Here is a 57,671-nt window from a genome sequence, read left to right as displayed (position 1 = left end):
TTTGTACAACTTCTATGTTAAAGTTGAAAACAAATTTTAATTTTTCAAGAGCTTCTAAAAGTGTTACTTCATTATATCTGAATTCTTCATTACCTTTTCCAACTTTTGCTGAACGTCTTGCAATATACCCTATTAAACCGCTGCTACTAGATAGGTTTTTAACGGGCTCTGAAATAATTACAACTGGAGACGAAGCTAATATGCGTGAAAATACATCCTCCAAAGTATTGTGAAAATGATACAATGAACCCATCATAATACAAATATTGCTTTCAGGTAAATTTTTAGTGGTTAGTACATTCCCTTCAATAGCTTCGTATCCTTTGGCAACAGCTTTTTTGACAAAATGCGGATTTAAGTCAACTCCCACCCATCTTACTTTACTTTTTTTACAGTGCTCTGCAATATATGTATCGCCGAAACATAATTCCAGGACGCTAGAGCCAGGTGGCAATTCTTTTAATAAATTAATAACTTCTGTAAATCTGTTATTATATTTGCCTGCATACAATATATTCATAAAAAATCTATAAATAATTATATGCCTATATATTAAACTTATTTTACCCATTTTTCTTTTGGAATTACTTTTACCAAATTCGTTATTTTTTATGCTCTATTTTAATAAGCCGTATCTTACCGGTAATGAAATTAAATATATCCAAGAAGCCATCATTAAACAAACATCAGGAAATGGCTTCTTTACGAACAAATGTCACCAGTATTTCCAGGAGAAGTATGGATTTAAGAAAGTATTATTAACGACGTCTTGCACAGATGCACTAGAGATGGCTGCCATCCTCATCAATATACATCCAGGCGATGAGGTAATTATACCTTCCTATACGTATGTTTCTACAGCAAATCCCTTTGTGTTACGAGGAGCAAAGATAGTATTTGCTGACAGTTCTCCCAATCACCCAAATATTGATGTTGATTCTATTGAATTATTGATTTCCCCTAGAACTAAAGCGCTGGTTATTGTTCATTATGCAGGTATGGCCTGCAATATGGATAAGCTCAACAAAATAGTCGAAAAATATAATATTTTTTTGATTGAAGATGCAGCTCAGGCAATTAATTCATACTATAAAAACAGGCCACTAGGCACCTTCGGAAATTTATCTTGTTTTTCTTTTCATGAAACTAAAAACATTACTTCTGGTGAAGGTGGTCTTTTAGTAATAAATGATGAAAAACTCCTGAAAAGAGCAGAAATTATATGGGACAAAGGCACTACACGAGCTTCATTTTTAAGAGGTGAAATAGATAAATATACTTGGGTAGATGTGGGTTCCTCTTACTCACCTTCAGAGATGATCGCTGCATTTTTGCTTGCCCAACTTGAAAGCCTAATGGATATCCAAAAAAGAAGAAATTATCTCTGGGAAAAGTATTATTGCAACTTACAATCATATTCCAATAATGACAGTTTTGGGTTGCCCCAAATTCCTAAATATGCCACTCATAATGCACACATCTTTTATATCACTTGTAAAAATGCCAGTACGAGAAATAATTTAATTCATTTTTTGAAAGAGAAAAATATTCAAGCTTCATTTCATTATTTGTCGCTTCATAAAAGTAAGTTCTACTCCGAAAGACACGATTGCCGAATACTGGTTAATGCAGATTTTTATACAAATTGCCTATTGAGGCTCCCCTTATATATAGAATTGACTGATCAAGAAATCAACTTTGTGACGGATAGTATCATAGAATATTATTCATTATCTAATTGACCTGACACTATCTATCCCATATATTCTATGCGTAATATACTTTTAAACAAATTACCTTACTGATGGTCTATCCATTGAGAAAGCTTGCGAATGAGCTGAATCATTTTGATTTGATTATATCTATTTTCTTCTCTATTGTATCTTTAGGAACGGCCTTATTCTACTTTATAGGCCGGTCTGGTTTTGAAACTTTTTATTCCGTTATTATTAAAACAGCTGGCTTATGTTTTTTTATATTTCTTCTTCCTGCCTTTGTTAATTTATGGAATAGTATCTATAAAAAGAAAAGCTATTCAGCAATGCCAGGTTTTACTGCCTTCATCACATTGTTTGCCCTTGTGATTCTTATTCTACTCTCATATGTAATTCCGTTTGTTGGCAACTGGCTAACCATACTTATTGTTATTATTGGCTACTCTTTCTTGGCAATGGCCAGTGTTTTAATAAGTATTAAACACAAATTTGTATACATATTGCCTGTACTATGCCTAGTGATTTTATTTATCATGTGGTTTACCGGAAGAATATATAGTGACGGGTATCACGACCCATTATTTCTCGAAAACATGGTTGTGGGTGTATTTAAGCTAGATTCCATTTTTCATTTGTCTGTTGCACAAATGATTAAAACGTATGGTATTCCTAGCACCGGACTCAATGGAACACCACAACTAATGTATCACTGGGGAAGTCATTGGCTTTTTGCGAAGCTCGCCACTCTATTGGATATTTCCATACTAGATAGCTATCATTTAGTGTATCCTGCTTTATTTTTACCGCTGTACTTCAAGTTGTCTTTGACATTTTCTTACGACGTTTTTTTATTCAAAAATTCAAATCCAGTTATAGCAACAGGAGTAGGTTTAAAATTTTGGCTCACTTTTTTTATTCTTCAAATAGGTTTTTTGCCTTACTCCTTTGTTAATAAATGGGCAGTATCAGACTCATGGATAGAATCAGAATCTTATTCAATATCTTTGGCCTTCCTTTTTATCACGCTTTCCATGTTTTTGGGTTTTTATAAAAAAATTTCAACGGACAGCCAATCTAAATTAATTCTATATATCCTACTCATTCCGTTACTTTTAGGGTTTTTGGGCTTATTAAAAGCATCTATTTTAATTTTAACAATGGCCTCCTTTTTTTATGTTTTTTTAAAACTCAGGTTATTTAAAATAACTTCCTATTCCCTCATCCTATGTTTAACACTAGTGCTGATTTATTTACTTTATAAAAGTACTATGTCCTCTTACTCCCAGGCAGAAGCTGATTTTCATCCATTTCATTTTATTAAAACGCAAGTGATTGAAGACTGGAAAGGGCTATTTTTTTATGTACATTATTTCTGGTCTATACTTTACATATTTTTGAGATTGAACGAGCAGAATATACTAGATTTCAGAAGTTTAAAAGCTGCCTACTTAGAGAATAAATTAATTGATCTTGAGTTAATTGTTATTATTGCTGTCCTTGGTTTTTTACCCGGATTCGTTTTTGATATAAATGGTGGCAGTGCTTATTATTTCTCGGATGTACAGGCCCGCATTTCAATAGCTTTATTGATAAGTTTTGTATTAATAGCACAGGTTCAAAGCAGCACAATAGTTAATAATTATATTAGAAAGTTTGCCTTACTACTTCCAATACCTTTTTTTTTGATGCTAAACAATATTTTTTCAAAATTTGAAGATGGAATTAATAGAAACTTAACCAACAGATTAAACTTTGTCAGGTCTTGTAATATGGAAACTACATACATGCAAGAGAAAACTATTGATGTTATAAGTTTTATATCTGTATATCCCAAACAGATTTTAGAAAAGATAAAAGAGTTACAAACTGCTCCGACTGAATGTCTACAAAGCAATACTTTTTATTCTGCTTTAACCCATCTGCATAAAATCTCTACTCTACCTGATAAAGAAAAAATACATAAGTTAATTTATATGCCGCAAGCACAAACATGGTTTCTCAACCCTGGGCCAGTTGAAATAAAAGCTGCTCCATTTGTAATTCCAGGTTTAACAGGAATAAGTTTAATTGGAGGCATCCCCGGTAGTGAGATCGTTCCCAAAGGCCGTTATGATTATGGATATGCAAGCTATATCAATGAACAAGATTCCATTCTATTAAAAAGTGTGTCTAATAAAGAGCTGTGTGAGTACCTTGCCTACAAAAAAATACGTAATAAAGATGTATTAATTTTAAATCATAGCCTCTTTATAACAGATACTATAAAATGCTTAAAATAATTTTTGGTTGATCATTTTTATCTTATAATTATTAAACACTACTGATTTCTCCAATAAAGAATGAAGCAAAACTGTAAGAAGTATTCGACTTAGATCAAAATTTATCCTCAGATTAAATTTGATAAATAAGTCTATTAAAAGATAAGCCGTAGCTATGTAGTATAGATAGCTCATGATAAATTCCATGATGCCGTGATTGAAGCTTTGTCTAAGAATTAAATACGATAGAAAGCTTTATATTCTCAAAGAGCAGAATGTAAGAATTTATGAAACGTATCAGCTGCTAGGTACAGCAAGGATAGCCTAAAGCTCAGGTTATCAGCTATATTGTTATTATATTAGTATGAAAAAAAGTAAAAGCATAGTAGATTAAACCAATTTAGCTAAGAAGAGATTTTTTTAAGATTTTTGTATTAACCTTTGTATTTTGTTTTAATAATGAATTAACAATCAAGAGCCTTCAGCGGGCATATAGGGAGGAATTTGCAAGTGGCAGCTCAGGGCTTTTCCGATTCCTTCCGGAGAAGCGACAAAATCCGGATGATCTTTTGAAACAACTTCTGCCGGCATCCCTTTAAATTGAGCAGTTATGGGGTGCTGCACCAACACAAGCCCTCCATGGTTTTCTATTTCTTGTACCCCTTGTAAGCCATCGGAGCCAGTGCCAGAAAGAATAACCCCAATAGCCCGGTGCTTTACATCTCTGGCTAATGAAATAAAGAAATGATCAATTGAACGGTTGATTCTATCATCCTGCTCTCTGAGCTGCAAATGAAATTTACCACCTTCCAGGGTAACTTCGTAGCCCGGAGGTAACAAGTGCAGGCAATTGGCTTGTGGGCTGTCTCCCTGCCTAATCCATTGGACGCGTAAACTTGTGGATGATTGCAGCAGTACATCTAAGCGGCTATTGCTTCCGATAGGTAAGTGAGCAATCAGCACAAAGGAAGCATGATCAGAATTTGACAAAGATTCCAACAGCTCTTTTAAAGCTGGCAGGCCACCGGCAGATTGGCCGATAGCCACAATATAAAAGTGGTCCAGTTGAACCATAATAGTAGAGATAATTAAGTAAATTCACCACAAAGCCTTGCACCTATGGATATCAGCAATACGCACAACGCTGCTCCCAGGTTTAAAAAACAGGTAGGCTACATAAGCTTTTTACAGGTGGAAGGCAGATGATTTGCCATAGATTGCAAATAGTCATTTTTTCTGCTATCTTTTTGTAGCTTGCGTTGGTTCATCTGTATACTACTTGTACTGGCTGACTAACAAGCAAAACCTGATTTTTCTTTATCAGCCTGAAACTACTTACTATTAATGCCTTACCCATGAAAGCACAGAAGCACATCACCAGGAAAGATTTTTTGCTCCAAGCAAGTATGCTGGGTGTAGCCACAGCCCTAACGCCAGCAACTTTGCAGGCGACTAGCCCACCTATAGCTGATAAGAAAATACGTGTAGGTGTTATCGGATGCGGAAGTGTCTCTAATATGTATCTGCCCCACCTCTCCAAATCGGCTTATGTAGAACTAGTGAGCACCTGTGATATTATAGTGGAGCGAGCCGCGAAGGCAGCTCAAAAATACAGCATTCCCAACCAGTATCCCTCTATTGAAAAAATGCTGGCTGGCGTGCCTTTCGATTTACTGGTTAACCTCACCGATATGCAGGAACATGGCCGTTTGAATAAAATAGCCCTGGAAGCTGGTAAACATGTATGGAGTGAAAAGCCCCTGGCCAATACCTATGCGGAAGGAAAAGCACTGCTGAAACTGGCTACACAAAAAGGCATACGCATCTGGGGAGCCCCGGCTGTAGTAAATAGTCCGCAGTTTGCGTTTATGGCTAAAGCTATTCAAGGAGGGAAGTTAGGAAAAATTGCCGCAGCACATGGGCATTATGGACACCTGGGTCCGGAATGGTCGGCCTTCTTTTATGAGGAAAATGGCGGTAGTATGCCCGATCTGGCTGTTTATAATCTGGCATCTATTACTGGCCTGTTAGGGCCGGTGAAGTCGGTTGTAGCGATGCTCAATGTTATTACACCTACCCGAAAGGTAGAAAACCGCCCAAATCCTGTGAAGGTAGAAGCCGAAGATAATGCCATGATTCTGATGGAACACGCCAGTGGGGTACTCTCGCATGTACAAAGCGGGTTTAATTACTTTGACCCCTATGGCCATGAAGGCAAAGGACAAGAAAAGCCTACCATTTCTATTGTAGGCACCAGCGGAAATATGCACCTGATTGGCTACGACTGGGCACCGTTTGGCGTAGATATGGCTACAAAAGAACAGGAACAAACCACAAGGCATGTCACCGATGCTAAAACCTATGTCTGGCAGGAAGGAGCTTCTGTTATTGCCGAGTGTATGGCCACGGGAAAAGAGCCATTCATCCAGGCGGAACATTCGCTTCATGTACTGGAAATTATTGAAGCTGCCCGGGAGTCACAAGCCAGTGGCAGAAGAATTTCTTTGCAGTCAACTTTTAAATGGCCTATAGCCGTATAGGAACTAATGCAAGAAGATTAGGATAAGAAATACCAGGCAACTACTATGTATGTCTGCTGATCAATTAGCGGTCTGCCAATACTTCTTGTACAGATGTCCATTGAATATCCGGGTACCGCCCATTATCCAGTGGCTCTAGTTTGGCGAGCCCGCTAAACATATTGCGCAGGTACTGCATACCTTGCCAGGGTGGAAATACGTCGTCTTTCATCGGAAATAGCGCCCGAGTAACCTTTATTAGCCTGCCGAAACCTTTCAAGCTGCCTGCTTTAAACAGTTTAAATTTCTTATTATTTGCTTCGCTTGCCGCTTTTGTTAACCCTCTGGCACTGATTACATCCCCGGCAATACGCAGGTAACGTGGCGTGGAAGGGTCCAGGGCAGCAGCGGCAGTAAAAGCCGCTGTATCATCAATGGTAGTAAAATCTAGCGGCTGGTCGGCATTTTCCCAATAGACTACTCTTTTTACCGGAGAAAGAATTACTGGTGCTTGTCCGGTAAGCAGGTCAGTGAACATTCCGTTCAGCACAGAGGTGGCAGCAATGGGTGCTTTGTCGAGCCGCTGTTGAAATTCACGACGAAGGTCAAGATTGCGGTTGGTTCCCTGGGGCACTTTGGTAAAATCGATGGCAAAGTCAGAAGGAATAAAACGTGGAACGCCCGCTTCCACAGCCGCATTGAGCAAAGCGGTTTGCGCGTCTACAATTACTTCCCGCAACCCAGACAAGGCAGAAACAACACAAGCAGCGCCTTGACAGGCCTTAGCCAATGCAACAGCATTGGTAAAATCTACTTCCACAACGGAGGCTCCTACCCTCTGTAAATCTCCAACTTTTTCACTGGTACTTCCTGTACGGACCAAGGCCCGCACCTGGGCTCCACGTTCCAAAAGTGAGCTGGCTATGCGGCTGCCAAGTTCACCGGTTGCGCCGGCCAGTACAATCAATGGTTTATCTGCGTTGGAACTCTTATTCAATGCCATATAGTACGTAGTAGAAATTTTACAACGTATAACTATAGAGGTAGGAATATTGTTTAGAAACTGTACACTTTACCGGTATGTAAGACGACAGTTTGCAGAGGTTGGCATTGTTTGCTATTGATACGTTCTTATAAAAACGGGAATGGCCGGCGGAGAAAACTTCCCGACCATTCCCGTTTTTCATCAGTTTTTATACCTTCTACTATTACGTAATCAATAAATAAACTGTAGGATTTGAATGAATTGGAATCTAAATGTAAATGTAGGTTAATCATCTACGGCTTGTTCTACTAGCTGGCGGAACATCCAGCTGGTTGGGTCATCTACCGGACCTTGGGTTTGCTTTAATATTATGCCGATGATCTTTTCTTGGGGGTCAGCAAAATATTGTGTGTTGAAATAGCCTCCCCAGGAGAATGTACCGGCACTTCCTTGTCCGCCCGAGGCCTCTCCCTTCTCAGTTACGATGCCAAAAGCCAATCCGTAATAAGCATTGTCGCCCCCATACAAACTGCCTGTCTGGTTACCCATCATAGATTGAATGGTTGTGCGGCTTAAAATACGCACGCCATTTAACTCTCCTTCGTTCAGGTACATTTGTAAAAACGTGGCATAGTCTTTTGCCGTGCTGCTTAGCCCGGCTCCGCCGGAAAAAAACCGCTTCGCTCCTTTTACCGGATATTGAGGATCATAAAAGGTAGTAGGATAAGCGGTCCATTTGCTTCCTTCTGCCTTTTGGATAGAAACCAGGCGGCTTGCTTTATCCTGAGGCAAATAAAACCAGGTATCGTTCATTCCTAAAGGTTCAAACAGATGCTTCCGCAGATACACATCGAAAGGCTCTCCGGAAACAATCTCTATCAAATAACCTAATACATCCAGGCCTTCACTATAGGTATATTTCTCCCCGGGATTGTGATGCAAAGGTAGCTTTGCCAGTTTCTTCACACTCTCTTCAATACTTATATTTTCAGTTGTAAACAAGTCGGTAACACCGGCTTTTTTATAGATCATTTTAAATCGTTCGTCTCCATCAATTTCGCCATAGCCGATACCTGAGGTATGGGTAAGCAGTTGGCGGATAGTAATTTCCCCGGTAGCTGGTGTAGTGGTATACGAAGTATCCTGGTAGCGGAAGGTTTTGAGCACTTGCGGATTTTTAAACTCCGGAATGTATTTGGAAATAGGATCATCCAGCCGGAATTTGCCCTGTTCCCATAGCATCATCACGGCTGTAGAGGTAATGGCTTTTGTTTGTGAAGCAATGCGGAAAATATCATCCTTTTTGAGCTGCCGGTTGCTCCCATTATCGGCCATACCAAAGGCTTTGTGGTACACGATTTTTCCATTGCGGGCAACCAGCGCAACTACTCCGGGAAGTTTTCCTGAAGAAACGACCTGCTGGCACATGCTGTCGATGCGGGCTAGCCGCTCTTTGGACATGCCTGCACTTTCAGCCGATGCTTCTTTTAAGAGAGGAGATTTTTTACTGGATTTGGTTTGTGCATTTGCCAGGCAGGAAATAGCCAGCAATAAAAAAGTAAGTGTTTTTTTCATGCGGAACACAATCGTAAATAAGGAAATAAGTAGGTTAAGAAAATGTGGTAAAAAGCCAATATAAAGAAATATTACCAATTACATGCAAGCTGGTTATTTGAATCCGATTACAGTTAAGGCATCAAACTCTGGCGAAACTTCATCTGATTGGTGTTTGTGTTGAATAGCTTTGAAGCCTGCCTGTAGAAAAAGTTCTTCTACCTGAGGTAGTTCATAACAGGTAAATCCGTATTGGGTAAAGGCATGGTTTTTCATGGTACTAGCCGTCCGTATTCCGATACAGCCCATCCCGCCTGTTCGGAGAACCCGGTACAGTTCCTGCAAGGCACCCAGAGGATCATCTATAAAATAAATTGTATTCAAAGCAAAAACCTTGGTGAAGGTGTTATCCGCATAAGGGATTGCCGTAATGTCCCCCTGAACAATCGCTAGTTTTCCGGCTTCAATTAGGGTAGCGTACCTGTAGCTGGCTGCAAGAATCATATCTTCAGAAAAATCTACGCCAGCTACCCATCCATCAGAGGCTAACTCAACTGTTTGTGCCAGGAATTGCCCGTGGCCAAAACCTATCTCCAGCACCCGGTCAGTTGGTTGGATGTCCATTAGCTGGAATGCTTGCTGGTAGAGAAAGGCATTATTCTGACTCATCTTTTCTGCCACCAGTTTACCTAATTCGCCGGTTGGTTTTCTGAGCTGGGCAGCCAGCTCCTGGTCAGTAATTCCCTTGTTTGCCATACATATTGGTAGTTTAGATTTTGTGCCTGCTTCAGCCTGAGTAGTTGCCGGCACCTGGCCTGAATATAGCCAGGAATACTAAATTTACCTTCTGGGAGAGCAGATAAATCTTTACAAGCAAAGGTATACTAGCCGTCCGCTAAGCGTATCCAGGTAGGCGCATGATCGCTTGATTTTTCCCAGCCACGTACCTGATGGTCTACAGCTGCTTCGCTGAGCCGCCCGGCCAGTGCAGGACTTACTAATAAGTGATCTATCCGCAAGCCGGCATTGCGGCCATAGGCATTCCGGAAATAGTCCCAGAAGGTGTATATGGGTTGTTGTGGATGAAATTTCCGCAGAGAATCCGTCCAGCCCTGGGCTAATAATTGCTGGTAGGCCTGGCGCGTTTCAGGCCGGAACAAGGCATCTTCCAGCCATCGTTCCGGTTTATATACATCCAGCTCAGTGGGTATAACATTGAAATCACCGGCCAGTACCGCAGGTATATTCTGTTTTATCAGCTGGGCTGCGTGGGTTTTCAACCGTTCAAACCAGCGTAACTTATAGTCGAACTTAGGTCCGGGAGCCGGGTTACCATTTGGCAGGTAGAGGCACCTAATTAAGATTCCATTCACTCTGGCTTCGATATACCGGCTTTGTGAGTCATCAGGATCTCCGGCTAGGCCGCGCCTCGTTTCTTCTGCTGGTATATGGGGTGTCAGGATTGCTACGCCATTCCAGCTTTTCTGGCCATGCCAGATGGCTTCGTAGCCAGCTTCCCGAATGGCTTCCAGGGGAAATTTTTCCTGGGGTGCTTTTAATTCCTGCAGGCAAACCACTGCTGGCTTTGCTTGTTCCAGCCATTGAAGTAATACAGGTAAGCGGGCATTGATTCCATTTACATTATAGGTAGCAATTTTCATCCGGTTAGGTGTTGGTTAATTTGCTTACGAAAAGGTGGGAATGGTGGCTGCCTCATTCCTCCATAAAATTCAAATTTCTACGGCACAGCCCCCTGAGAAAGGATTATTTTACTAATAAACTAATTGGAAACAAGCTAAAAAAAATGTAGGTTACTCTAAACAAAATCCTATGCAAAGAAGAACCTTTGTTAAATCACTTATCATGTCCGCTTCTACTATGCATTTAGCTTCTACCATGTCGGCAACACCACAAAACAAACCCCTCGGTGCACAATTATGGACCATACGCGAATACCTAAAAAAAGATTTAACCGGCTCATTGGCTAAACTTGCCAAGCTAGGCTACAACGAACTAGAACTTTTTGGCTATGACGGAACCTATTGGGGAAAAACGCCGAAAGAGTTCAGCAAAATCTGCAGCGACCTGGGCCTAAAAATTATCAGTGCCCATTATGAAACAGGCCGGATAGATAAAGCAAAGGGAAGTTTGAAGTATGGATGGGACAAAGCGGTGGAAGATGCAGCGATGATGAACATTCCTTACATGATTTGTGCCTGGCTATTTAAAGAAGAACGTACCAGCCTGGATATGTACAAAGAGTTGATTGAGATGCTCAACAAATCCGGAGAAGCCTGCCGGAAAGTCAACATTCAATTTGGCTATCATGGCCATAACTTTGAGTTTCCGCCCATCGATGGGGTAGTTCCCTATGACATGATTCTTCAGCAAACGGACAAGGAACACCTGATTATGGAAGCGGATCTTTTCTGGATTACTAAAGCCGGTGTTGATCCGGTGGCGTACTTTAAAAAATACCCTGGCCGTTTTCCCTTATGGCATGTAAAAGATATGGAACGTGGATCGGAGCAATTTGCCGAAGTGGGCCATGGCATTATTAACTTTGACCGGATTTTTGCCGAACGTACCACCGCCGGATTAAAACACTGGTTTGTGGAGCAGGATCAAACAAGCCGGGAGCCGTTCGAAAGCCTTGCCATGAGCCGGGACTATATTATGAAAAAGAACTACTTGTAAGGTATACACTAGCCTCTAAGCTACCGTTTTTTTGTATTTGCAGGGAAGAGGCAATAGTTCTCTTCCCTGACGTTACCTCAACCTGATCTGTCCCTGGACTTCCATACCATTACTGGCATTGCTAAAATAACTACAACCCGTATTGCTGTGAAGATGGTTGTAACCTCACGTATGTAGGAATTTTACCAAGCATTCACCTAGCAACTAGAGGCAATTCAGCATATTGCTGCATACCTATACAATTGCCGGCAGCCTTTCACTTACTGGCTAGATACATCCGGTGTTGTAGTAGCCTGTTTGCTAAATCTATTCTCATTTATCAACCCATTTAAATTACATGCTATCACATTTAGTGTACGTGAGCACAAGAAAAGCTTCTTGTACTCCTCAAGAAATTGAAAAAATACTTGCCTCTTGCAAGAAAAACAATCCTTCTATGAATGCCACGGGTGTGCTGTTGTATTCTAAAGATAAGTTTATTCAATACCTGGAAGGCGATTCCAAGGAAATAGTAGCCTTGTATGACAAAATAAAACAAGACCACCGGCATGAAAAAGTGATGATGGTTTCGTATGGTCCGATCAAAGAAAAAGCTTTTCCAAGCTGGCATATGGCAACCAAACAAGTGGCTCAACAGGATATTGAATTCCGCACAGGTATCACAGCCGAAGACAAAAAAATATTCGATCAAGTGCTTAATGGCACCGAGCAGGGTGGCACGAAAGTGGTAAATCTATTGAAAAAGTTCTTCTAACAACCGACTACCCGTATAGAGCTGGCTGCTTTGTACGGGTATTTTTGTGCCTCCCCAAACCATATGCAGTGGTGCCTTTTTCCAGCCGAACAAACACCATTTCGTATCCAGCTCTTGACACACATCCACTCCATGCAGGAACGGCCGGTGAGATAGTAAACAGATTTATTTAGTATCCCTTAGGTAAACTACTTCTTTTCCGTAATTTGCCGGTTGAAACTATTTTACCCGCCTAACCAGCCTACTTACTATGAATTACAGAACACATCCTGCATTAAAGGATACGGCACCGAGTAGCCCATGAAAAAAATAAATTCTCTCTTAATTGTAGATGATGATCAGATTAGTAACCTGATTACTAGTATGCTTTTCGCCGAGTTACATGCACATACCCATATCCGGATAGCCGAAGATGGGCAGCAAGCTCTGGAAGAAATCAAAGATTGTTTAGATAATGACCAGAATTGTCCGGATGTGATATTTCTGGATTTAGAAATGCCGGGTATGGATGGGTTCGAGTTTTTGGACAAGCTGGAAGAGATCAACAAAAATCATTTGCCGGTTATCTTACTAACAAGTTCTGTACACACCAGAAATAAAGAAAAAGCAGGTAATTACCGGGTAAAAGCATTGATAGAAAAACCTCTTACCGAAGAAAAAATACAACGTTTACTGCTGCAGCTTTCTATATAAACCAACCTAATGATTTCTGGTGAACTTTTCGTCTGGTGTGGTTCTGTGTATTCACCAGTCCGGACAACTGGAATGACCTAGTCAGATTAGCTTTGGTAGGTTATAACAACGTTGCCTGTCTTTTCGCCTGTTTCTACATAGCTAAAGGCTTGGGCTATCTCTTGCATCCTATATATGCGGTCAATAACGGCCGTAAATTTACCTTCTTCCAGCAATTTTTTAATCAAAAGTACAGTTCTTTTGCAATTGGATGGGAAGGGAAATATCACTTTTTTGCCGCCAACCATGGGTGTAACCAGGGCCAATAAAGGATTTTGTATATGCGGGCCTAATTCGGAGGAGATGTATATACCTCCTGGCTCTAGTAAAGGCTTACACCTGGCAAAAGTACTCTTGCCAACCGCATCAAAAATGTAATGAAATTTTTCGCCTGATCTGGTAAAATCCTCTTTCATGTAATCGATTACCCGTTCGGCACCCAGAGATTCCACCAGGGCTAGATTTTTTGTTGCACATACAGCCGTAACCCTGGCTCCGAAATACTTTAGCAGTTGGACTGCGGCCGAGCCGATAGCCCCAGAAGCCCCGTTCACCAGTGCCTTTTCTCCAGCTTTCAAATTCACCTTATTCAGCATGTTATAGGCATAATGGGCTCCCTCCAGACTTGCAGCGGCTTGTTCATAGGATATGGGAGCCGGAATAGTAGCCATCGCCCGGTCTTGCGCAAGGGTTATATACTGGGCATGCGAGCAAACACCCAGATCATCAAATCCAAAAACCCGGTCGCCTACCTTGAAATCAGTAACCTGTGTGCCAATAGCTTCTATGATACCGGCAAAATCGGTTCCCAGCACTGGCTTGCTGGGCTTACGCAATCCGGTAAAAAAACGCATAATAAATGGCCTGGCCCTGAGCATGGCACAGTCTGTCCGGTTAACTGTGGTGGCTTGTACCCGGATAAGCACTTCATTGGCTTGCATGGCAGGTTTTTCTATTTGCCTGACCTGGAGCACACTAGGTGGCCCATATTGTTCATAAACGGAAGCAGTCATCCTATTTATACTAGGCATGGAAACATCCATAATCAAGAGCTAACAGGGTTAACAAACCGTAGGAAAAGCCAAGGTTTATTGATTGGTCTTGAGCAAAGATACTAGAACCCTAAGGTGTTGCAAGACTTTCCTTAGGAAAGGCAAATTCACTGGCTGACTGGTAGTTCCTTTGGCGAAAATAACAGCTATCTTATAGAACAGGCCGAAAGCAATTGCAGACAGTAAATGATCTAATTTCTATGATTAGATATATTACGTCAAGCAACACATTCACTGACCCATGATTTTATTTGGCCGTAAAAAGAACGGCATAGGCGGATGGCAGACTCTTGAGCGGCTTAATTTGTACATCTTTGAAATAAACCTCTGCTGCTTCGCTTTGTAATTGAATCTGGCCTTTGGTTAGCGGTACGTCTTTGCCATTTTCTACATACCGGGAGTTCTGCAATACCATTACAACCTGCGAATTAACCAGGTGTACGCTTTTGTCCTGGTAGCAAAGCAACTCTAGTTCGGTCCATTCTCCGGCAGGGCTTTCGTGGTTTTCGCTTCGCATACAGTAGCCTCCCTGGCTTGTCTCCCGGCCAAAAGGTAAAAACGGTTGCGTTGTGCAGGCTACACTACTCATGACTCCTTCGGAAAGGTAGGCTTTTATATCTATAGCCGAGTTGGCGATGCTCCAGTAATCGCCCATATGCCCCTCCATAATCTGAAATTCCTGGGACAGCTTCCAGGCTCGCCAGTAATCCACGCCACTCTCGCCAATAGAATGATAAAGAATACCAGAGTCTTTGAGTTTATTGGTGCGGGGCTCATATTTTTTATCTCCCCATTTAACTTTCAGCTTCAGGTGATAATTTTCGTATGACTGTTTGGTAAACACTGACCCATAAATTTCTCCACTGATTTTCAGCACTGGTTGCCCGTTTTCCTGAATCATGGAGAATACCTTTTTTGCATTCGTATTATAGCCAATAGGCTCAATCAGCGCCCCATTTTTATCTCTAGGTGGCTTACCCTGGTAGTCTGGTGTATGACTAAAACTCAAGTACATTTCCCAGTTAGTGAGTTTCTCGTCTAAGAGTGATGTCCATTCATCTTTCTCTTTCCAGGAAGATAACAGAACAAAAAGCAGAAGGGGGAAGAAACCGTTTTTTATAATCTTTGCCATATAAAATTTATCTATATGGCTCAAAGGTAATCCGTAGTTTGGGCGCAGCTCTTGTAAAAATTCATCATAAAATGGTAGTTTCCTTGCCTTCCTATGATATAGCCCCTTTTTCCGTAGGGTAAGATGCCCAGAAAGCAATATATTACTGAATTGAGCGTATGCGGATATTCCGCCATTTCATCACAAAAGGACCATTGTTCTCAATGCCGTGCATTTGCAAGCCGATAAAGCCTTTCGGGTGCGTTTTGTAGATTTCTTCATTTGTCAGATCTTCCACCGGTTGTCCGTTTACCCAGGTCTGAATACGTGGCCCTTTCGCAACAATGCGCATTTTGTTCCAGCCGTCGTTGTGCAAATGATGGTGCCCGTTCTGGATTTTCTCTTCTGACGAAAGCCAGCCAGTACCTAAAGCCTCTCCGTAAATAAGACCGGTAGTTGGCGTACCTGGCCGGTGGTTGCGTTGCATTTCTACCTGCGGGCCATGCACCCGGCCTGCCCGGTTTGTGTATCCCTCTCCCACAGTGACAGGTTTCACCTGGGACCGTATCTGAATACCGGAATTGGTTACGCTGTCTACCATTACTTCCAGCTCCAGTTCAAAATCAGCAAACTCCCTGGTGGTGCATAGAAAAGAATTTTCACTACCTTCCGCTGTTCTGCCTACCAATACACCCTCTTCTACAGTATACGTATGCGATCCGTTCATATGCACCCAGCCATCTAAGGAGGTTCCATTAAACAGGCTGATCCACTCTTTGCCCAGTAGCTCATCAGCCGGGGCTTTTGCTTCCTCTTCTGGAGAGTGCAAGGCAAAAGCAATAACGGAATCACCGGTTTTGGTAGCATTTTTACCTCCGCCACCTGCCACTATTACCAGGTATTGTTTCCCATCTAGCATATAGATACTGGGTGTAGCATACCCAGCCGCCGGCAATTGATATTTCCATAAGAGCTTACCGGAGTGAGCACTAAAAGCCCGTATTTTTTCGTCGGGGGTGGCAGCAATAAAAACCAGGCCACCAGCCGTAGCTACTGGTCCGCCAAAATTTTTAGCTCCTGTATTCCGGATGCCTTTGGCAGCCAGCTCGGGGTATTCGCCTAAAGGAATTTTCCATAAAATATCTCCTTTAATCAGATCCACCGCATTAAGTGTTCCCCAGGGTGGAGAAATGGCCGGTGCACCATAGGGATCTGTAAAAAAGGGGATTTGTACCGAGTACCGAACCTTTGCCCCCTGCATCTTTACCTCTTCACTGCCAGTGGTAGTACTTTTAAGAAAGCTGATTAAAGCATTTATTTCCTGACTGGAGAGTTGCGGGAAAGAAGGCATAATTCCTTTGCCCTGTTGCAGGATCGTCCGGATCTCTTCTTCATTCTTCTGTATGTTAACCAGTGAAGGAAATACAGGAGGATTGCCTTGTTTGTTTGTCCCATGGCAGGAAGTGCAATTTTTGTTATAAACCACCATCCCATGACTTACCGGATCGGATTTAGCTAGTTGTGTATTGTCATAAAACACACTTAATTTATTAATTGAAGGGGCTTCATTGGCGTTTACGTACAACACGTTTACCGAAGGGTCGAAAGATGCCCCACCCCACTCTACGCCTCCCTGATGGCTGGGCATAGTAATGGTACCTTGTAAAGATGGCGGTGTATAGATAAAGCCTGTTTCGTATTTTTTGAATTGCTCCAAGGCCTTTGCATACGATTCTGGCGTAACCCTGGTCAAATCCGCTTCATGCAGCGATAAACGGACTAATGGTGGCGGCTTCAGGGGAAAAGGCTGGGTTGGCCAGGTTTGTTCGCCAGGTACTTTAGAAGTAGGCACTGGCATTTCTACGACTGGGAACAGGGGTTCGCCAGTATCCCGGTCTAATACAAAGGTTAAGCCCATTTTGGTGAGTTGCACAACGGCATCCCTGGTTTTTTTGCCAGAAGTTAAGGTAACCAGTATAGGAGCCGGTGGGTTATCGAAATCCCATATATCGTGGTGAACTGTCTGATAATGCCATTTGCGCTGTCCGGTTTCGGCATCGAGGGCTATCACACAGTTGCCAAACAAATTCATGCCTTTGCGGAATCCTCCATAAAAATCATTGGCCGGCGATCCGGTAGCAAAAAACACCCATCCTCTTTCTTCATCCAGGGAGAAACCACCCCAGGGATTGGCCCCTCCGTATACTTCTCCGTCTACCCATTCCCAGGTATCGTACCCTACTTCTCCTTTTTGTGGGATGGTATGAAAAATCCATTTAAACTCACCAGTAACCGCATCATAGGCACGTACATGTCCGGGCGTAGAGGTATACTCTTCCGGTACTCTGGATGTAACAATAAGAAAGTTTTTATAGATGATGCCTGGCGTTGTTACTTCAATAGAAGCAGTGGAAGCCTCAACTCCTATGTTTTGCCGCAAGTCAATAAAACCTCCGTTTCCAAAAGTAGTAATCACTTTGCCGGTTCTGGCATCCAGGGCATATACCCGGTTGTTCACATAATGAAAAATCCGTTTGCCTTCTGCCCCTTGCCAATACGTAACCCCACGGCTCCGTCCCCTGAACGCCTGTTTATTTTCGGTGTATTGCGCAGCGTCAAACACCCATACTTGTTTTCCAGTGGCGGCATTTATTGCCACGGCATCGAGTTTTCCGGTTGTAAAATACAATAGTCCATCCACCAAAATCGGGTTGCTGTACATGGAAGGCCCCTTGAAATCGCCAGTATGGTATTCCCAGACTTTCTGTAGCTTATGTACATTTGCGGCATGGATCTGGGCAAGTTCAGCGTATTGGTTTGCCTTTTTATCGCCCCGGTAAATAGCCCAGTCCGTATAATTATCAAGCGGGTCTTTATAGGTGGGTGTAGGTTGCTTAGGTGTATTTTGTACAGCAGGTGGTATAGTAGCCGCCTGACCTGAAACTGGTTGTTGCTGGGAACCTGGAGCCTGGCACGATGCTACACATAGCATATAGACAAGCGCCAAAAAAAATGTTGTTGCTTTCATAAAATATGTACTAAAAGAGAGTATTCTGCCAGATATGCCAGCAATCTTTTTCTATAGCTGAGCAAAAATCAGTTTACCTCTTGGTAATTTTTTTCTAACAATAATAGCTGATAATCTTAATCAAAACATAGCTTCTGCCTCACTCCTCCTGACTGCTGATAACACATGTAGGACTTCTCACTACTCCTCACAACTATAGGCTTTCCACTGCCGGGTAAGCTCTGTACTATTTAACACACCAGTATAGACCACCAGCCGGTACCGGAAAACAGCACTTTTCCCCTTTTCAATTTTCCAGTCGCCTAGAATTTGTCTGGAGGGTCCAATTCCGAGTTCATTATCTACCCGCCACGGGGTTGGAAAAGCCGCATTCTCCGGATGGTCGAAAATGGCAATATGAGCCAGGTCGTTGCGGCCTTCCACTTGTATGCCTATATCTGTCCATATCGCACGTTGGCCCTCTGCTTCCTGGTTACGCTGTCCGGCTGCATTCATTACTTCACCATGAATGCCCTTATACCAAGGCATGCGCAGAAACAAGCCTCCTACATAAAACTTCGCGATCTGCACATCCATTTTAGCCTCTCCTTTCCATTCCAGATCCAGTATGTATTGTCCGTGCTGCTGCTGCATAGCCCAGGTTTGGGTTTCGGTTAACAAAGGTTGTTTATTTGCGTCCAACAGATGGTATACTGTTTTCCATTTCACCTGATTGCCTGTGGCTTGTACTACGGCTTCAGAAACTTTTTGCCAGTAATTGTCTTTCCAGTTCATAAAATAGTCGCGGCCGTTTACTTCTTTTAAGCCCCAGTAAAGTCCTGTCTGGTGTTTATGGTGGTCTGGGCTGAACTGCGTAAGAACACCTTTGCCATCTGGCGCGGCAATGGGATGGATATAGGGCCTGGTATTTTCCTGGGCCTGCTGGGTCAGGAGGAGCCGGTTTTCTTTTACATCTTTAATACGGAAGCTTCCGGTTGCTTCCGTAAACTCAACTGTTAATTCATCTTGCAGTAAGCCTTTTTCTCCGGGTTGCTTATGTATGGGTTGTGCATGCCGGCATCCAACCAGCAAGAGCAAGCAGAAAGTAAGCAGGCTAACAAATGGTATAGAATAATGCATCGTACTATTCAAGTAATTTACTTCCCCACAAGTTTATCAGCTTCTAACTGGTGAAGAATAATCCGTTTTGCAGGTAAATCAACCGGCGGACAAAAGCGAATTACTAAAATATGTAGAGATATGCAATCATCCAGACAGAAACTACGCAACAATTATCAACAAAGGTTAGTAGTATTTTTTACAATAACTGGCACTTCTGTATCCACCTGTATTTTAAATGTTCAAATACCAGGCCTATATAATGGTAGAACTGCTGGCTACTTTAGGTTCTAAAAATTGTTTTTCTTTTAGGCAACCCTTCTTCTGGCAGTTACGTCATGGGGCAAATTTAATTCAGTGCAGATAGCTGGCCATTATCTGCTGCAGGTATTTACTCCGGAGTGTTTATTTTTCTGTTGACTGACTGCTGCGCCTTTCCTTTTGTCTGGCGCAACAGCCCTGGTACATTCATTTATTTTCAGACTAAAATCCCTCAGTATTTATGAAACCTATCTCCTACTTCCGGTTACTGTATGCTCCTGCCTTTTTACTTGTGGCCTTTTTCTTGTTTGCTGCCTGTGATAAAGACGACGAACCAGAAATTACTTCCCTCCAACTCCGCAACGATCCTACGCTAGGGAGTTACATGGCTGATTCTGCTGGTAGAACCTTGTATGTATTTTCCAGGGATGTAAGCGGACAAAGTTTGTGCAGCGGCTCATGCCTCACCGCCTGGCCAGTGTTTTACAGTGGTACGCTGCGATTACCAAAAGAATTAAATGCAACAGATTTCGCAACTATTACCCGAAGCGATGGTTCAAAACAATCTACGTTTAAAGGATGGCCCCTGTATTATTATGACCAGGACCTTGCGGCAGGAGATGTAAAGGGAGAGAATGTAAATAATGTCTGGTTTGTGGTTAATCCGGATTTTAAGCTGATGATTGCCCGGCAAGGCACCGATCTGTACCTGACAGATATGGATGGCAGAACCCTGTATACGTTCAGTCCGGATGGTGTCAATCAGAGTACTTGTAACGGCCCATGTTTAGCCAACTGGCCGGCATTTCTGGCCGAAAACTTTAAGATGCCCTCCCTGCTCAGTTCTACCGATTTCCAGACCATTACTCGTTCCGATGGAGCCAAGCAACTTTCTTATAAAGGTAAACCCCTGTATTATTTTGTAAATGACAGCCAACGGGGAGATATCAAAGGCAAAGATGTAGGCAATGTCTGGTTTTTAGCTACTCCTTAATGACCATCAGGTCCAGAACTGCCTGCTCTGTATTGGGGACCACTATTACCGGAAGTTTATGCGTAGCACATGAACTTCCGGTTTTTTATGGTTGTAGACTAACAGCTGTAAGCAAATTCTGTGTATCTTCTTGGCTATAGAAAACCTCTCCCTTATCATGAAATATGCAGCTATTCTTTTGTTGCTGTTAGCTTACCCATTCAGTGCCCTGGCTACCTGGTCTATTATTATGGCAGACCCAATCAGCAAGAAAATTGGTATTGCCGGGGCATCCTGCACCTATAATTGCTATGGTATAGGCAAGATTGTTCCGGGCAAAGGGGCCATAGTGGTACAAGCCATGAGCAACAAATGGGCACGGGAAAAAGGCGTACACATGCTATTGGCCGATGCTTCACCGCAGGAAATCATAGATGCCCTCACCGACTCTATGTATGACCCCGAACAGCAGCAATATGGAGTAGTGAGCTTATTATATGTAACCGCACCAAGGACATATACCGGCTCAGCCACTCACCCCTTTCAAGGCACCTTAACAGCTCCCGGTGTGGCCATACAAGGCAATACTCTGGCTACTGAACAAGTGGTACAGGCCATAATGAAAGCTGTTGTACAAGGCCAACAAAATCAGTTACCGCTGGAAGAGATTCTGATGCTTGCTCTGGAAGCCGGCTCTGCAGCAGGTGGAGATAAACGTTGTGGCGAGCAGCGGGCCACCAGTGCATTCCTGATGGTTGCCAACCTAATGGATAAACCTAAAAGAGTTTCCCTGGACCTGCAGTTTTTTGGTCAGAAGAAAGGAGGCATGAATGCCGTTACCTTGCTGCGAGGTAAGTATGAGAAGTGGAAGAGTAAGCATGGAGGTTTATAAGTTTGCTTTATCCAATGAGAAGCAAGCCAAAATGGAAGCAAACCATGGTAAATTTATAAATGAATATCTCTTCTGTTGTACAGCTACTTACCTGATACCTTAAAAGGATACAATTAATTCTATATTTTTTCTCGTATTCTGTCTGAGTTTCCTTTCTTTTTCTTTAATTTAAGAAATTTATTAGCCAGGCTTGTATAGCTGCTTGCCGCAGGTACTTGTACGGATTTTTTGAGTCCCGCCTACAGGCTAAGTACAAGTTGTTGCCAAGGTGCTTATTAGTATTGTAAACATAAACTTAACTAGTCCATCCTTATGAGTGAACAAAAAAACGGGCCATCCACCACATCCCGTAGAACATTTATTAAATACGGAGCTGTTGCTTCTTCCTTTTTTATCGTGCCCAGGCACGTGTTGGGAGGTGTAGGGTATACGGCTCCCAGCGATCAGCTAAATTTGGCGGCCATTGGTGCAGGTGGCAAAGGAGCCAGCGATATACGCAATGCATCCGTTAAAGGCCGTGAACGGGTAGTAGCCCTCTGCGATGTAGATTTTTCCGGCTCTGCTTCTGCCTCTGTTAAAGAATTTCCGAAAGCAAAATTGTATGCCGATTACCGGGAGATGATTGAAAAACAAAAAGATATTGATGCCATTACCATTTCTACCCCCGACCACGTACATGGACCGGCAGCTGCTTTTGCGATGGAAAGAGGTAAGCATGTATACGTACAAAAACCCATGACCCACAATATCCGGGAAGCCAGGCTGCTTACCGAAATGGCCAGAAAAAATAAAGTAGTTACCCAAATGGGTAACCAGGGAGCTTCCAATCCATTGCTGGGCATGGTGCAGAAATGGGTAGATTCCGGATCACTGGGAAAAATATCTAAAGTTCAGATATGGACCAACCGCCCGGTGTGGCCACAAGGCTATGCCATGCCGAAACCGGACGAAACCAAGAAACCTAAAGATTTAAACTGGGATCTGTGGTTAGGCCCTGCCGAATATATGCCCTATACACCTAATTTACACCCTTTTAACTGGCGCGGATGGTGGAACTACGGAACTGGTGCCTTAGGTGATGTAGGTTGCCACTTAATAGACATTCCTTTCCGTACCCTTGGCCTGAAATACCCCACGGATGCAGAATGTAGTGTAGGCTCTGTGTACAGCCAGATGTGGACAGCCGATTACAATCCGGAAGGATGTCCGGCCTCTTCGTTCATTACCTTACATTTTGGTGCAACCGATAAGAGTAAATCGCCTATTGAAATGACCTGGAGCGACGGAGGTATCCGGCCGTCCCACCCGGAAATTATTCCGGCAGACCATGATATTGGGGGCGCCCAAAGTGCTAACGGCGTGCTGATTATTGGAGAAAAAGGCATTATTTCTACCAATATTAACGATAGTTCTCCTATGATGCCAAAGCTTTATCTGAGTGACGGCACTACAGAATTTGGCCCGGAAACACCAGATACAACAGAACCCGAATACGGACATCAGCGCAAATGGGTAGATGCCTGCAAAGCTGGGTTTAACAGTCCGGAGCACAAAGCCTTAACTTCTTCGTTTGATTACGCCGGCCCAATGACCGAAACCGTGCTGATGGGTAATCTGGCTATCCGGAGTTATATGCTGCGCAGAGACAATGCAAAAGGACAAAAAGAATTTTATGGCCGTAAAAAGTTATTATGGGATGGCGAAAACATGAAAATCACCAACTTTGAAGAAGCCAACCAGTTTGTCGGCAGAACCTACAGAAAAGGCTGGCAAGTATAACAAAGCCAGCAGGAACCTAGCGTAGTTTATCACTGCAGGCAAACTGCCTACGTACACCAGATAAGTTCTATAAGATAAGCTACTGAACAAGGAACGTATGAGTAGAAAAACTACCTATTCTGCTTTCCTTGTTCCATTTTTAATATTTCCTGCCAGCACTTATTAAACCTACAACCAGCCGCCTGCTGGATATCGTCAGTTAATTAACACACATCCACCCCTATACCCCTTATACCTATGAATACCGCTCGCCGTGAATTTCTCAAAGGATCTTTTGCCTTGGCAGGAGGTGCTTTATTTGCACCGGACTTCAATTTTTTCATACATAAAGGCAAACCTGCCTTAGCCGATCAGGTACTCGGACACAATGGCTTTACCTACCGCGTCAATAAAGAATGGGGAAATTTAGATCCGGCCAAAACCCCTATCAATAACTGCCATGAAATGGTACTGGATTCCAAAGGCAGGCTGATTATGGTAACCGATGAGCCCAAAAACAATATCATCATCTATGATAAATCCGGTAAACTGCTAAAAACCTGGGGCAGTGATTATCCAGGCGGACATGGCTTGAGTCTTGCCAAAGAAGGCAGTGAAGATATGCTGTTTATCAGTGACCCCAATATTGGCCGGGTAGACAAAACTACTGTAGATGGAAAAGTATTGATGACTCTTAAAACGCCTCATGAACTGGGCATTTATAAGAAAGAAGCTCCCTACAAACCCACCGAAACCGCTGTTGGCCCCAACGGAGATATTTACGTGGCCGATGGCTATGGTTCGCAATACATTATCCAGTATGATGCCAAAGGAAACTATATCCGGCATTTTGGTGGTCAGGGCGATGAAGATGGGCAGTTTCAAACCGCTCACGGCGTGTGTATAGACAACCGGGATAAAAACAATCCTACCTTGCTGTGTACCTCCCGTGTACATAACTCTTTTAAGCGGTTTTCGCTGGATGGCAAATACCTTTCTACCATTTTTCTGCCTGGGGCTTTTGTCTGCCGGCCAGTTATCAATGGAGAAAATCTGTATGCAGGTGTTTGCTGGTCACGGTTAAAATACCTGAACCAGACGCCAAATTCCGGCTTTGTAACCATTCTGGATAAAAATAACAAAGTAATCTCCAATCCCGGAGGCACAAAGCCGGTGTACGTAAATGGAGAATTACAACTGATGGTACAGAAAGAAAACCTGTTTATGCATTGCCACGATGTATGCCTGGATGAAGATAAAAACATTTATGTATGCCAGTGGAATGCCAAGAAAACTTATCCCATCAAGCTGGAACGGGTACAGGTGTAACCAGTATTCTTTATAGAAATCTTTGCCCGTAGCTTTGTGATGCGGGCAAAGAACAAAACAAATCAGTTTGCAGGTACCTGATAAATATTTTGATAGAACAGAAGTATGAAAAAGGACAAAAGCCAAGTAGACCGGATTGTTTTTGATGGCCCCCAACGCATCACAGACACCAAAGAATACGCGCAGCAAGTGAAAAAAATAAGAGATGAAATTAACCTAAAATACTGTGAGTTGCTTAAGAACGAAAAGAACCCCTTCAAACGGATGTACTTCCAAATTAAGCAGAAGCGGGAAATAAAAAGAGCCATCCGGCAATTAACCTCGTTAGATAAACTTTATTTACACTCCTGAACAGATGCCTTCCGTACGGTTTTATTCATACGTATGCCTTCTGTTGCTCTGTACAAGACGCTTGAAGCATTAGCAAAAAAAGGTCACTTATTGTTTTTTCAACCACTCTCTGGCTTCTTGCCAGTCATCAAACTGCCTAAGCTGATAAGTATGAAGCTTAACAATGGTATCCTGGGTAGAAAGCCTGGCAAATACGTCTTTGGGCAAGACAATAGCCTCTGCTGTTAAGCCAGCTTTTATGGCTTTTGGCATGAGTACTTTCAGCATCCATTCTTTGGAGCTATCCCAGGAACCTTCCATGTTGCGTAAATCTGCCAGCCATTTGCTGTATTTTTTTTCGATTAATACTTCTACTACTTTCTCAACACCACTTCTGAAGTTTGCCTGGCTGCCAAAAGGGCCTGTCCACACATCTACCACACAGGGTATAGTTTCATCAACACCTATAGTCAAATAGGTATGCTGGGCTGTTGAATGAAAGGTGTGTAGACTAATAAAGCCTTGTTTTTCCTGGATCACTTGCAAATCTTAAAAGTAGGCTCTCACAATTTTTATACCATGGTTGGCTAGCAGCCTCAGTTGTTACTCATTGGTAAAACCACGATTGTAGAAATGATACGCACCAAATGAATAGAATTATTGGCTGGCCACTAATCGGAGCATACCTATGCTGAGGCATTACTCAACGCACTAACTTTGTGCATCGGCGGATCACTGACCAGAGGTACTATTAAGTACAGTTCTTATTTATCCATTACATCCAGTAACTCAAAAGTTAATGTTTGAGCCTGGTAATTGGTATAATGCATCTTAATAAATCCGTAAGCTTCATCAAACCAAAATTCATGTATAGATTCACCAAAATTAGCCGATGATGTAGCATATACCTTCCAGCATTTTTTAAACTCTTTATATGGTGTCTTTATTTCTGTTAATTCTGTTACTTTGTATTCATTGTGAATGGATGTAGTAGACCAGTCACCCCATCCCGGCCCTATGCTCAGTTGAGAAGTCCAGGTTTTGCCGATCTGTAAGGGAAATTTTACTTCCGGAAAAGGCGCCACCTCCGTAAAGTTGTATTGATTGGATCTGAACGGATGCATCCATACACCTTTCACATTTTCTACTATTCCTTCTTTTTGTTTGACTTGCCATGGATTACCAAGTAACAGCCTGTTCACAAAATACTTTTTGATCTGTTGTAGCTGCGTATCATCAAATTCATATTGTACAATAATTTCATCTTGCTTTGCTTTTTGCCCCTCCCATCTAGTACCTGTAGCCATCATCCAGACTTTGCTACTGGAGATTGGCCTGTTTAGTGAATCTTTGTAGGTAGCCAGGTATATGTATTCTCTACAAGGCTTAAAAATGGTTCTTGTTTTAACTACCCGCTCTACTAATGTATCTCGCAAAGGTTTGCCTGTTTGATTATCAAGAAGGGTAACCACCTCCCCATCATATTCTGGCATTTCACTCGGGCTACATTCAATTTTTTCAAATACAAAATCTTGTTTTGGATTGCGGGTACAGCTTATCATCAGTACCAGTAGAAAAATTTTAATTTTTTGCATCTGTGGTGTCTAATGAGCGGATAACCCGGCAGGGGTTACCGGCAGCAAATACATCAGCAGGAATATCTTTGGTAACTACACTTCCGGCACCAATAATTGTACGGTCGCCAATGCTAACGCCCGGGCAAATAACAGCACTCCCACCTATCCACACATCTTCCCCAATACTGATCGGCTTGGCATATTCTACTCCCGAAGACCTTTCTTTGTGATCCATTGGATGAGTAGCTGTATAAATTTGCACATTAGGCCCAAACATGGTTCGGCTGCCAATTTTTACATAGGTTACATCCAGCACCACACAGTTGAAGTTAAAAAATACTTTTTCTCCTACAATCATATAGCTCCCGTAATCACAGTAAAAAGGAGGTTGAATCCACAGCCCAGGTCCGGCATTAGGGATCAATTCTTTTAAGATACGGCCACGTTCTTCCGGCTGATCTTCCCTGGTATCGTTTAATTCTTTTATCAGCAACCTGGTGCGGAGCCGTTCATCAACTAGTTGTTTGTCTAATGGATCGTAGAGCTCTCCATCCAGCATTTTCTCTTTTTCGGTTTTCATAGGGTAGTTTTGGAATAATACGAACTATTTACTCAGGTACAATGGCACAATATACAACAAAGCGCTAAGTCTTCTTCATTTTCCTGCAAACACTTTCCTGCAAATGAAACCCCAGTGTTTCTCCGGTAATTACTATGGGAGGCATCCGAAAGCCCCCTCTTCTTGTTTTGTATAAGAAGCAAATAACTATAGATGGGCCTGAGCTACTTAGCGGCTATATCAAGTCGGCACAGGTCATTATTTTTCTTGTAGAAAGGGAGCTAATTCCGGAATTGTACACATATATCTCCTACTTATTCTCTGGCTATGGGATCTGCCTGTCCATCCGGATCGTTACGGGCAAAGCCCCGCGTTGGAATATTTTTTCCCCGGATTAAAAGCAAGCCGGCCACATGTGGTGCAGCCATAGAGGTACCAGACAATACGGCATAGCGTCCGTTGCGGTAGGTAGAAGGTACCCGCACGCCGTAGGCCGCTACGTCCACTACATCGTTTCCGTAATTAGAAAAGCTGGCGAAAGCATCTGTACTATCTACCGCAGACACGGTGAATACATTAGGATGATTTACCCTCCCCGGAGAAAAGTCGCGGGCTGGTTTTCCGTCGTTTCCGGCAGCAATGGCAAATAAGATGCCTTTATCAGCCGCTGTTCGGATTTCCCGGTCAAGTGTTGGGGAAGTACCTTCGCCTCCTAAACTCAAATTCACCACATCTCCTGCTTTGCCATTCGTATTAATATAAGCCACGGCGGCAATAGTGCTGGAAAGCCGCCCTTCGCCTATCTGGTCCAATACTTTGAGCGAGACAATCCGGGCCCCGGAAGCTACGCCAAGCAGGCCAACCCGGTTGTTGAGTGCCCCAATAATACCTGCTACATGCGTACCATGCCCGTTTTCATCATCGGCAGAGGTTTGCCCGCTAATAAAAGAGCGGCTCCGCTGCAGGTCTACAGATAGGTCTGGATGATCTAAATCCACACCAGTATCTATGATCCAGGCAGTTTTTTCTGCAAAGTTGGTACCATTGCCATAACCGGTTTTGCGGATACTCCAGGTAAGATTACGGGGCTCGGCTACTTCCAGGCAGGTACACATCGATAAAATCCGGTCAGGCTCTACTAACTCCACAGATTCATCTTCTTGCAGCAGGCCGGCTTCTTCTTTGCTTAACCTGGCAACAAATCCACTGCCGGCTCCGGAAAAAGTGGCTTTTATGGCCGTTTCGTCTATGTGGTGTCTGGCCAGCAACGTAGCACTGACAGCGGCCATGCGTCCGGTGGCGAGGGATGTATTTTGCTCAGCGTCTTTATACGTGACAATATATTCTCCCTCAAGGATCTGGCCATTGCGGGAAGAGGCAGTAATTAAACAATCTTTGGGAGTAACTACTTCGGGCGTTACCTGCTGTTCTCTCTGGCAGGCAACAAAACTGCTAACAACAGGTACCACTAACCCAAGCAACAGGCGTACAGCTTTCATAACCAGGATAAATTAATGGAATAGTTTTTATGAATAAATCTGTAAACCTGTATGCAATAAAGAAAGAAAGTATTAAGGATGTTGTTTGCACTATAACGCCAAGTGTTTGGCAATTAGTATGTAGCTACTGGCTTTGTGGAGGCCATTTTCTGTAATCTATAACCAGTTTTAGAATGCCTGGGAATAAACTTGATCCGCATCAACCAGCGCACTATTTATACCTCTCTTTACCAATAAATGCTAATTTCTTATCGGAGATTAAGTAGTTTGATGCCTGCTAGCCTGCATTCTCAGGTTCCTTTTTAGGTGATAAAGAGTACTTTCCAGATCCATAAAATAAGCAAACCAGGCTACCAACCAACATCGCCAATGCTGGTGTCATTGCCTCAAATGTATCTTGCCGGTGAACCATCAGGAGAGCCACCATAAAATTGATACTAAGTACCACTGAAGCCAGGCGTATATACAATCCGGTGATGATTAGCAAGCCGCCAATCAGCTGGGCATAAACTGAGACAATGGCGCTAAGGAGAGGAAATGGAAAGCCCTGTTGCCGGAGAAAGTTTTCGAAAAGCACCATATGCTGCCAGCTTAGCACATTATCGGCCACACCATATACTAACCGCACACCAATAAATAGCCGTAACAACAAAATACCTATATCCTTATGCGCATCGAGCCACTGGCCTATATGTAGGCCGGCTTTGTGTAAGCTATTCATCCATCATTGGTTAATTTGTTGCAAAATCCTTGGAGAGGTATGTCCAAGATAAAGAATTTCTTGTATATTACTATAGGTCTGCCGGTTTACGACAACGATAATATGCAGAAAATATATCCCCTTAAGGTGCCCAGCAAAATTATCCAGAAATCAGGCGTAGTGGGCATCTTTTTAATTGGGCTAGCCTTTTTCATCGAATTTGTGATGAATGGATTCTCCTTTCCGCAGACATTGTCACTTCTGGCAAGAATCCTTCTCCTATCCGGTTTTAGCCTGAGCTTTCTATCAGCTTCTTTCTTACTTTTTCACAGAAAAAAAGTGACCATTCTCCTGGATGATCAGGGAATACACTTGCCTGGCTACCAAAAAATCACCTGGAAAAGCATACAATGGTACAGGTTTGATATATTCTCTTCCGGCAGCGGTACGCGCAACCTGACGCTTCAATACGATGGCAAGAAAGCGGTAGTGTTAGCTTATGATGACGAATTATTGATGGAGGTAGAACAAGCCATAAAAGAGCAGATTGCCCTTCAAAATCCCCTGGCTACTGATTTCCGGGAGTTAAAATCGTCCAGAAAAAAAGCTTTTGCTTTAATTACTTTGTTAACTATCCTTCATTTAGCAATTTGGTATTATCTTGACTTTCAGCAAACATACTTCTGGGCAGGCACATTTGTTTTACTCACTACCGCCGGAGCTATATTGCTGGAGTTTACAAAAAAGCCATCGGGACACACTGCTTCCGCCCAAGAACAGTAACTACATGAACGTGTGTTTAAAATTTTATAGTCTTTAGGTTTAGCAGTTCTAATCAACTACTCTTATCATTCTTTCAGCAACTAATTGCCTAACATTAAAGCGTGCACCTGTTAGGTTTTCAAAACTAACAGGTTTCTGCATGGGCAATCATTCAATGTGAAAGCTATAAATAGTATTCCAAGGTAGTTGCGTAAAAGTCAGTTGTAGCTTACAAATATTGATCAGCACACCTTACTTACTACGCATAGCACTCGTGGCAGGTATGGCTACTGAATGTGAATGGTGAGCATGGCTGTCCATTAACGGACAAAAAGTGTTCATTTATGGACACCCTTCCATGATGTACATCCGGCAAAAACCTCCATTTTAGGGCTTTGAAGCAGTTTTATTCTCTGGCAAAAGATTTGTTTTGCAAAATTATAACTAATCAATCCTTATTTTACTTTATTCATGCGCAGATCGTTTCTTGGAGAGTTTGAAGAAGTTATATTGCTGGTGGTAGCCTCTTGCCATCCGGAGGCGTATGGGGTTACCGTCTGGGAAAGGGTGCAAGTGCAGACTGGCCGCAAAATTACGATGAGTGCTGTACATGCCACCTTATACCGTCTAGAAGAAAAAGGCTTTCTGCATTCCAACATGGGAGGTAGCACGCAGGAAAGAGGTGGTCGCAGAAAACGATTTTTTACGCTTACACCGGCAGGAGCCTCTGCCTTGCAGGAGATTCAGGCGCTAAGAACTAAACTCTGGCAAGGAATTCCACAAAATACACTTCAATTATTTGGCATTTAACTCAGCTGACTAGGCTATGAACAACCCGATTACCCCTCCCCGGTGGGCAGACCGCTTTCTGGAATGGTTTCTTCCCGAAGATATTCTGGAAGATGTGCAAGGCGACCTCCATGAAGTGTTTCAAAGCCAGGTACACGCAACAGGGCTAAAGCAAGCCCGCAAAGCTTTTATGCTGAGCACCTTTCACTATGTACGTCCTTATTTTTTTAAACGCAGGAAAAAACAAACGCATCACACAAACTTACTTTCTTTGGATATGCTTTATAACTTTTTTATTATTGCTTTTCGCAACATACAGCGCAACAAAATTTTTTCTGCCATCAATATTTTTGGCCTGGCTACCGGCATGGCTACCTGCCTGATTATTATGTTGTACGTACAGCACCAGGTAAGCTTCGACCGCTTTCACGAAAAAGCAGATCGTATCGTGCGGGTGATTTTTAAGGGTTCCGTTCAAGGAGAAAAACTAAACGAAGCCCATGTAATGCCCCCGGTAGCTCAAACGCTTCTGGCTGATTATCCGGAAGTACAGCAGGCTACCCGCCTGCGCCAGTACGGTACTCCCCGCATAACCTCCGGAGATAAATCTTTTAAGGAAGATGCCTTTGCTTTTGTAGATGCCAACTTCTTCCAGGTGTTTACCCTGCCTTTTCTTCAGGGAGACCCGAAAACAGCCTTGCTTCAGCCCAACACAGTGGTTATTTCCCAATCTACGGCTCACAAATTTTTTGGAAATGAAAACCCCATTGGAAAAATACTTACGTTTAAAGATTTTAAGGCTACCTGCAAAGTAACCGGTGTCATCGCCAATATCCCAGACAATTCCCATTTCCATATAGATGTATTTGCTTCCATGACTAGCCTGCCGGAAGCGAAATCTGCCTCCTGGATGACCTCCGAATTTTATACATACCTGGTGTTGCCTCCCGGCTATGACCCCAGGCAACTGGAAAGAAAACTGCCGCAAGTGGTTGAAAAATACATGAGTCCGCAACTACAACAAGCCTTTGGAATGAACTATAGCCAGTTTGAAGAAAAAGGAAACCATCTGGGATTGTTTCTGCAACCGTTAACAGACATCTACTTACATTCCGACTTCATGTACGACCTGGGGCCCAGAGGCAACACACAACACGTCTATATCTTCAGCGCCATCGCCTTGTTTATGCTCCTGATTGCCTGTTTTAATTTTATGAATCTTTCTACAGCCGGGGCTTCCAAACGCGCGCGGGAAGTAGGCATCCGCAAAGTGGTAGGTTCAGTAAAAGGCCAGTTAATACAGCAGTTTCTGATGGAATCTATTTTACTCACAAGTATTTCGTTGTTAATAGCAGTTGTGCTGGTTGTATTAGCACTCCCCCTGTTCAATAGCCTGACTGGCCAGTCGGTTGCGTTTACTAGCAGTGGTGCCCTTACATTGTTGCCCGGCTTGTTACTTTTTGGTTTGCTGGTAGGTTTACTGGCAGGCAGTTATCCGGCCTTTTTCCTTTCATCCTTCAAGCCAATTACGGTACTAAAGAATACCCTTGCTACTGGTAATAAAAGTATAGGGATACGCAGTGGATTAGTAGTAGTTCAGTTTTGTATTTCGATTGCTTTAATGGCTGGCACGCTGGTAGTTTATCAGCAGTTGCGTTACATCCAAAGTAAAGATTTAGGGTATAACAAAGAGCAAGTGCTGATTCTGGGGGAAACCTGGGTGTTGGGTAAGCAAGAGGAAGTGTTCCGTCAACAGCTCCTGCAAGATCCCCGCGTGCTCCGGGTAAGTAGGTCGGGGTATCTGCCGGCTGGCCCATCGAACAATAACAACTTTTTTATCTACCCGGATGATGATCCTGCACAACAAATAAAAGCTATCCGCTACGATGTAGACGACCAGTATATGCCTACCCTGGGTATGCAGTTGATAGCCGGACGGAATTTTTCACCGCAAATGGCTACCGATTCTTCCGCAGCAATTTTGAATGAGACTGCTGCCAGAGCCCTGGGCTGGGGAAACGATTCCCTGGACCGGACAATTACCCGCTCTACCAATGAAGGCGAGAAGAAGACATACCGCATAGTGGGCATTGTTAAGGATTTTCACTTCCGGTCGCTGCACGAACGCATTTCTCCACTGGTTATGGTACTAAGCCCGAATTCCGGAACCATGATTGTCAAAGTAAAAACAGCTGACACCAAAGATTTACTGGCTTCCATGAAAACTCAGTGGACGGCCTTAACGCCTGATGAACCTTTCGTCTATTCGTTTATGGACCAGCGGGTGGAAGACACGTATGTATCGGAGCAGAAAATTGGAAAGTTTCTGGGAATTTTTGCCGGACTTACCATACTGGTTGCCTGCCTGGGTTTGTTTGGCCTGGCTACCTTTACTGCCCAGCAACGGACCAAAGAAATGGGTATCCGCAAAGTATTAGGAGCTTCGGTACCTACACTTGTAGCTTTGCTTTCTAAAGAATTTCTCAAACTCGTGTTGTTAGCAAACCTGATTGCCTGGCCGCTGGCGTGGTGGGCCATGCAGAGCTGGCTGCAAAATTTTGAGTACAGCATTCGCCTGAGCCCCTGGCTGTTTGCCTCTGTAAGTGTGGCCGTGTTGCTGATTGCTTTAGTTACCGTTAGTTTTCAAGCCATTAAAGCAGCCTTGGTAAATCCAGTAGATTCATTGCGGAATGAATAACAGACCGGTAAAGTATTGATAAAAAAGCGGCACTAGGAAAACCTAGTGCCGCTTTTTTACTTCTGGCATTTCATATAAAAAGTAAACGTACATGAACTTCAGTATTACCATTCAAATTCAGAGTTCCATTGTTTATCGGAAGTTTGGTAGCTTCCGTCATCAGACTTAAACATGGATGCTGAAAAAATGGTAAGAGAGGAGAGCAAAATAGCTGTTACCGATACGTTAGCCAGGATACTGATGCCAATATTGGCAGACATCGCCAGCATAATTACCAGCCAGAAAAGTAAGCAGCAGCTCACCAGATGTTTAGCCGAACGTAACGGAAAATGGATTACTGCCCGCCATTTACTTAAATCGCCTCCCCACTGGTGCACTAGCTGATAGTAATAGGTGCCATTAAAGATATATCTATAGAGTAACAGCGGGTCCCGGTCGACAGTAGTCAGCCGGAACATTTCACTGGGAGCCAGAAGGCGGTACTCCTCCTGCTGCACTTCTTCCTGCATTGCTTCTGTATAATTCAACTCAAAAGCCGATTTTTTCTGAGGTACCTGCTCATCCATACGGCCTTTAAACATGTCTACCGGTAAACAACGCAAGCGGTATTTAATACAAATCGCCCGTATTTGCTCTTCAGTATAGGCGGTTTGTAAGAGGTGCCGGCGTTTCTCCAGCCGCTTTTGCCCCATTAAATACGTATCAACATTTGCATGCTCTAGCAGCCCTTCGATAGCCTCATCCATAGTTGACACCTCTGTTGGTAGAACGGAAACTGCTCTGGTAGCTTCCAGCTCTTTGCGTAAATCCAACTGTAACATAGGTTTGATCTTTTAAGTGATAAAACTTTTAGAATGTATCATAATTTAGCAGAAAAAGAGGGCAATTGAAACAAATCCTCGAATTAAAATTCTAAAAGTTTCACCTGACATGCCCTGAAGGATGGAGGTAGGCATCGGGAAACACAATAACAAACTTGGCCACAAACTCCCGGTTTGTATCCTAGGGAATGCTTATCTTTTCTTTTATGTGTTGAAATCTGGTACTTATATCTTGCTAATGGGAAAGCGTGGGTTGCGTTTAGTTGGTGGTGAGATTAAAAGGAATCACATAAAAATTCGGATCTACTTCCATTGACGTATTGGCTGGTAAGTCGGTTAGTGACTGCCATGCTTTGGTTGGCTCCAGCCACTGTTCTCTCTTGTTGAGCCAAACCCGTACTGGTATAGCAAAGCCTTCTACGCAAGAGCCCCAGCGGTAATAGAGTTTATTATCCATTAACCGGTATTCCAGCGCAGGAATTTGTACGGTCCGCAGGTATTGAGTAAAGAAAGGCGTAAGCTCCCGGCCTACCGCTTTACTAAGATAATTCTCGATTTGTTCACTGGTAACTGTCTGATGATAGAACGCCTGATTCATGCCCCGTAAAATTTCACGCCATTTTTTATCGTCGTTCACTATTTGCCGCAGGGTGTGCAGCATGTTGGCTCCTTTGTAGTACATATCTCCAGAGCCGGATTTATTCACACCATAGTCGCCGATAATGGGCCGGTCATTCAAAATATTGGATCTGGTGCCCAGAACATAGGCTGCACTTGCTTCCTTGCTGAAGTGATAATCGAGAAATAAATTCTCGGAGTATGCCGTAAAACTTTCATGTATCCACATGTCGGCTACGTCCCGGTAGGTAATATTATTGGCAAACCACTCATGGCCAGATTCGTGCACAATGATAAAATCAAATTTTAATCCATAACCGGTCTGGCTTAAGTCTCTGCCCAAGTAGCCATTCTGATAACCATTTCCATACGTAACCGAACTTTGATGTTCCATACCCAGGTAAGGAGCTTCTACCAGTTTATAGCCATCTTCGTAAAATGGATACGGACCAAACCAGTGTTCAAAGGCTGCCAACATGCGTTTCGCTTCTTTAAACTGCTCCTTGGCTTTCGCCAGGTTATCCCGAAGCACATAATAGGTGCAATCCAGCTGTCCTTTCTCACCACTGTATTTTTCTGAAAACTGCACATAATCTCCAATATTAATATTCACGCCGTAATTGTTAATTGGATTCGATACAAACCAGTGAAAGGTTTTACTACCGTCTTTGTGGCGGTCTACCTTGCGTAAGCGGCCATTGGAAACATCCATCAGGTTTTTAGGCACTTTTACGCTGATAAGCATACTGTCCGGCTCATCATACATATGATCTTTGCAGGGCCACCAAAGGCTTGCCCCATCTCCCTGGCAACTGCTGGCGATAAACGGATTTCCCCTGCTGTCTTTCTGCCAGGTAATGCCTCCACTCCAGGGAGGGCGTTTACTTACCTGCGGTTTGCCACCAAAAACGAGCGAAAGTTCATGCACAGAACCAACGGTTTGCTTTTGTGGTATTTCAATCCAGTACACATTGCCCTCTCTGCGGAAAGTAAGTTCTTTGCCTTTCTGCAGCACTTTATTTATCTCCATGGGCGGTTGCAAGTCAAGCTGCAGTAAGCTATGTTCGGTAAGTACTTTGTACTGTAGCTGGTTTACCCCACGAATGCTGCTGTCCGCCGGATTGACTTCCATACTGAGGTGATAATAGGTAAGGTCCCACCAGGCACGTTCCGGGGTAATCGTGCCTCTCAAGGAATCTTGCCGGGTATAGGTTTTTTGTTGTGCATAGCCTATACTGGCACTAACCGAAAGCAGGAATAAAAGAAAAAGACTTTTACGGAATAAATTTACAAACATGTATCTGGAAGAGCTAGCAGCTATTGGGTGAGTTGTGTGATAGGGGTTAGTTGCACTTTTCGAAATTCTACTTCGGAACCTTCGGCTTGTAAGGCAATCTGTCCTTTCTGGGAGGTGCAATCAAAGCCATGGTTTACCAGATCGCCGTTTACCCATACTTTTACTGACCGGCCCAGGCATTCAATTATAATACGGTTCCATTCCCCCAGTGGTTTTTCAGAGCCATCTGTCAGGTTGATAATGCGGCGTAGCTTGTCTTCGGTAGTTCCCCACTGAGCCTTATCTCCTCTGCGCTTCTCCATATCCGGCACTTTAATATCTTCGGCAATGCACCAGAAATCACCCGCATTTTCGTGCATCAGCTGTACTTCAATGGATTTGGGAAACATTTTGTAAAGGGCCCTGGGTGTGGAAGCATGTACCAGTATGCCACAATTGCCAGGCTTGGCTGCAAATCGGTACTCCACTTCCAGCCGGTAGTTCTGGTAAATGGCATCAGTAATTAAATGGCCACCTGGCGTACCCAGGCTCACAAGCAAGCCGTTGCGGATAATAAAGGGACTTTTTATTGCAGCATCGTTGTCCATTTGCGGAACATCTACATGCCAGCCGGTTAAGTCTTTTCCATTAAATAAGCTCTTGGTCTGCGCCAACAAAGGCGTCTGGCAACTAAACAGGCAGATTATAAGCCAGAGGGTAAGGATGTTTTTTAGAGAAATTGTCATAAGTAATTAGGGTGTTTTTTTGTCAAATGCGAAAAACGTATGTACGGACGATTGACTACATCATTGATTTATAAAACAGCTAACCTTTTACAAACTGCTTGCGTGTTCACGGATGGGTAATACTACAAAAAAAGAGCAACAGTACCTACCTTCTACACCCGGATACTAGGAACAATTCTGCCTGGCTATACCATTTTATGTTTGTTGAAGGTAGGACTTACCAAATAAAAAACCTTCCCAGCAGGAAGGTTTTTTGTTCTTAAATCAATTACGTTATTTTTAGAAGAGCCTATGTGGTATACGAATTAGCTCAGTATATTCATTATCTGCAATTTTAGGTAGCTATATCACCCTTAATTAGTTTTTGTAAAACTTCCCTTGATAAGATTTCCTTCGAGTTCAGTAGATAGAAGCATCCTGCCGTTTTCCACGGTTCCTTCATGCCTTAGTTCATTTCCATTAACAGAGAGTGTAAAAGAGAAAGCACTTCCGTTAATTTTACCGTTTGTAATAGCCATTTCACCCATTGGCGTTGACATGGTTCCAGTTAGCATAGCTGCTTCCGCCTTCAGGTTCAGGGTGGCATCGAACATTGCTAGCTTACCTGTCCATTTTCCTGTAATCGCAGCTGAATCTATCTGGCCTGCTTGTGTACTGTCGGTGGAAAGGCCAGTTCCCTTAGCAGATGTACCCACGTTTGCCAGCGACGTAGCCTTGGGCAGTGTACCTGGAGAAGCAGGTGAGCCACTGGCAGGCATTTGCCCCTGTCCGCTTCTGGAACTTTGTGGCTGGGTACCCCCTCCCATAGGTGCAGAGCTGGTCTCTTGTCCTGCGTTGCTTTCGCCACCTTTCAGATCATCATTGTTTACGGACTTGCGGCGTTTTGGTGTGCCCACATTCATTTTTCCGATGCGGTAGCTTAGGTTCACCTTAAAGCTCATATTGCGCATAACGTTGGTGCTTGATTGATCCAGTACCGGAGAGTTAAGTTCACTATGCATTTTGATAGCAGACGTCAGGAAATTTTCTGCTCCAAAACCAATACTTCCCTTCTTATTGGCAAAGTCTTTTTTCACGCTTAAACTATAAATACCAAACCCGCCCCGGTAACCTTGTAACTGGACTTGCCGTCCGCGGTAGAAGCCAAACAATTGCAGCCCCCAGCCATTGGATAAATTGTAGTTGCCAAATCCCCGCAAGCTATACACTAACCCTTGGTTGCTGGCATTATACAGTGGATCTGCTACATTGTTGGCTTGCATGGCATAGTACACATCGGTTCCTCCGTTCAGCGAAAATTTATTAGAAAGATTGACATTAGCAAATACACTCATGCCATAGGCATTTTCGCTGCCGATATTCTGGTAGGTTGTGCGGATAATGTCTCCCTCCAGCACATCGCGTATACTCTGGATAGACCCTGTTGTATTGCGGGCAAAGGCAGAGAAATTTAAGGATGTACTCTTGATAAAAGTGCCATAGGAAAGCTCGAAATTGTTGGTGTATTCCGGATTCAGATCGGGATTGCCGACTGTTATATTTAATGGGTTCGAGGCTTGAATATTGGGGTTTAAGAACTGTAAGGATGGACGCTGAATTCGCCGGTTGTAGGCAGCCTTCAGGGTATTGCCATTTTTCAGCTTTTTAGATAAATTAATACTAGGCACCAGTACGCCATACGAAGGAATTTTAAAGCCCTCAGTTTCATTCTCCAAATCTGCCGTAATAGTCGTGTATTCATACCGGGTACCTGCCTTCAGGCTGTAATCTTTCAAGAACGACCAGGTATACGACAGATATCCCGCCATAATGTTCTGATTGTAATTGAATACATTAGTTAGGCTGTTGTTATTGACAGGTACAAATTCCCCATTCTCCCCTTCGGCAGTATAGTAGGTAAAATCACTGATTACTTTCCGCATAATGTCTTTTCCGCCTACTTCCAGCAGCTGATTTTTACCAATGGGTGTCTGGTAGTTCAGCTCAACGGTTACCTCCTGATTATAACTTTCGTTTATGTTTTTCAGCTGGCTTTCGGTAGTCAGTTCCTCATTAAGTATCGTATTGATAAAATTGTTTGTCTGGTTGTTGCGGCTGTATTGGGTGAGAATACTAAACTCCTGCCCCGGCTTTGAGAATGTGTGGGTATAATTCAAGTTCGCGTCGAATGTAGCCGACAAGTTCGCCATATCAACATTCCGCAAGCTACTGTTCAAAAAGTTGCCATTGACAAAGGTTTGGGTTTGCAAATTATCCTGCAGCATATTCATATTAAAGGTACCCAGTTGAACAGAGGCATTCATGTAATTGTTCTTGTTGATGTCATAATCCCAGCCCAAGGTATATCTGCCCATCAGCATCTTATTCTGGGTATCGGCTTGCTGCAAGGATAAAACCGTGTTTCCCAGCGAATCCAGGGTAGATTGTTTGTTCTCAAAGCTGCCTAAGATGTTGTATCCAGAACGGCCAAAGCCTCCCAGCGAAAAGCCCATTTTCCCTTTGCGGTAACTGCCATTCAGACCCAGGTTAGACCCACGCGTGCCGGCACTTATATCGGTATTGAGGGAAAAGCCTTCCAGGGTATTCTTTTTGGTAATGATATTGATAATTCCGCCGGAGCCTTCTGCATCATATTTGGCTGAAGGTGAAGTAATCACCTCTACGGATTTAATCATATCTGCCGGTATTTGTTTCAGGGCATCGGCTACGCTTCCGGCTGTAATCGTAGAAGGTTTATTGTTGATCAGCACCCGTATATTCTGGCTACCCCGCATAGATAGATTGCCATCCAGGTCTACTGAAAGCATGGGCACTTTCCGCAGTACATCCGCCGCATCGCCGCCGCGGTTAGTAGCATCATTTTCTGCATTGTACACCATTCGGTCTACTTTTTCTTCAATCAGATTCTTCTGTCCTTGTACCGTAATTTCTTTCAGCTCCTGCACCGTTGGGTTTAGTTGGATGGTGCCTAGATTAACCTCTCCTTTGCTATCGGAAACCGTTATGTTATCGAGTATCTTTTCTTCATAGCCTAAAAAAGAAATAGCCAGTTTGTATTCTCCGGCAGCTACTTTGCTGATCGTGAATTTACCATTCTCATCGGCTACGGCTCCATCCAGCGGTGTTTTGCTGCCTGCCGGTATCAAGGCTGCTGTGGCAAAGGGAACAGGTTCATTGCTGGCAGCATCTGTTACGGTGCCGCTGATGCGCCCTTTGGCCACACTGGCCAGGCTGGCTGTCACCTGGGAAGGCGGCACAGATGTGCTGGCGGGTGTTTGGGCATACATCCAGTGATAACAGCACAACAGCCCAAGTACGGAGAAAAACTTTTTCATTGATTTAAGAATGAGTTGATTATAAGGATTGAAACAAAGCTACAGATAGAAAAAAGAGCAACGAAACAGACTAGACTGCTGACCCATGAACGCCGATGACTTGCTCTTTTTAACCGATGAGTTTTCAGTAAAAATGGCTGAGAAATGGGGTTAGGTAAAACTACCCGCCAAGAATGCTTAGCGGGTAGTACTAAGTTCAGGATAAGGAGATGGAACGCGTAGAGGTAAAAGATGGAGGGGTAGTCTGGATGGTAAAGGTTTTTACTTGTTTAGTAGTCCCATTACTTATTTCCACCTGATAGTCTCCGTCTTGCAGCTTTGACAGATCAAACCGGTAGCGGATGGCTCCTTCGCCTTTGTTTATGTGCTTGGTATGCAGAATATGTCCGTCAGCATCCCGTAACCGGATTACGAGCGAAGCCTCTTCGGTTACCTGCGTTACTACATCTAACTTCATAGATTCTGTACGGACAACCACTGAGGCGTCTATGGGGTGGGTAACCGGAGTAGAAGTAGCAAAGGATAAGGAAGCAGTACCCATCAGGAAGGCAGTCATTAAAGAAACAAATAGCTTTTTCATAGTTTTATGTATTTATATGGTATAAAGATTTTTTAGCTGATCAGCTGTTGAGTTTCGGCTGATTATTGATTCAAAGGAATGCTCTTTTGCACAGGATAAAAAATGCAATAGACCTGCTGCCCTACCCTACCGACCAGTGGCCAGACAGCACCGATGAAAGAGCCCGCATACACTTCTAGCCAGTAAATGTGAGCAGTCATAGATAAAATTCATTGGTTCTGTCGGTGATTTCGGGCTAGCGGCAGATTGCTTCCAGGAGTATCAACAGGTGGTTGTATGTTTGCAAGTATTTTCCTTACTTCGTTTAACACTCTACCCATGGCTATCTTATTTCCTATCCGGCTTTCTGCTTACTCGGTACATGCACTCGTGTGGGTATTGCTTGGCCTGGTGCTGCTTGTATTTCCGCCGCTGAATCTGAGTGTCAATCTGCCTGTTCAGTTCTGGATAAAACAAGCCATACACTTTTGTTTATATGTAGTGGCCTTTTATGTAAACACCCTTATATGGGTGCCAAAACTGTTGTTCGAAAACAAAATAGGGAAGTATATCGTGGCTATTTTGGCTACCGTTATTGCTGTAACAGCACTTGCCTGGCTGGTGGAGTACTGGTTGAATTTGCCGCTTTTGATGGCCCGGGCATTTAATCCAACAGCGGAGCCACCGCATGGGGCCGGGCATGTACCCAAATGGACCATCGTTTTCACCTTTTTTTCTACGCTTATGGCCATGGGTATTAGTACTACCATAGCTGCCGTACAAAAGTCGCAGAAAGATACGCTGCTCCGGCAGGAAGAAGTTTTGCTCCGTAAAAGCCTGGAACAGCAGAAAACCGACTCCGAACTCTCCTTTTTAAAAGCACAGATTAACCCCCATTTCTTTTTTAATACGCTTAATAATATCTATGCACTCACCATGATCAATGTGGAAGCCTCCCGCCAGGCCTTGCTGAAACTGTCGCGGATGATGCGCTACGTGCTGTATGAAACCCAGAAAGATACCGTATTGCTTAGCCAGGAAATGGCTTTTGTACAAGACTATATCGAGCTTATGCAGCTTCGCCTGACAGACAAAGTGGAGGTAGTTTTTAAACAACCCTCGCCTTTAAAAGAAGTGGTGATTGCTCCTATGCTGCTTTTGCCTTTTGTGGAGAATGCCTTTAAACATGGCGTTAGTGCATTACATAGCAGCCGCATTTTTATAGGTATCCAACAGATGCCGGATTCCCTGGAGTTAGATGTGCGGAACACTTTATTCACCGACCAAAGTAAGTCATTGGAGCAAGGCAATGGTATTGGCCTGGTAAATACCCGCCGCCGGCTGGATCTATTGTACCCAGACCGTTACCGCTTATCGGCCGCTGCCGATCCAACACAAAACGAATACCAGGTTCACTTAACCCTTGACCTATCATGACTCTTCCCACACTTACCTGCATGGCCGTTGATGATGAACCGTTGGCCTTAGGGCTTATCTGTGCTTTTATTGAGCAAACTCCTTTTCTGAAGCTGGTGGGCCGCTATAGCAGTGCCATTGAAGCCCTCCGCGGACTTCACGAACAGCCGGTAGACCTGATTTTTTTAGATATTCAAATGCCGGATTTAAACGGCTTGGAACTCGCCAGGATTTTAGACCGGAGCGGCGCCAAGGATACCCCCAGGGTTGTGTTTACCACCGCTTTTAATCAATATGCTATTGAAGGATATAAAGTAGATGCCCTGGATTATTTGCTCAAACCGTTTGGGTATGATGAATTTCTACGGGCTGCTAACAAAGCCCGCTCATACGCAGAACGGCAACAACCACCTGTATCCATACCTATTCCAGTCAGCGCTCCGGAGCCGGAAGAAGAATATTTATTTCTGAAAGTAGAATACCAATTGGTAAGGGTAGCCTTTAAAAATATACTGTATGTAGAAGGCCTGAAAGACTATGTAAAAGTGTATGTACTGGGCAGTACCAAACCCATTCTATCTTTAACCAGTTTAAAAGCTTTGGAAGAAAAACTACCCTCCAGGCGGTTTATGCGCATACACCGCTCATATATTGTTTCGCTGGAGCAGATAAAAGCAGTTACCAGAAACAGTGTACAAATCGGAGAAATTACTATACCGGTAAGCGACCAGTATAAGGAGCCATTTACCCAATTCCTGAGCCGGTGGACTAGCTGATTTGTATTTTTAATCTTATAAATTACCAGCGGATAAGCTATGGCAATTAGGCAGTGCGTAAGAGTTCTTTTGTTTTGCTTTGAAAGCCGTCCCGTTCATTTACTTTTGGAAAAGGAATATCCGGCACTGGCACATTCAAAAAGGTACATAAGGGTTCCCAGCCTTGCTTTACCTCATACACAAGCAAACGGTGGGCAGGCACTATTCGCTTTACCTCTTCGTTATGCCGGTGAAACACTTCAAGGGCAAATGCTTTATCTTCAAACCTGCCGGCAAAGTCTCCTTTCCATACCCCGCCACTCATTTTAAATACCCTGAGTAATTTCCGCAACCGGGAAGAAAAAAGCAATTTCAACGCCATTTCAATTTTTTGCCCCAGGCTAGGCGCTGCCTGATAAATCGTGTTATAGGTACTTTCATACCATTTTTCAGGATCGCGTACACTTAACAATACTTTTGCTTCCGGATAATACTGCATGAGTTGTTTATAATGCCGGTAGCCCGGATAATCTACCGTTGCCTGATATCCTTGAAACAAGGTTTCCCAGTCTACCGGTTTTCCCTGATTGGCTTCTTCCCAAAAGTGCACCTGCTGGGGATTCTCCAGCAGTTCTACCATGTGGTAACATTTGCCAAACCCCAGTTGCTCAAGTGCTAATTTGATGGAAAGGGTACCAGTACGGCCAAAACCTGCTCCAATTACTTTGATTGCCATTATATTATACAGTTTTCGTTTTCAACATATACGGTAACAGAACAGATACAGGCTATTTTTAACTAGCTAAATATAAGTATAAACAGGTAACCAAATTGAGATAAGCTAAGAGAAAATGGCGTTGCTTCTCACTGAATTATTCCATCTTCTAACTATGCCAGTCAGCTTTGCAAATCACTCTAAAGCCAATCAAGAAATCAGTTAGTAGCCTGGCATGTTTACTCTGTGATAGAAATTTTACCTTCTACCCAGGGAGCCCCAGGCAGATAAAACCGCATACCTGTTTTCATTTCCAGGTCAACTAGCCGGTTTCTGATTTCAACGGGACTCAGTCCTATCTGCCTCCGCAATGCATTTACCTGCGATAAGCCGTCCCGGGTAGGGTGATTGAGGTAGCCATAGCCTTCCGTCTGGCGATTAAATTTTACTGCCCGGTACCAGTCATCTATTAAAGCAAATTCTTCTGGAGACATATAGCCCGATCGAATGGCAGCAAGCAATGTTGGTTTGATAAATGGATAGAGGGTATCCGCTTGTACATACCGATGCGAGATGGAGTTATGGTGACTCAGGATGGTGGTTACCCAGAAGTTTTTCCCGATCAGTCTTTCACCCGGATACCCTTTGCCAGCCATCATCTCTATCAATTGCTGGACTTGCTTCTCACTGTGCGGCGCAAATCTTTTTTCAGCATACCGGTCTTGCCCTTTGGAGCTGAAAGTAAATAAGGCCCCTAAGGCTTTCCACTGATCTTTGGCAAACATCTTTTTTACTTGCCTGCGGTATTCCCCATCGAGCCTATCCTGGTATTGCTTGTTGAGCGAAGAATAATACTCACGGAGATCCTTCTGTATCGGTGCTAGATATGTATTTTTCCGGATAGATTTGCGTGACCATCCGGCGGCTATCCCTTTTTTCAGGTAGTCGCCTGCTTTTGCTGTATCTTTCAATTGTAAGGCCAGTTGAGTGGCCACCTGGTACTCCCGCAGGAAAATAAAAGGATAGGTATGGAACAGGTTTTCGTACACCACCAGGGCTTGCTGATACTTCTCCTCGGCCAGTAGTCTTTCCGCTTCCATTACCTGGCCATGATACTGTGCATAATCCGGCTGGGTAACTGCCAGAGCAGCTGGAAGTGTTACAAGAAAGCACAACATATAAAACAACCCTGTCAGACAAAACTTCATCATTTTATAAAGCTAAAAAATTTTCCTTTGTATCTACCTGTAGGGCTCCGTCCGGCAACTTTTTTTCCATCGGTCAGGCTCCCAAACAACTTTTTAACGGAAGCTATACCCCGGCTGTGTAACATTAGCAAACGTAGCTGGCTGAACAGATTTATCAAATGTTTTACTCTTCTGCCCGACACACAGGCATGCTTTTGCGTATATAGGATATACAACGTACATACTTATTCATTTCTTTCACATCCCTATGCTAGAATTAACGTATCCTATTCGACTCAGAGCTACCAAAACAAATACGTTCTTTACTCATCTGGTTTGTTCGGCCTGTGGACATGTTTATTCTAAAGGGCACGTGCTGACTGTTTGCCAGCAGCCTGGCTGCCTCCAGCCTTTATTAGCCGTATATGACACCCGTCGCCGGTTGAACAGAAAATACCTGCGGCACCGCCCTGCTTCTATGTGGCGTTACCGCGAAATGCTGCCGATGGTGTCGGATGCAAATATTGTCTCTCTGGGAGAAGGCTTCACGCCTATGTTAAAGGCTACGGGTTTAAGTAAAAAGTCGGGGATGTTTTCCTTATTCATAAAAGACGAATCCTTGAACCCAACCGGTTCTTTCAAAGCCAGAGGATTGAGTATGGCTGTTTCCAGGGCTAAAGAGCTTGGGATTACCTCCTGCGTTATTCCAACAGCCGGGAATGCCGGTGGTGCCATGAGTGCCTATTGTGCCAAAGCAGGCATAGCAGCACATGTGTTTATGCCTACCGCAACCCCGGACGTATTTAAACAGGAGTGCCGTTTTTTTGGTGCGCAACTGACGCTGGTAGATGGCAGCATTTATGATTGCGGCCAGTTGGTACGTCAGCAAGCAAGTATCCACGGATGGTTTGATGTATCTACTACCAAAGAGCCTTACCGGATTGAAGGAAAAAAAACCCTGGGTTATGAAATTGCCGAACAACTCGGCTGGATACTACCAGAGGTGATTGTATACCCAACTGGCGGAGGCACCGGTTTAATTGGTATGTGGAAGGCATTTGATGAAATGGAACAACTCGGCTGGATTGGCTCACAAAGACCCCGGATGGTAGCCGTGCAATCGGCCAACTGTGCCCCGGTGGTTAAAGCCTTTGAATCAGGAGCTACGCAGATGACACTTTACCCAGATTCGTTTACGGTAGCGAATGGCTTGCGGGTACCCAAACCTTATGCCGATTCCCTGATTTTACGGGTATTAAAAGAAAGCAAAGGTAGCGCTATTTCTATTGAAGATGAAGCGATTATAGGTGCTGTAAAAGAAATAGCCAGGGAAGAAGGGTTATTGGTATCTCCGGAAGGGGGAGCTATATATCAGGCTGCCAAACAACTCCTTCAAACAGGATGGATTCAGCCGGAAGAAAGAGTAGTGCTGGTTAATACCGGCAGCGGCTATAAATATCTGGAAAATCTAAAATAGTCTCACCCATTGTAAGCACAATACCCGGTTATTGGAAAAAAATACTACCCTTAGGCTGCCTCTCCAGTATGCTATCGGTTTAGTATGATTAACAAATATCCTTGCTTAAAAAAGACAGGTAATTTATTCTCCTTCACGTAACTATCCCTTGGATTTCTTGATTTGAATCAAGAAAAATATCGGGTGTATGCCTTTCCTTTGTAGTAGTTCTTAGGTAATTAATCCGGAATAGAGCTGTAGGTACACTTGGCTACCATTCCAAAAAACAATAAACACCCAACCTATATACATGAAAACACAAACAATCAAACACAAAAGTCAGGCAGCCCTAAGCACCCTATGCTGGGGCATCTACATGATGCTGAATGGGATCGGCCTAATTATTTATCCTAATGGCGTACTAGCCTTGATGGGATTTGAACCTACCAACGAAATCTGGATCAGGATGGCTGGTTTACTCTCACTTGTAATCGGATATTATTATGTACAAATGGGCAGATACCATTTTGCTCCCTTCTATACCTGGAAAATTATCGGACATGCCGGCGGAATTCTAATCATGACAGGATTTTATCTGCAAGGTCTGGCCCCGGATACTATTTTTTTGCTCTGCCTTTCAGATGCTCTGGCGGCTATCTGGACCGCTTACGGAAAGTATTATGACCAAAAGCAAGTCCTGGGTACAACTGCTTCTTAAAGCTTAGTATGTTTCATTTGTCCTTCTTTGCTACAGGCCGAAAAAGCCTGTAGCAAATTTTATGTATAAGTAATTGTTTGCTTTGCATCAAATCTATACCAATGCTCTTTCCCTTCTGTTTGCCTTAAACACCACCTAAACGTTGAAATAATTTTTCCGGATTAGGAAGAAAAATACCGAAAATTAAGTATTGACTCTCTGATAAATTCTGTCTAAATTATCCTACTTTTTATGGCGGATATGCCTTTTTCGTGCCCTGAAACAGGCTTTTTCAAACTATTTCAGCTTTTGTATTTCATTTTTTTACATTATAAAATCACAAATTTATTTTAAACACTAAAAGCCTTGTTAGCCGGTAAATAATAATCTTCATTGGTGCCTTGAGCCACCAGGTGATAGACTGCTTACGGAAAAACTACTCTGCCTTCTTATTTTACAGTTAATAACGCTGCTACACTTTTTGCCTCATATTTTTTATGTGCATACGCACTGGATGCAACCTTGCACAGCCAGAGAGATTAATTACTCTATTAATTGAATTAGTTATACGATGGTACCTATACTCTGCCTTAAGCTATGCAGCTGATTTTTCATGTGTTGTAGCAGGTAAGCCTCTACGCTGCCGGGTATTGGTAAATGCTATTTTTTCAAGAACTATTTCCACGACCTCATATTCTCCTACTTATATGCAACGGTCTATACTTTTTCGTTTTTTGCCTACTGGCCTAACAATCCCTTTCGGTATTTACAGCTTTTCTGTGGTCTTATACTATCTGGGAACTACCATGTTTTTCACTCCGGCAAACTATCTGGTAAGGGAGGTTTCCACTACAGATCCTCACACGGCTATTACTTCTCCCTGGAACACCACTGATAATCCATCGCCGTTTCCAGAAGATTCCTCTCCAGGGCATACTAGCAACGCTACTACTATTCTTCCAATGCAGGGATTAGCTACCTGCACAGCAAGCGGCAGCATTCTGCGGGAATATTGGGCTGGTGTTAGTGGCTCTACGGTGACTGCTATTCCTGTTGCTACCACCCCTACTTCTACCTCCCAACTTGCGTCTTTTGAAGCACCCACCAATATAGCCGACCAGTATGGAGCCAGAATACGAGGGTATCTGTGTGCCCCTGCTACAGGCAATTACACATTCTATCTGGCAAGCGACGATAACGCACAACTTTATCTCAGTACCGACGATAATTCCTTGAACAAGCGCAGAATTGCTGAAGTAACCAGCTGGACTAATTCCAGAGAATGGACGAAATTCGCTTCCCAGAAATCTGCAACCATCTCGTTAACAGCAGGCCAGAGCTATTACATAGAGGCCTTACACAAAGAATCGCTTTACGGCGACAATCTGGCTGTTGGTTGGCAAACGCCTACCAGCTCCGCCATCACGATTATTCCAGGCTCGGTGCTTTCGCCAGTAGTGCTAAGTAGTGCCTGTACAGGAAATGGCACTATATTACGTGAATATTGGTCCGGTATAACAGGCACCTCGGTAACGGCTATTCCAGTAACTACTACTCCTTCCACTAGTTCTACAATTCCTTCGTTTGAAGCCCCTACCAATGCAGGCGATAATTATGGGCAACGCATCAGAGGTTACATTTGCCCGCCAAGTACCGGCAGCTATACTTTTTATATAGCTTCAGATGATAACAGTGAACTATGGTTGAGCTCTACGGATAATGTTGCCAGTAAGGTTAAAATAGCTTCTGTCACAGGGTATACCTCGGCTCGGCAGTGGACGAAATTTGCTTCCCAGAAATCTGCTGCTATTGCGCTAACAGCCGGCCAAAAGTACTATATAGAAGCCCTGCATAAAGAAGGTTCAGGTGGAGACAACTTGGCTGTTGGTTGGCAAACTCCTACTAGCTCCGCCATCACGGTTATTCCAGGCTCATTTCTTTCGCCAGTTGTTCCCGGTACGGGTGGCCTGCAGGTGAAAGTTAATTTCCAGAATGCAGCCACGTCTCAAGTGCCAGCCGGATTTCTGAAAGATACTGGTTCGCCTTACGGAAGCCGTGGCAATGGCTATACGTATGGATGGGTAACACAAAACTCTCTTTCCAGTGCTACCCATGTGCCCTGGGATATGTCCGCAGATGCCCGGAACCGGAACCGGACTGGCATATCATTAGAGCAAAACACATTGGTTCATATGCAACTGGTAGATCTGGTAGCTACCAATGCGAATAAAGAAAGGGGTGCCTGGGAAATAGCTGTGCCTAATGGAGCCTATCAGGTAACCGGGATGGTGGGAGATCAACCCTCAGGTAGTACGTATGACAGTAAACATCGCCTAAATGTGGAAGCAGGCATTCTCATTTATAATTTTCAAGGTTCTTCTACGAAGGAGTATGAGCAAAAAACCGGACAGTTTTATGTAGTAGATGGCCGTTTAACGATCAATGCCCTTGGTGGATTTAACACCAAAGTAAACTCTGTTTATGTACAGTCGATACCGGCTACAAGACCCATGGTGTCGGCTGTAAATCCGGCAAATGGCGCTACAGGCACAGCCTTGAATATTGGGGTGAGTGCCTCTGTAGTAGTGCCTGTAGTAGCAGGTAAGCCAGGCGGAATAGATAATGCAACCATCACTCCTACTACGGTCAAACTATTTCTGCTGAATGGTACCACGGCTACTGAAGTTCCGGCCAACGTAGGTGGCACAGGTGGAGGCGATGCCATCAATTTATCGCCAAAAACTGTACTACAAGCCAATACAACCTATAAATTTGTTGTTACAGATGGGGTAAAAGCCCTCTCCGGAGCTGCTTTTGTGCCCTTCGAAACTACCTTCACCACAGGCAGCGGCAATACAGAACCTACCATCAACGCTGCGTTTGATAAAATACCCATTACGGCAACTAAAGGAGAACAATATACTTCGTTAGCAATCGGACCCGACCGTAAATTGTATGGGTTAATGCTGAATGGAACCATTAAACGATTTCCCATCAATACAGATGGAACGCTAGGAACAGCGGCCATAGTCAGCACCCTACGCACGAAATACGGAGACCGGTCTGCGGTAGGTTTGGCATTCGACCCTGCTGCTACATCCAGTAACCCGGTTATATGGGTTTCACACGCAACTACTGGTGTTGCCAATGGTCAGGAATGGGATGGCAAACTCTCGAAACTTTGGGGTGCTCAGCTGGAAAACGAACAGCTAGTTGTAACCAATTTACCCCGTTCTACCAAAGATCACTTGGTAAACAGTATTGCTTTTAAGCCTGGTCAGCCAAGTATTTTATATATTAGCCAGGGCAGCAACAGTGCTATGGGTGCCTATGATGGTTCCTGGCAGCGGGATGAATCTCTTTTGGCCGGGGCTATTTTGAAGCTAGATTTAAGTAAACTACCTGCTACCTTACCATTAAATGCAAAAACAACCAATGATCTTACGGCTATAAATGCTGCGTCGTCCAGTTCATACACCATGGTAGTAAATGGAGTAAATTATTATAATCCCTACGCTTCTACTTCTCCCCTGACCATTTATGCCTCAGGCGTGCGAAATGCTTTTGATCTGGTATGGCACTCCAATGGCTATTTATACGTTCCTACTAATGGCTCTGCCTTTGGTGGCAACACGCCTGGCTCTGTTGCCGGAGTCCGCCGGCCAGATGGCACTTTCTATAACGGGCCTGCCATTCCGGCCACTAGTCAGGTAGACAAGCAACGCGACTGGCTATTTAAAATAAATCCGAACCTGCGGATTAATGGGAAGGACTACCAGGGCTATTTTGGACATCCTAATCCTTTACGTGGAGAATATGTGCTTAACCGAGGCCATATAGATAATCCTAAATATCCGTCTACTATAGCGGCAGATGTCAATTACCAGCCAGCCGTATTTAGTTTTGAATACAATATTTCTCCAAATGGAGTAATTGAGTACAAAAGCAGTGCATTCAATGGAGTTTTAAAAGGCAGATTACTTGTTTGCAGATTCAGTAACCTGGACGACATTCTTGTGCTGGAACCAGGAAGCAATGGCTCTATTGTGAGTGCTGTCAGCGGCTATGGTAGCCCAGGTATACCCGGCCTATCCGGTTTTACTGACCCGCTAGACCTTGTGGAAGATACGCAAACCGGAAATTTATATATAAGTGAGTTTGGCTGGAATAACCCTGGCGCCGCTCAACTTACTTTGTGCCGGGTAAAAGCCACTACTCAAGTAGCCAATACCCAGGTTCCAGTGGAAGTACCTATCCTGGATACCACACGTAGTCCACTTACAGGTGCAACAGTTAGTAGCTACCCATCACATGTCAGAATAGCTGCCAGGGATATGGCAATTCCTTTGCACAGGCTGTATGTTTATCCTAATCCATCTAACGGGCATGCAACCATTTATTTTGGTGTATCCACAACGCAAAGGCTTGCTTTACAGGTATTCAACTCCTTAGGCAAACTTCTCACCACGCTCTATGAGGGAGAAGCCGAAGGGTGTATTCAGTATGAGATTACTTCCGGAGATTTTCCACAAGAAAATGGCCTGTATCTTTTAAAACTATCTACTGCTGACAAGGAGTACACGTCAAAAATGATTATTATCCGTTGATCAGGGGCTAATTTTCAGTTAGGTTACTTGCTGTATCCTTTTATAAGCCGAAATGGAAAAATTGATACATAGCTACTACCTTTTGCTACCCTTTTCTAACATTTATAGGCATCAAGCAACTAATTTAATCCTGGAGACCATAGAAAACGCTAGCCTGTGCACATGAGTATAGTAGGAATTAGGAATGTATTACCCTTCCTGAATAAGCTTCAACAGTTGTATATCAGTAACTGGGGTTTTACCTTGAACAAAAAACAATATCTACTCGTGTTTTATAACTACTTCCTTCTGCTGTCCCGTTCCTGTAACTTCTTTTTAAGTTTACTCAAGAACTCTGGGGTTATACCCAGATAAGAGGCTATGTATTTTTGAGGAAGCCGCAGTTCCAGCTTGGGGTATTTTCCTCTGAACGCCAAATACCGGTCTTCCGCACTCATACTCAGGTTTTGCAATATCCGCTGCTGAAAAGACACATACGCATGCTGTATAACAATGCGGTGAAAACGGTCGTATTGCGGCACTATTTCGTAAAGTTTTTGAATTTTTTCGTAAGAGGCCTCCAGTATCTCCGTATCTTCTATCGCTTGAACATTGCACTGGGCAGGCTGCTGAAACAAATAACTCTGGAAGTCACCAATCCACCACCCTTCGATACCCAGCTGAATAATATGTTCATGCCCTTCCATATCAATGAAATAGGTAATGGCACTGCCTTTCGTAATAAACATCTGATTCCGGCATACAGCCCCTTCATGTACCAGAAATTGCCCTTTTTTAAACTTCCGGGGTGTAAAAATACTCTGGATATATTCTCTATCCGTCTCACCAAGAGTTACATATTTTTCAATGCTGGAAAGCAACAGATCGTGCACCATACTTAATCTAGTTCAAGTCAATTTCTTGATGTAGTTCATTTTTACACTCTCCCCTGTCAGCTAATTTTGGTTTATAAATTAAATGTATTCACCCACTAAAAAAAACTGACGTATGAAAATTATTATTGTTTACCAGAATGCAGCCATCGTATGCCCTGCTCTGGCTGTACTTCTGATGAAAAAGGCAGGAACCAACATTACTAGTTAACAAAACAGAAGCAAAAACACCCCATGAACACGACAAAAACACAAATTCTACAAGCACTTGCCGACCTAGGAATTAGCCTGCCTTCTGCACCCAAACCTGGGGGATCGTATGTATCGGTGAATCTGCGGGGCAATGTCGCCTATGTGGCTATACAGTTCCCTATTGATGGCGACCATTATTTGTATACTGGTAAACTAGGCAAAGACTTGTCTATTCAGGAAGGATATGATGCTGCCAGGCTCTGTGCAATAAATACGCTTGCCCAGATAGACAAGTATATAGGTTTTGAAAAACTGAGTGGCTTAAACCACCTGGATATTTACTATCAGGCAGCTGAAGGCTGGGACGAAGGGCCGCTGGTAGCTAATGGTGCATCGGAGCTTTTTTTACATGCACTTGGCTCACTGGGTATTCATACCAGGTCCATCTTGGGGGTATATTCTTTGCCCCGAAATTTCAGTGTCGGCATCACTGCCTCCTTTACTTTACTTTCTTAATCAATCCACCCTTTTCTTAGTTACAAAATGAAAAAATACCATGTATTTAGTAGAATTGCTGTGCCTATACTGATGGTTATTTCCGAGCTTGCCTTTGGCCAGCAGTATAAAGAAGACGTAGGCATAAGCCCATGGGGCGCTGAAGATGAGATAGGTACCCTGAATATGATGACAGAAACAAGCAAACTATCTGTCCTGAGTAAAATACGTAGTGGTAAAGTGTATGACCTGAGCACAGAGTATTTTGTAGGCATGCCTAGTTTCCATTCGTTAGGTGATCCTGGCTACCAATACTGGCTGACACATACGCCGCATGGAACAGCGGTAGATAATCCCAATGGCCTGGGAGAAGAAATGAACAACAAAGTATCCTATACTGGAGATGCCATTTCCCTCTACACCCATATGGGAACACATATTGATGCGTTAAATCACTTTGGCCTGAATGGAAAAATATGGAATGGCTTCACACCAGAGAAACACTTAGGAGACAAAGGCTGGAAGAAAACAGGTGCTGAAACCATTCCTCCTATCATAGCTAGAGGCGTACTGCTTGATATAGCCTCCTACAAAGGGGTAAAAACGCTGCCTGCCAATTACCGGGTATCCGCTGGCGATCTGAAAGGTGCCTTGCAGAAACAAAGAATAACCCTGCAGAAAGGAGATGTGGTACTTATCCGCACCGGGCAGATGGTGCATTACGCAGACGCCAAAGAATTTCTTCATGAATATCCTGGAATTAGCCTGGATGCAGTAAAATGGCTGGTTGAAGATCAGGGGATTATGTTGCTAGGAGCAGACAATTTAAGCTTTGAAGCTTTTCCTCCTGAACGTACCGATAACTGGGTGCCAGTGCATACCTATCTGTTAGCTGAAAAAGGAGTGATGTTTATTGAACAAATATTTTTAGAAGACTTAGCAGCAGACAGAGTGTATACATTTGCCTTCATAGGTGCCTCGCTGAAATTACGCGGTGCCAGTGGTTCTCCTATGCGTCCTTTAGCTATTCCACTGAACTAATATACCTGCCATGCTTTATACTTCTCTCCTATTGACCCTGTACTTAGGGCTACCCGGTTCATGGGAAACATCTACTAAAACACTAGTAATTTTGCAACAGCCTTCTTCGTCAAGAAACGCAGCAGTTATGTCAGAAACAGATTATCCTGCTTATTTTTTCCTGAAAATGAGATAAAGCTTAACAATGAAGTGCTTTATAACCAAGCCAACTACATTGAATAAAATTGCCTTTCAAACAAACCTGTCAGTGAAAAATTCCGGCAGGTTTGTTTAATATGCCAGCCGAGCACTTATTCATATACGGCTAGTAATTCTTCTATGGTTAGGTCTATGTCGGCTTGGGTAGTTCGCCAGTTGACAAATGCAGCCCGGAGTGAAGGAACTCCTTTATAAACAGTAGGCGTCAGAAATACTTTTCCTCTAGCATTTAATTTTTCCACGATTCGCTGCACACTAGCGCCTCTGTTCTCTTCTCTACGTGTAGTAAAGCAAACTACATTTAACCAAACAGGCGCAGACAAAATATACAGGCCGGATTTTTCCAGTTTTTCGCCTAATAGTTGTGCCATAGAGATGCTATGTTCCACAACTGACTGATAACCTTTTTTGCCATAGGCATGCAAGGTAAACCAGGCAGGCAAAGCCCTGAATCTACGTGAGTTTTCCGGAAGAAAATTCAGATACGAAAATTTCTCTGAGGGATCGCCCAGGTAAGGGGCATTCGTGTTTTGGAATGTCTGTACTTGCAGACTAGCATGCGCTTTCCGGGTAAAAAAAACGGCACTATCGTATGGTACATTCAGCCATTTATGTCCATCAATGGTAATGCTGTCTGCTTGCTCCCAACCCTTTAGTAAATGTGCATAGGCAGGCGAGCAGGCAGCAAATCCACCAAAAGCGGCATCAATATGCCACCAGAAGGTATAGTTGTTTTTTAACCTGGCAATTGCCTGCATATCGTCGAAGTCTACTGAGTTTACGGTACCTCCACTACACAGCAAAATAAAAGGTTTGTTAGCTTTCTGTTGGAGTAATTGCTCTAGTGCTCCTACATCCATTGCTTCGCGGCTATCCAGCGTTGGAACAGAAATGATATTTCCACTTCCAATGCCAAGCATCGCTAAACTTTTTAACGTAGAGGAATGAGGCGTGGCTGAATATATGTCTATGGCGAATGGAAGGCCGTCGCGGGCAATATCTTTGCCAGACTGCTGTCCAACCCATTGCCTGGCTACAGCCAGACAAGTGAAATTAGACACGGTAGCCCCTGTAACAAAACCTCCGTAAAAATCATCTGGCAATTGCAATAAGTCCAGCAACATGCGTATAGTTGCTACTTCCAGAAAGGCAGACAAATCCCCTATACCGGTAGTATTCTGCGTATTTTGATCAAAAACCGAAGTAAGCCAGTCCCCGGCAATAGCTGCCAGTGTACCTCCGCCAGTTACATACCCCAGGTACCGCGGCCCCGAAGAGGCAACCAGGTACGGCTGAATATACGTGTTGAAATAGGTTATGGCACTTGCTGCGCCAGCACCTTCTGTTGGCAAAGTAAAGGCCGCTGTAGGTGGCTGCGCAAGTCCCGTAGGCTTCACGGCAATGGTGCTCAGGTAGTCACTGCTGAGTTGTCTGACCTGCTCAAGTAGTTGATCTATATTCTGTAAATCTTGCTGAAAAAGTGGATGCATGGATGAAAACTAGTAGAGGAACTATTGGAAAAAGCTGCTTGGGTTGTGGCATCAAATATACTACGCAATTCCTGTTCCCAGGACACTCGGCGTATGCAATTTTCTGCATAAAAACAGGGGGCATATCTTTTACAAGTAACCAACAATACCCTTTAAAAATCAGCCAGCTTCATTGCCTCCTGCATCTGTTTTTACGTATATACCTATTCACCAACCTATTAGTCCTATGAAACCAATGAACCACACAGAATCCATTGCTGTCCGTTATGGATTACTTACGTTTGTAGGCCTGGTGGCCTTCTTTCTGGTTATGCGTATGTTTAATCTGGCTCAGAATCAGGAACTGCGTGTATTGAATATGATTATTCTGACAATTGGTATCTGGCGGGCAGTGGCCAGACTAAAGCGAATAGAGGGCAATTCCATGGAATACCTGAATGGCGTGGCCTGCGCTATGTTTACCGCTTTAGTAGGCGTGGGGTGTTTTGCGGTATTTGTTTGCGTGTATTTGCTTATTGACACACAACTGTTAGAGATGTTGCAGCAAAAAAGTATTGTTGGGAAGTATATCAATCCTTTCTCGGGGGCCGCGGTTATTTTTATGGAGGGTATCTTTTCTGCAGCCATTATCAGCCTTGGTGTTATGCAGTATTTAAAGACATCTATGCTGCAACAGATGCATGAGCCCAACGCATCTTTACCTAAGGCTGTTCATTAACTACTCTTTTACACCTTATCATTGTATCAACCTAAGGCATAATATGTTTGGCAGGTAAGTAAGCTACTCTTTCTAACTAGCTTACTTACCTGCTTGCTTTAAAAGCAACAGTATGCCAACAGTATTAATAGTTTTCCAAAGCTACCCCCTCTCTATAGCTAATGCGGAGGGACCTTTTTTGCCTATACGCATCTTTTTACCTTTGCTACCTTGTTTTGTTTTCTTACCATAGGTTTCCCCAATAATTAGCTGCAAGTCATAAGAATGCCCCATAACTAGAACATTGAAAGGCAACAGTTTTAGAAAGTTCATAGATTCAATTACGACCCTTTTAGCAAACAAGTGTACTACTAGCAGATAGCCAAGCTTGGTATGTGTATTCTCTATTTTTTGAGAAAACAGCGGTTTACTTTTCTTCAGCAGAGACATAAACTGTAAATTCATTAATTGGAATACAAGCCACCATCGCAACTATTATTTATCTGTCCATTTATGCTGTCATTAACAGAAATACTGTTTCTAACCCTCCAGGAAAGAGCACACTATGTGTGGAACAAGGGCATGTATTGTTATAGCTCCTGGGAAGGAAACTATAAAATAACCTTATACTGGCTGGGGAATTTCTATGCACAGGTCTGGCACGAGGAGAGTTCTAACCTGCTCCTGGATGTTACGCTGAACGAAACCATGCCCCAATAATCTTCCTAGTTCCTGCCTGCTTAATCAGCTACATATACAGGTCAATATTTACTGGTAAGGGCTGGTAGTTGTAAACTTCATTAATACATACTCTAACGTGAACTATGGATTAGTAAAAGCATAAAGGGCTCAAAATGAATTAGCTTTG

At 43.4% G+C, this 57,671-nt stretch carries 47 protein-coding genes (1 of these 47 running past the window's edge); 23 read left to right on the top strand and 24 right to left on the bottom strand.

Features of this window, described 5'->3' with window-relative positions; genetic code table 11:
* A protein-coding gene (locus tag Q0590_RS32185; protein ID WP_302041777.1) for a class I SAM-dependent methyltransferase crosses the window boundary here: on the bottom strand, positions 1 to 520 show its 5' portion. Its footprint begins 41 nt before the window's first position; only the first 520 of its 561 coding nucleotides appear in the window; its start codon is at positions 518 to 520; the stop codon falls past the left edge of the window.
* A 58-nt stretch (positions 521 to 578) separates the two neighbouring features.
* On the opposite strand from Q0590_RS32185, the gene rffA reads away from it, so the two are divergent.
* Both rffA and Q0590_RS32175 read left to right on the top strand, forming a co-directional pair.
* Positions 579 to 1,742, top strand: coding sequence for a dTDP-4-amino-4,6-dideoxygalactose transaminase (gene rffA, locus Q0590_RS32180; protein WP_366970613.1), 1,164 nt, complete (start codon positions 579 to 581; stop codon positions 1,740 to 1,742).
* A 62-nt stretch (positions 1,743 to 1,804) separates the two neighbouring features.
* Positions 1,805 to 3,994: a hypothetical protein gene (locus Q0590_RS32175; protein WP_302041776.1), complete on the top strand. Its 2,190-nt coding sequence runs from the start codon at positions 1,805 to 1,807 to the stop codon at positions 3,992 to 3,994.
* A 450-nt stretch (positions 3,995 to 4,444) separates the two neighbouring features.
* On the opposite strand, the gene Q0590_RS32170 is transcribed toward Q0590_RS32175, so the two are convergent.
* Positions 4,445 to 5,047: a chemotaxis protein CheB gene (locus tag Q0590_RS32170; RefSeq protein ID WP_302041775.1), complete on the bottom strand. Its 603-nt coding sequence runs from the start codon at positions 5,045 to 5,047 to the stop codon at positions 4,445 to 4,447.
* Between the two features lie 281 nt (positions 5,048 to 5,328).
* Between Q0590_RS32170 and Q0590_RS32165 the strand changes: the two genes are divergently transcribed.
* On the top strand, positions 5,329 to 6,513 hold the full coding sequence (locus tag Q0590_RS32165) for a Gfo/Idh/MocA family protein (RefSeq protein WP_302041774.1): 1,185 nt from the start codon (positions 5,329 to 5,331) through the stop codon (positions 6,511 to 6,513).
* A 64-nt stretch (positions 6,514 to 6,577) separates the two neighbouring features.
* On the opposite strand, the gene Q0590_RS32160 is transcribed toward Q0590_RS32165, so the two are convergent.
* The 4 genes from Q0590_RS32160 to xth form a co-directional block, all read right to left on the bottom strand.
* On the bottom strand, positions 6,578 to 7,495 hold the full coding sequence (locus Q0590_RS32160; protein ID WP_302041773.1) for an NmrA family NAD(P)-binding protein: 918 nt from the start codon (positions 7,493 to 7,495) through the stop codon (positions 6,578 to 6,580).
* A 267-nt stretch (positions 7,496 to 7,762) separates the two neighbouring features.
* Positions 7,763 to 9,052 (bottom strand): serine hydrolase domain-containing protein, encoded by a 1,290-nt coding sequence (locus Q0590_RS32155; protein ID WP_302041772.1) that lies wholly within the window; start codon positions 9,050 to 9,052, stop codon positions 7,763 to 7,765.
* Positions 9,053 to 9,145: 93 nt separating this feature from the next.
* Positions 9,146 to 9,787, bottom strand: coding sequence for a class I SAM-dependent methyltransferase (locus Q0590_RS32150; protein WP_302041771.1), 642 nt, complete (start codon positions 9,785 to 9,787; stop codon positions 9,146 to 9,148).
* Between the two features lie 128 nt (positions 9,788 to 9,915).
* Complete coding sequence (gene xth, locus Q0590_RS32145; protein WP_302041770.1) at positions 9,916 to 10,692, bottom strand: exodeoxyribonuclease III; 777 nt, start codon at positions 10,690 to 10,692, stop codon at positions 9,916 to 9,918.
* A gap of 169 nt (positions 10,693 to 10,861) precedes the next feature.
* Between xth and Q0590_RS32140 the strand changes: the two genes are divergently transcribed.
* From Q0590_RS32140 to Q0590_RS32130, 3 genes are all read left to right on the top strand, one after another.
* The gene (locus Q0590_RS32140) at positions 10,862 to 11,728 is read left to right on the top strand and encodes a sugar phosphate isomerase/epimerase family protein (protein ID WP_302041769.1); all 867 of its coding nucleotides are present in this window, start codon (positions 10,862 to 10,864) and stop codon (positions 11,726 to 11,728) included.
* A gap of 337 nt (positions 11,729 to 12,065) precedes the next feature.
* On the top strand, positions 12,066 to 12,482 hold the full coding sequence (locus Q0590_RS32135) for a BLUF domain-containing protein (RefSeq protein ID WP_302041768.1): 417 nt from the start codon (positions 12,066 to 12,068) through the stop codon (positions 12,480 to 12,482).
* A gap of 300 nt (positions 12,483 to 12,782) precedes the next feature.
* Positions 12,783 to 13,175 (top strand): response regulator, encoded by a 393-nt coding sequence (locus Q0590_RS32130; RefSeq protein ID WP_302041767.1) that lies wholly within the window; start codon positions 12,783 to 12,785, stop codon positions 13,173 to 13,175.
* An 86-nt stretch (positions 13,176 to 13,261) separates the two neighbouring features.
* Here the strand turns inward: Q0590_RS32130 and Q0590_RS32125 are convergent, their stop codons facing one another.
* The 4 genes from Q0590_RS32125 to Q0590_RS32110 all read right to left on the bottom strand — a co-directional run bounded on the left by Q0590_RS32125 (position 13,262) and on the right by Q0590_RS32110 (position 19,524).
* The gene (locus tag Q0590_RS32125; protein WP_302041766.1) at positions 13,262 to 14,227 is read right to left on the bottom strand and encodes an NAD(P)-dependent alcohol dehydrogenase; all 966 of its coding nucleotides are present in this window, start codon (positions 14,225 to 14,227) and stop codon (positions 13,262 to 13,264) included.
* Positions 14,228 to 14,513: 286 nt separating this feature from the next.
* Complete coding sequence (locus Q0590_RS32120; protein WP_302041765.1) at positions 14,514 to 15,398, bottom strand: 3-keto-disaccharide hydrolase; 885 nt, start codon at positions 15,396 to 15,398, stop codon at positions 14,514 to 14,516.
* 142 nt (positions 15,399 to 15,540) lie between these two features.
* Positions 15,541 to 18,405 carry a 3-keto-alpha-glucoside-1,2-lyase-like domain-containing protein gene (locus Q0590_RS32115; RefSeq protein WP_302041764.1) on the bottom strand — a complete coding sequence of 955 codons (2,865 nt, stop codon included), beginning with the start codon at positions 18,403 to 18,405 and terminating at the stop codon, positions 15,541 to 15,543.
* Between the two features lie 180 nt (positions 18,406 to 18,585).
* On the bottom strand, positions 18,586 to 19,524 hold the full coding sequence (locus Q0590_RS32110; protein ID WP_302041763.1) for a DUF6807 family protein: 939 nt from the start codon (positions 19,522 to 19,524) through the stop codon (positions 18,586 to 18,588).
* Between the two features lie 481 nt (positions 19,525 to 20,005).
* Here Q0590_RS32110 and Q0590_RS32105 point away from each other — a divergent pair, with 481 nt between their 5' ends.
* From Q0590_RS32105 to Q0590_RS32085, 5 genes are all read left to right on the top strand, one after another.
* Positions 20,006 to 20,758: a hypothetical protein gene (locus tag Q0590_RS32105; protein WP_302041762.1), complete on the top strand. Its 753-nt coding sequence runs from the start codon at positions 20,006 to 20,008 to the stop codon at positions 20,756 to 20,758.
* Positions 20,759 to 20,915: 157 nt separating this feature from the next.
* Positions 20,916 to 21,629 carry a DUF1028 domain-containing protein gene (locus tag Q0590_RS32100; protein WP_302041761.1) on the top strand — a complete coding sequence of 238 codons (714 nt, stop codon included), beginning with the start codon at positions 20,916 to 20,918 and terminating at the stop codon, positions 21,627 to 21,629.
* Positions 21,630 to 21,941: 312 nt separating this feature from the next.
* Positions 21,942 to 23,408, top strand: coding sequence for a Gfo/Idh/MocA family protein (locus tag Q0590_RS32095; RefSeq protein WP_302041760.1), 1,467 nt, complete (start codon positions 21,942 to 21,944; stop codon positions 23,406 to 23,408).
* Positions 23,409 to 23,645: 237 nt separating this feature from the next.
* Positions 23,646 to 24,716: an NHL repeat-containing protein gene (locus Q0590_RS32090; protein ID WP_302041759.1), complete on the top strand. Its 1,071-nt coding sequence runs from the start codon at positions 23,646 to 23,648 to the stop codon at positions 24,714 to 24,716.
* Between the two features lie 105 nt (positions 24,717 to 24,821).
* The gene (locus Q0590_RS32085) at positions 24,822 to 25,067 is read left to right on the top strand and encodes a hypothetical protein (protein ID WP_302041758.1); all 246 of its coding nucleotides are present in this window, start codon (positions 24,822 to 24,824) and stop codon (positions 25,065 to 25,067) included.
* Between the two features lie 87 nt (positions 25,068 to 25,154).
* On the opposite strand, the gene Q0590_RS32080 is transcribed toward Q0590_RS32085, so the two are convergent.
* The 5 genes from Q0590_RS32080 to Q0590_RS32060 form a co-directional block, all read right to left on the bottom strand.
* The gene (locus tag Q0590_RS32080) at positions 25,155 to 25,592 is read right to left on the bottom strand and encodes a hypothetical protein (protein WP_302041757.1); all 438 of its coding nucleotides are present in this window, start codon (positions 25,590 to 25,592) and stop codon (positions 25,155 to 25,157) included.
* A gap of 218 nt (positions 25,593 to 25,810) precedes the next feature.
* On the bottom strand, positions 25,811 to 26,641 hold the full coding sequence (locus Q0590_RS32075; protein ID WP_302041756.1) for a hypothetical protein: 831 nt from the start codon (positions 26,639 to 26,641) through the stop codon (positions 25,811 to 25,813).
* A complete protein-coding gene (locus tag Q0590_RS32070) occupies positions 26,628 to 27,203 on the bottom strand; it encodes a sugar O-acetyltransferase (RefSeq protein WP_302041755.1) in 576 nt (191 codons plus the stop codon). The genes Q0590_RS32075 and Q0590_RS32070 overlap by 14 nt, the downstream gene beginning before the upstream one ends.
* Positions 27,204 to 27,496: 293 nt before the next feature.
* A complete protein-coding gene (locus Q0590_RS32065) occupies positions 27,497 to 28,681 on the bottom strand; it encodes a S8 family serine peptidase (RefSeq protein WP_302041754.1) in 1,185 nt (394 codons plus the stop codon).
* 277 nt (positions 28,682 to 28,958) lie between these two features.
* A complete protein-coding gene (locus Q0590_RS32060; protein WP_302041753.1) occupies positions 28,959 to 29,402 on the bottom strand; it encodes a DoxX family protein in 444 nt (147 codons plus the stop codon).
* Between the two features lie 39 nt (positions 29,403 to 29,441).
* Between Q0590_RS32060 and Q0590_RS32055 the strand changes: the two genes are divergently transcribed.
* The 3 genes from Q0590_RS32055 (at position 29,442) to Q0590_RS32045 (ending at position 33,630) form a co-directional block, all read left to right on the top strand.
* Positions 29,442 to 30,164, top strand: coding sequence for a hypothetical protein (locus Q0590_RS32055; protein WP_302041752.1), 723 nt, complete (start codon positions 29,442 to 29,444; stop codon positions 30,162 to 30,164).
* Positions 30,165 to 30,614: 450 nt separating this feature from the next.
* Positions 30,615 to 30,953, top strand: coding sequence for a PadR family transcriptional regulator (locus tag Q0590_RS32050; protein ID WP_302041751.1), 339 nt, complete (start codon positions 30,615 to 30,617; stop codon positions 30,951 to 30,953).
* A 16-nt stretch (positions 30,954 to 30,969) separates the two neighbouring features.
* Positions 30,970 to 33,630, top strand: a complete 2,661-nt coding sequence (locus Q0590_RS32045) for an ABC transporter permease (protein WP_302041750.1) — start codon at positions 30,970 to 30,972, stop codon at positions 33,628 to 33,630.
* Between the two features lie 104 nt (positions 33,631 to 33,734).
* Here the strand turns inward: Q0590_RS32045 and Q0590_RS32040 are convergent, their stop codons facing one another.
* The 5 genes from Q0590_RS32040 to Q0590_RS32020 form a co-directional block, all read right to left on the bottom strand.
* Entirely contained in the window at positions 33,735 to 34,451 is a 717-nt protein-coding gene (locus Q0590_RS32040) for a hypothetical protein (RefSeq protein ID WP_302041749.1), read from the bottom strand.
* Between the two features lie 259 nt (positions 34,452 to 34,710).
* Positions 34,711 to 36,366, bottom strand: coding sequence for a M1 family metallopeptidase (locus Q0590_RS32035; RefSeq protein ID WP_302041748.1), 1,656 nt, complete (start codon positions 36,364 to 36,366; stop codon positions 34,711 to 34,713).
* Positions 36,367 to 36,386: 20 nt separating this feature from the next.
* The gene (locus tag Q0590_RS32030; protein WP_302041747.1) at positions 36,387 to 37,091 is read right to left on the bottom strand and encodes a 3-keto-disaccharide hydrolase; all 705 of its coding nucleotides are present in this window, start codon (positions 37,089 to 37,091) and stop codon (positions 36,387 to 36,389) included.
* Between the two features lie 353 nt (positions 37,092 to 37,444).
* Positions 37,445 to 40,426: a TonB-dependent receptor gene (locus Q0590_RS32025; protein WP_302041746.1), complete on the bottom strand. Its 2,982-nt coding sequence runs from the start codon at positions 40,424 to 40,426 to the stop codon at positions 37,445 to 37,447.
* A gap of 196 nt (positions 40,427 to 40,622) precedes the next feature.
* Positions 40,623 to 41,006 (bottom strand): T9SS type A sorting domain-containing protein, encoded by a 384-nt coding sequence (locus tag Q0590_RS32020; protein WP_302041745.1) that lies wholly within the window; start codon positions 41,004 to 41,006, stop codon positions 40,623 to 40,625.
* 318 nt (positions 41,007 to 41,324) lie between these two features.
* Here Q0590_RS32020 and Q0590_RS32015 point away from each other — a divergent pair, with 318 nt between their 5' ends.
* Positions 41,325 to 42,422 (top strand): sensor histidine kinase, encoded by a 1,098-nt coding sequence (locus Q0590_RS32015; protein WP_302041744.1) that lies wholly within the window; start codon positions 41,325 to 41,327, stop codon positions 42,420 to 42,422.
* Positions 42,419 to 43,177 carry a LytR/AlgR family response regulator transcription factor gene (locus Q0590_RS32010; RefSeq protein ID WP_302041743.1) on the top strand — a complete coding sequence of 253 codons (759 nt, stop codon included), beginning with the start codon at positions 42,419 to 42,421 and terminating at the stop codon, positions 43,175 to 43,177. Before Q0590_RS32015 ends, Q0590_RS32010 begins: the two co-directional genes overlap by 4 nt.
* 46 nt (positions 43,178 to 43,223) lie before the next feature.
* Here Q0590_RS32010 and Q0590_RS32005 read toward each other — a convergent pair whose 3' ends face one another.
* The gene (locus Q0590_RS32005) at positions 43,224 to 43,892 is read right to left on the bottom strand and encodes a sulfotransferase family protein (RefSeq protein ID WP_302041742.1); all 669 of its coding nucleotides are present in this window, start codon (positions 43,890 to 43,892) and stop codon (positions 43,224 to 43,226) included.
* 218 nt (positions 43,893 to 44,110) lie between these two features.
* Positions 44,111 to 45,082, bottom strand: a complete 972-nt coding sequence (locus Q0590_RS32000) for a hypothetical protein (protein WP_302041741.1) — start codon at positions 45,080 to 45,082, stop codon at positions 44,111 to 44,113.
* 244 nt (positions 45,083 to 45,326) lie between these two features.
* Between Q0590_RS32000 and Q0590_RS31995 the strand changes: the two genes are divergently transcribed.
* From Q0590_RS31995 to Q0590_RS31985, 3 genes are all read left to right on the top strand, one after another.
* A complete protein-coding gene (locus Q0590_RS31995; RefSeq protein ID WP_302041740.1) occupies positions 45,327 to 46,535 on the top strand; it encodes a threonine synthase in 1,209 nt (402 codons plus the stop codon).
* 289 nt (positions 46,536 to 46,824) lie between these two features.
* Positions 46,825 to 47,232 carry a hypothetical protein gene (locus Q0590_RS31990; protein WP_302041739.1) on the top strand — a complete coding sequence of 136 codons (408 nt, stop codon included), beginning with the start codon at positions 46,825 to 46,827 and terminating at the stop codon, positions 47,230 to 47,232.
* A 686-nt stretch (positions 47,233 to 47,918) separates the two neighbouring features.
* Positions 47,919 to 51,818 carry a PA14 domain-containing protein gene (locus Q0590_RS31985; RefSeq protein ID WP_302041738.1) on the top strand — a complete coding sequence of 1,300 codons (3,900 nt, stop codon included), beginning with the start codon at positions 47,919 to 47,921 and terminating at the stop codon, positions 51,816 to 51,818.
* A 278-nt stretch (positions 51,819 to 52,096) separates the two neighbouring features.
* Here the strand turns inward: Q0590_RS31985 and Q0590_RS31980 are convergent, their stop codons facing one another.
* On the bottom strand, positions 52,097 to 52,693 hold the full coding sequence (locus Q0590_RS31980) for a Crp/Fnr family transcriptional regulator (protein WP_302041737.1): 597 nt from the start codon (positions 52,691 to 52,693) through the stop codon (positions 52,097 to 52,099).
* 231 nt (positions 52,694 to 52,924) lie between these two features.
* On the opposite strand from Q0590_RS31980, the gene Q0590_RS31975 reads away from it, so the two are divergent.
* Together Q0590_RS31975 and Q0590_RS31970 are read left to right on the top strand one after the other, a co-directional pair.
* Positions 52,925 to 53,398 carry a RidA family protein gene (locus Q0590_RS31975; protein WP_302041736.1) on the top strand — a complete coding sequence of 158 codons (474 nt, stop codon included), beginning with the start codon at positions 52,925 to 52,927 and terminating at the stop codon, positions 53,396 to 53,398.
* A gap of 27 nt (positions 53,399 to 53,425) precedes the next feature.
* Complete coding sequence (locus Q0590_RS31970) at positions 53,426 to 54,418, top strand: cyclase family protein (RefSeq protein ID WP_302041735.1); 993 nt, start codon at positions 53,426 to 53,428, stop codon at positions 54,416 to 54,418.
* A gap of 290 nt (positions 54,419 to 54,708) precedes the next feature.
* On the opposite strand, the gene Q0590_RS31965 is transcribed toward Q0590_RS31970, so the two are convergent.
* The gene (locus Q0590_RS31965) at positions 54,709 to 56,106 is read right to left on the bottom strand and encodes a pyridoxal phosphate-dependent decarboxylase family protein (protein WP_302041734.1); all 1,398 of its coding nucleotides are present in this window, start codon (positions 56,104 to 56,106) and stop codon (positions 54,709 to 54,711) included.
* Positions 56,107 to 56,332: 226 nt separating this feature from the next.
* Between Q0590_RS31965 and Q0590_RS31960 the strand changes: the two genes are divergently transcribed.
* Entirely contained in the window at positions 56,333 to 56,824 is a 492-nt protein-coding gene (locus Q0590_RS31960; RefSeq protein WP_302041733.1) for a hypothetical protein, read from the top strand.
* Positions 56,825 to 57,316: 492 nt separating this feature from the next.
* Complete coding sequence (locus tag Q0590_RS31955) at positions 57,317 to 57,523, top strand: hypothetical protein (RefSeq protein WP_302041732.1); 207 nt, start codon at positions 57,317 to 57,319, stop codon at positions 57,521 to 57,523.
* Positions 57,524 to 57,671: the final 148 nt, after the last annotated feature.

This window comes from Rhodocytophaga aerolata (genome assembly GCF_030503435.1).
In the GTDB taxonomy this organism is placed as follows: Bacteria; Bacteroidota; Bacteroidia; order Cytophagales; family 172606-1; genus Rhodocytophaga; species Rhodocytophaga aerolata.
The sequence above is the reverse complement of the archived record's forward strand: the minus strand, read 5'-3'. Positions and strand labels throughout refer to the sequence as shown.

Excerpts from the sequence above, each read along its gene's own strand:
- Q0590_RS32175 (WP_302041776.1), top strand. The coding sequence starts at position 1,805 with ATGGTCTATCCATTGAGAAAGCTTGCGAATGAGCTGAATCATTTTGAT.
- Q0590_RS32170 (WP_302041775.1), bottom strand. The coding sequence starts at position 5,047 with ATGGTTCAACTGGACCACTTTTATATTGTGGCTATCGGCCAATCTGCC.
- Q0590_RS32165 (WP_302041774.1), top strand. The coding sequence starts at position 5,329 with ATGAAAGCACAGAAGCACATCACCAGGAAAGATTTTTTGCTCCAAGCA.
- Q0590_RS32160 (WP_302041773.1), bottom strand. The coding sequence starts at position 7,495 with ATGGCATTGAATAAGAGTTCCAACGCAGATAAACCATTGATTGTACTG.
- Q0590_RS32155 (WP_302041772.1), bottom strand. The coding sequence starts at position 9,052 with ATGAAAAAAACACTTACTTTTTTATTGCTGGCTATTTCCTGCCTGGCA.
- Q0590_RS32150 (WP_302041771.1), bottom strand. The coding sequence starts at position 9,787 with ATGGCAAACAAGGGAATTACTGACCAGGAGCTGGCTGCCCAGCTCAGA.
- xth (WP_302041770.1), bottom strand. The coding sequence starts at position 10,692 with ATGAAAATTGCTACCTATAATGTAAATGGAATCAATGCCCGCTTACCT.
- Q0590_RS32140 (WP_302041769.1), top strand. The coding sequence starts at position 10,862 with ATGCAAAGAAGAACCTTTGTTAAATCACTTATCATGTCCGCTTCTACT.
- Q0590_RS32135 (WP_302041768.1), top strand. The coding sequence starts at position 12,066 with ATGCTATCACATTTAGTGTACGTGAGCACAAGAAAAGCTTCTTGTACT.
- Q0590_RS32130 (WP_302041767.1), top strand. The coding sequence starts at position 12,783 with ATGAAAAAAATAAATTCTCTCTTAATTGTAGATGATGATCAGATTAGT.
- Q0590_RS32125 (WP_302041766.1), bottom strand. The coding sequence starts at position 14,227 with ATGACTGCTTCCGTTTATGAACAATATGGGCCACCTAGTGTGCTCCAG.
- Q0590_RS32120 (WP_302041765.1), bottom strand. The coding sequence starts at position 15,398 with ATGGCAAAGATTATAAAAAACGGTTTCTTCCCCCTTCTGCTTTTTGTT.
- Q0590_RS32115 (WP_302041764.1), bottom strand. The coding sequence starts at position 18,405 with ATGAAAGCAACAACATTTTTTTTGGCGCTTGTCTATATGCTATGTGTA.
- Q0590_RS32110 (WP_302041763.1), bottom strand. The coding sequence starts at position 19,524 with ATGCATTATTCTATACCATTTGTTAGCCTGCTTACTTTCTGCTTGCTC.
- Q0590_RS32105 (WP_302041762.1), top strand. The coding sequence starts at position 20,006 with ATGAAACCTATCTCCTACTTCCGGTTACTGTATGCTCCTGCCTTTTTA.
- Q0590_RS32100 (WP_302041761.1), top strand. The coding sequence starts at position 20,916 with ATGAAATATGCAGCTATTCTTTTGTTGCTGTTAGCTTACCCATTCAGT.
- Q0590_RS32095 (WP_302041760.1), top strand. The coding sequence starts at position 21,942 with ATGAGTGAACAAAAAAACGGGCCATCCACCACATCCCGTAGAACATTT.
- Q0590_RS32090 (WP_302041759.1), top strand. The coding sequence starts at position 23,646 with ATGAATACCGCTCGCCGTGAATTTCTCAAAGGATCTTTTGCCTTGGCA.
- Q0590_RS32085 (WP_302041758.1), top strand. The coding sequence starts at position 24,822 with ATGAAAAAGGACAAAAGCCAAGTAGACCGGATTGTTTTTGATGGCCCC.
- Q0590_RS32075 (WP_302041756.1), bottom strand. The coding sequence starts at position 26,641 with ATGCAAAAAATTAAAATTTTTCTACTGGTACTGATGATAAGCTGTACC.
- Q0590_RS32070 (WP_302041755.1), bottom strand. The coding sequence starts at position 27,203 with ATGAAAACCGAAAAAGAGAAAATGCTGGATGGAGAGCTCTACGATCCA.
- Q0590_RS32065 (WP_302041754.1), bottom strand. The coding sequence starts at position 28,681 with ATGAAAGCTGTACGCCTGTTGCTTGGGTTAGTGGTACCTGTTGTTAGC.
- Q0590_RS32060 (WP_302041753.1), bottom strand. The coding sequence starts at position 29,402 with ATGAATAGCTTACACAAAGCCGGCCTACATATAGGCCAGTGGCTCGAT.
- Q0590_RS32055 (WP_302041752.1), top strand. The coding sequence starts at position 29,442 with ATGTCCAAGATAAAGAATTTCTTGTATATTACTATAGGTCTGCCGGTT.
- Q0590_RS32050 (WP_302041751.1), top strand. The coding sequence starts at position 30,615 with ATGCGCAGATCGTTTCTTGGAGAGTTTGAAGAAGTTATATTGCTGGTG.
- Q0590_RS32045 (WP_302041750.1), top strand. The coding sequence starts at position 30,970 with ATGAACAACCCGATTACCCCTCCCCGGTGGGCAGACCGCTTTCTGGAA.
- Q0590_RS32040 (WP_302041749.1), bottom strand. The coding sequence starts at position 34,451 with ATGTTACAGTTGGATTTACGCAAAGAGCTGGAAGCTACCAGAGCAGTT.
- Q0590_RS32035 (WP_302041748.1), bottom strand. The coding sequence starts at position 36,366 with ATGTTTGTAAATTTATTCCGTAAAAGTCTTTTTCTTTTATTCCTGCTT.
- Q0590_RS32030 (WP_302041747.1), bottom strand. The coding sequence starts at position 37,091 with ATGACAATTTCTCTAAAAAACATCCTTACCCTCTGGCTTATAATCTGC.
- Q0590_RS32025 (WP_302041746.1), bottom strand. The coding sequence starts at position 40,426 with ATGAAAAAGTTTTTCTCCGTACTTGGGCTGTTGTGCTGTTATCACTGG.
- Q0590_RS32020 (WP_302041745.1), bottom strand. The coding sequence starts at position 41,006 with ATGAAAAAGCTATTTGTTTCTTTAATGACTGCCTTCCTGATGGGTACT.
- Q0590_RS32015 (WP_302041744.1), top strand. The coding sequence starts at position 41,325 with ATGGCTATCTTATTTCCTATCCGGCTTTCTGCTTACTCGGTACATGCA.
- Q0590_RS32010 (WP_302041743.1), top strand. The coding sequence starts at position 42,419 with ATGACTCTTCCCACACTTACCTGCATGGCCGTTGATGATGAACCGTTG.
- Q0590_RS32005 (WP_302041742.1), bottom strand. The coding sequence starts at position 43,892 with ATGGCAATCAAAGTAATTGGAGCAGGTTTTGGCCGTACTGGTACCCTT.
- Q0590_RS32000 (WP_302041741.1), bottom strand. The coding sequence starts at position 45,082 with ATGATGAAGTTTTGTCTGACAGGGTTGTTTTATATGTTGTGCTTTCTT.
- Q0590_RS31995 (WP_302041740.1), top strand. The coding sequence starts at position 45,327 with ATGCTAGAATTAACGTATCCTATTCGACTCAGAGCTACCAAAACAAAT.
- Q0590_RS31990 (WP_302041739.1), top strand. The coding sequence starts at position 46,825 with ATGAAAACACAAACAATCAAACACAAAAGTCAGGCAGCCCTAAGCACC.
- Q0590_RS31985 (WP_302041738.1), top strand. The coding sequence starts at position 47,919 with ATGCAACGGTCTATACTTTTTCGTTTTTTGCCTACTGGCCTAACAATC.
- Q0590_RS31980 (WP_302041737.1), bottom strand. The coding sequence starts at position 52,693 with ATGGTGCACGATCTGTTGCTTTCCAGCATTGAAAAATATGTAACTCTT.
- Q0590_RS31975 (WP_302041736.1), top strand. The coding sequence starts at position 52,925 with ATGAACACGACAAAAACACAAATTCTACAAGCACTTGCCGACCTAGGA.
- Q0590_RS31970 (WP_302041735.1), top strand. The coding sequence starts at position 53,426 with ATGAAAAAATACCATGTATTTAGTAGAATTGCTGTGCCTATACTGATG.
- Q0590_RS31965 (WP_302041734.1), bottom strand. The coding sequence starts at position 56,106 with ATGCATCCACTTTTTCAGCAAGATTTACAGAATATAGATCAACTACTT.
- Q0590_RS31960 (WP_302041733.1), top strand. The coding sequence starts at position 56,333 with ATGAAACCAATGAACCACACAGAATCCATTGCTGTCCGTTATGGATTA.
- Q0590_RS31955 (WP_302041732.1), top strand. The coding sequence starts at position 57,317 with ATGCTGTCATTAACAGAAATACTGTTTCTAACCCTCCAGGAAAGAGCA.